The following is a 56,180-nucleotide window of genomic DNA, read 5'->3' as shown; positions in this document are numbered from 1 at the left end:
GGTCGATCACGTGCACGTTGGGGCCGAGGTCGCCGCCGCCGGGGATGTTCGGGTCGGGGGGCCCGGTGGTGGTGCGCACCGCGAACTCCCAGAGGGAGTAGCCGTAGCCGGTGCCGCGGGCGGTGCCGTACACGCGGACGTAGCGGCCGGAGCCGCTGACCGCGTGGGTCTGCACGCCGCCGGTCGCGCCGGTGACGGTCTTCAGCGTGGTCCACGGGCCGTCGGGGCCGCCGGAGACCTGGAGCTGGAAGGCGCTGGCGTAGGCGGCCTCCCACCGCAGGTCGATGGAGCAGACGGTCTGCGTGGAGCCGAGGTCGACCCTGATCCACTGCGGGTCGGCGGCGAGGCTGGACCAGCGGGTGCCGGTGTTGCCGTCCACCGCGGCGGAGGCGGGGAAGCCCGCGCCCTGGAGGGAGGAGGCGGCGGCGGGCTTGTTCAGCGCGGCGTTGGTGGCCGGGCAGGGGTCACCGGGGTTGCCGCCCACCTCGCCGTACACCTGGAACTCGAAGAGGGAGTAGCCCCAGGGGGTGGCGCGGGTGATGCCGAGCATGCGGACGTACCGGGCGCTGCCGGTGAGGGTCACGTTGTCGACCCCGCCGTCGCCGCCGGTGACCGAGGCCAGGTCGGTCCAGGGACCGCCGGGGGCGGCCGCACCCTGGATCTTGTACGCGCTGCCGTACGCGGCCTCCCAGGTGAGCACCGCGCGGGTCAGGGTGACGGTGCTGCCCAGGTCCACCTGGAGCCACTGGTCATTGGTGGCCAGGCTGGACCAGCGGGAGCCCGCGACCCCGTCGACCGCGTTTCCGGCGACGAAGGCGCCTTCCACGGAGGAGGAGGTGGCGGGTTTGCCCTGGGAGATCAGGGTGTCGGCGTAGGCGGCGGTGGGGGTGAGGTTGATGAGCGCCGCCACCACCGCGGACGCGGTGAATAATGCGGCGATTCTTCGGGACAGACCTCTCATGCGTGTCTCCACTGCGGAAGCGGGGGGTGAAGGTCCAACAGACGCAGACTTACGACATGCCGTAAATCAACACCTTATTTCGATCCTTGATTTAACTTAGGCGGCACATGGTCGTCAAGGGGCCGACTCATGGTTACCCTGTGTGGTGTTGACTCCCTGACCGAGAAATGACGCTCTTATGGCCGAAGAATCGAACGGCATCGACACCACCCGCCCCAGCGTGTCCCGTGTGTATGACTTTCTGCTGGGTGGCAAGGACAACTTCGCGATCGATCGCCAGGTCGCGCAGATGGTCCTGAAAATCGCGCCCGACGCGCCCGATGCCGCGTTCGCCAACCGGGGCTTCCTGCGCCGCGTGATCCACCACCTGACGGCGGAGGCGGGGGTGCGCCAGTTCCTGGACATCGGCTCGGGGCTGCCCACCCAGGGCAACGTGCACGAGGTGGCCCAGGCGGTGGACCCGGAGGCCCGGGTGGTCTACGTGGACCACGACCCGATCGTGCTGGCCCACGGCCGCGCGCTGCTGGCCACCAACGACACCACCACGGTGATCGAGGCCGACATCCGGGACCCGCGCTCGATCCTGGACCACCCGGACACCAAGCGCCTGATCGACTTCAGCCGGCCCGTGGGCCTGCTGCTCTTCTCGATCCTGCACCACATCAACGACGACGAGGACCCGGAGGGCCTGGCCGCCCAGTTCCGCGACGTCCTCGCGCCGGGCAGCTTCATGGCCATCTCGCACTTCCAGAACCCCGGCGACGCCCATCCGGAGGCCGCCGCGCACGCCGCCAACGCCGAGATCCTCTTCAACGAGAACCTGGGCACCGGCCGCTGGCGCACCAAGGAGGAGATCCTGGCCTACTTCGGCGACATGGAGGTGCTCGAACCCGGCCTCGTGCCGCTGGCCGAATGGCGGGCGGAGCCGGACGCGTACATCTTCTCCGGGATCACCTACCACACCTACGTCGGCGGGCTGGCCCGCAAGGCATGACCGACCTCCTGCCCGCGCTGATGTCCGCCGCCGAACGTTTCAGCATCGCCGGGCGGGAGCTCTACCTGGACTTCCTGCCGAACCTGCGCGCCTGGCACCCGATCACCGACCTGGTCGGCAAGGTACGGCTCGGCATGTGGTTCACCCTCCCCGACGGGCGGGAGATGGTCTTCGAGGTGATCCTCCGGCCGGACCGCGACGGGACGTGGACGATCGGCGGCGGGATCACCCTGGAGGACGACAGCCTGTTACAGCTCCCGGAGGCCGAGACCGCCGAACCGGCCGGCCTCCTGGAGCGGTACGCGGACGATCTGCTCCAGCCCGCCCGCTGGCACCTGGACCAGGCCGTTCAGAGCGCGTGCAGCCCCTGAATGACCTCGCGCAGGATGCGTTCCTCCGGCATGTGCGCCACCGTGGCGGGCGGTCTGGCCGCGATCAGGCGCTGCTCGCGCAGATCCCCGAGCAGCACCCGTACGACGTTCAGGGACAGGCCCACGTCGGAGGCGATGTCCGCCACCGAGGCCGGCGTCTGGCAGGCCCGCAGGATGCGCAGCTGCTCCGGCGGCAGCCCGGTGACCGGGCCCGAGGGCAGCGCTCTGATGATCGTCACCAGGTCGAAGTCGGGCCCGGCGGGGCGGGCCCGGCCCCGGGTGAGCGTGTAGGGCCGCAGCAGCGGGCGTTCCTCGGTCACGGCTTCTCCCCGCGCAGCTGGGGAGCCAGGCTGGCCTGCCGTACGCGGCGGGGCAGGTTGTCGGTGGGACCGGAGCCGGGCACGGGGGTGAGGGCGGGCTGCTGCGGGATGAGCCGCTCGACCGAGTACGCCTCGGGGGTGTTCTCGACCACGAGCTCCATCGGCAGCAGGGCGATCGCGGTGGTGCCGCCGTACGGGGAGGGGCGGAGCGAGACGCGGATGCCGTGGCGCTGGGCGAGGCGGCCGACCACGAACAGGCCGAGCCGGTCGCTGTCGGCCAGGTCGAACTCGGGCGGGTTGGCCAGCCGTTCGTTGAGGTGGGCCAGCTCCTCGGCGCCGATGCCGAGCCCCCGGTCCTCCACCTCGATCACGAACCCGCGGGCCACGACCTCGCCCCGGACGAAGACCTGGGTGTTGGGCGGGGAGAAGATGGTGGCGTTCTCCACCAGCTCGGCCACCAGGTGGATGACGTCGGTGACGGCGGGGCCGAGCAGCGCGGCCTCCTGCGGCACCGAGACCAGCACCCGCAGGTAGTCCTCGACCTCCTCGACGGCGGCGCGGGCCACGTCGTAGAGGGAGACGGGGTCGCGCCAGCCGCGTCCGGGCACGGCCCCGGACAGGATGATCAGGCCCTCCGCGTGCCGTCGCATGCGGGTGGTGAGGTGGTCGATGCCGAACAGCTGCTCCACCACGGCCGGGTCGCTGACCTGCCGTTCCAGCGTGTCGAGCTGGTCCAGCTGCCGGTGCAGCAGCGACTGGCTGCGGCGGGCCAGGTTGAGGAAGACCATGCCGACGCCCTTGCGCAGCTGGGCCTGGCTGACGGCGGCCTCGACGGCGGTGCGCTGCACGGAGGCGAACGCCTCGGTGACGTCGTCCACCTCGGTGGTGTTGCGCACCACCGCCAGCGGCGGCGTCTCGGCGGCCACGTCGACGTCCTCGCCGTTCCTGAGCCGCCGGACCACGTCGGGCAGCCGCCGGTGGGCCAGGTCGAGCGCGGCGTGCCGCAGCCCGGCCAGTTCGGCGGCCAGCCTGCGGGCGAACCGGAACGAGAAGAACACGGTGACCACGACGGCGACCAGGCCGAGCACGGTCAGCAGCGCGACCCGCCAGAGCACGCCCTCGGCCAGCGGCGCCGCCCGCGCGGTGATCCTTGCGGCGATCTCGCCGCCGAGCCGGTCCAGCGTCACCGAGACGGTCTCCGCCGTGGCCTGCCAGCGGGCGGCCTCGATCGGCAGCACCTTGCCCGGCCGGACCACCTCGGTGACCCCCTTCTCCAGGGCCAGGTAGTCGGCGTAGACCGGCGAGGCGTTCAGCACCACGTACGGCTGGCGCAGTTCGTTGTCGAGCTGGCTGGTGCCCAGCTGGTAGAGGAGCCGCCGCTGGCCCACCATCTCGGCGAAGGAGGCCCGCTCGTTCTCCGACATCTTGCCGGCGCCGATGGTCCCCGCCAGCAGCGCGGACTGCTGACTGACGATCTCGCGCGCCCGCCCGACCAGGATGATCGCCTTGGTCTGCCCGACCAGGTCGAGGTCGGGGGAGATCATCAGCCGGTCGTAGACCTGGAAGCCGACCTCGGCGATGGAGCTGTACTCCTCCAGCGCGTCCAGCCGGGAGATCTCCCGGTTCCGTACCTGCGCCCGGACCGCGTCCAGCCGGCCGAGCTGGCGTAACAGCTCCTGCACGCGCTCCCGCATGGCCGGCGGGGTGTCGTCCTCCGCCATGGCCGCGTGCGCCTCCAGCGCCTCCGCGGCGGTGTCGGTCTGCTCGTGCTGGCTGTCCATGTCGGCGTGGAAGCTGTTGGTGGAGCCCAGGTAGGAGAGCGACCGCAGGCGTTCGTTCTGCAGCTCGGTCAGCACGATCCGGGCGGGGGCCACCACGTGCTCGTAGACCCGGCCGATCTGGACGTACTCCAGCCCGGTCTGCACGCTCAGGGCGGCGGCGAAACCCCAGATGACGGTCAAGGCGCTGACCGGGAGAAGCAGGATGGCGAAGATCTTGACGCGGACGGAACGTTTGCGGCCAGCCATACGAACCTCGTAAGAGGGGTGTCACATTGCGTTAATAGTGACGAAACACTAGCAATGAGTGTGCTGTGCCACTAGGTGGCTTTCTTAACGATACGACTCCTAATCGCAGTAGGAGGTGCATTGATTGTCAGATTGTAAGACAATCAGTTCATGCGTATCGTCGCCGCCGCCGTCCTCTGGGGGACCGCGGGAACCGCCGGAACCTTCGCGGCCGCCGGATCCGTCTCGCTGGCCGCCGCCCGCCTCGTGATCGGCGGGGCCGTCCTCGCCCTGCTCTTCGTGCGTACCCGTGCCCTCAGCCGGGACCTGCTGTTCGGCGCCGCGTGCGTCGCGGCCTACCAGCTCTGCTTCTTCGCGGCCGTGGACCGGACCGGCGTGGCCATCGGCACCGTGGTGGCCATCGGCAGCGGCCCGATCTTCACCGGGCTGCTCTCCTGGACGCTGGACCGGACCGCGCCGTCCGGCCGCTGGCTGGCCGCCACCGTGGCGGCCGTGGCCGGCTGCGCGGTGCTGGTGCTCGGCGGCGGGGACGGGGGCGCCGAGCCCGGCGGCGTCGCGCTGGCCCTGCTCGGCGGCCTGCTCTACGCCACGTACGCGGTGACCGCCGCCCGCGCCATCGACCGCGGCGTCGGCTCCGACACCGTGATGGGCACCATGTTCGGCGGCGCGGCCGTCCTGATGCTCCCCGTACTGCTGCTGTCCGGCGCGGATTTCCTGGCCACGCCGTCCGGCCTGCTCACCGCTCTCTACCTGGGCGCCGCCACCACCGCCCTCGCCTACGTCCTGTACGGCCGGGGCCTGCGCACCACCCCCGTCGCCACCGCCGCCACCCTGGCCCTGGCCGAACCGGCGGTCGCCGCCCTGCTGGGCGTGGCCGTGCTGAGCGAGCGTCTGGCCCCGCTCTCCTGGGCCGGGCTGGCCCTGCTGGCGGCCGGCCTGATCGTGGCGGCGCTCCCGGAACGCCGCGTCCCCCTAGGCTCGGCAGCGTGAAGCTGCGCCCAGTCTCCACCGTCCAGGCTCTCGCCGACGCCCTGCGCACGCGGGTGCTGTCCGGCGACATCCCGCCCGGCACGCCCTTCCCCGAGCAGGAGATCTCGGACACCTACGGGGTGGCCAGGCCCACGGTCCGCGAGGCCCTCGCCGTGCTCGTGCACGAGGGCCTGCTCCGCCGCGAGCGCAACCGCAGCGCGTACGTCCCGGAGATCACCGCCGCGGACCTGGCCGACCTGATGTACGTCCGCGCCCCCCTTGAGGAGCTGATGGCCGAGGCCCTGGCCGGCTACGTCATCCCCGAGGCCGAGGCCGCGCTGGCCCGGCTGGAGGCGCTCCCCGCCGAGGAACCGTGGGCCGGCGTGGTGGCCGAGCACATGGCCTTCCACCTGGCGCTGATCGTCGCGGTCGGCAGCCCCCGCCTGGAGCGCCTCTACGCCACCCTCGCCGCCGAGACCCGCCTCGGCCTGGTACGGCTCCGCGAGTTCTACCACGAACGCGCCGAACTGGTCGCCGAGCACCGTGACCTGCTGGCCGCGATCGAACGCGGACCGGCCGAGGCGGCCCGGCGCGCGGTACGGGAGCACCTGGAATGGCGCAGTTGACCCTATATAGCCCCGTGTTGGGTCCGTCTCTTGCCGGGAACGCCCGGGAGTCGTCAGAATCGCGGCCATGCACGGCAATTCAGTGCCAGAGCCGGGCACGGATTCGCGCGTGCCGGATTCATACGTATATGTCACCGAAGAGGGTGTGACGCGCCATTACTCCGACGGCAGCGTGGAAGCGCTCGCCTGGGAGGACGTGGTGGAGGTCCGGGTCGGCGGAGCCGACGACACGGATGTCCTGATCGTCCTGCTCGATCGGGAGGGCGAGGGCTGCGTCGTGCCCCGGTCGGCGACGGACGCCACCTTCCTGGCGCGGCTGCGCTATCTGCCGGATTTCGATCTCGACCGGCTGAGCTCCGCGGTCGAGACCGCCCACTCCGGATATGTCGTCGTATGGCGGAGCCCGGAGCCGCCGTCGCCGCTGCCGGATCTGGAATACGACTAACCGCCGAATACGACTAACCGCCGTGCCGTCCCGCTCCCGAACGGAACCGCTCGACGCCCTCGAGACCGGCCCGGAGCGAGTCCACGCCGTACGCGAACTCGGCGGCCAGCGACTCGGACTCCAGGGCCGACAGGCGGTCGTTGCGCATGCACACCTGGGGGAGGGCGGCCAGTTCGGCGGCCAGGGCCTCGGCCTGCTCGCGGGCGGTACCGCTGGGCACCACCCGGGAGGCCAGGCCGATGTCCAGGGCCTCCTGGGCCGCGACCGCCCGGCCGGTCAGGATCAGGTCGAGGGCGCGGCCGGTGCCGATCAGGCGCGGCAGCCGTACGGTGCCGCCGTCGATGAGGGGCACGCCCCAGCGGCGGCAGAACACGCCGAACGTGGCGTCCTCGGCGGCCACCCGCAGATCGCACCAGAGCGCGAGTTCCAGGCCGCCGGCCACCGCGTACCCCTCCACGGCGGCGATCACCGGCTTGGACAGGCGCATCCGGGTCGGGCCCATCGGGCCGTCGCCGTCCTCGCTCACGTGGTTGCCGCGCTCGGTGCCCATCGCGTGCAGGTCCGCGCCCGAGCAGAAGGTGCCGCCCGCGCCCCACAGCACCGCGACCGACGCGTCGTCGTCGGTATCGAAAGTCCGAAACGCCTGAGCGAGGGCCGCCGCCGTCGGGCCGTCCACCGCGTTGCGGACCTCGGGGCGGTCGAGAATCACGGTCGTCACGGATCCGCGCCGCTCAGAGCGCACTGTCGTGGTCGTCACGCCTATGAACCTAGTTTGGCCGAAGTTCTCTGTACATCTTTGGATCGTTCCGTCAAGCGAGTACGTGCCCTAGTTTCGGCCGATTGTGGACACGACCTGATCATTGCTTGGGTAAGCTTTTGATCTTTAACATTTAGCTGGGTACCCACCTCTCCTGGTGCAACAGAGATTAAGGTCAACCAACCGGACGGGGTGCGCGTCTTGTTCATTGCGAACAACGAGGCAGCAGGTGGAGTGTCATGAGGGTGGGGCTTCAGACGTCCGCTACGGGCGTTCCTGATCAGAAGATCCGTACGGCTCCCAGTATCTGGACGCGCACCTACGCGCGTGTCCTGGTGGCCGGTGACCTGGCCTGCGCGATGATCGCGTGCGAGACCGTCATCGGTGTGCGGTTGTGGCTCGGCGCGTGGATTCCGAAATTCGAGGCGTTCCTGGGCTTATCCCTGGCCCTGGCGTGGCCGGTCGCCATGGCGATCGCGGGGGCGTACAGAAAACGGGTGCACGGGGAAGGGACCGAGGAATTTCGGTCTGTCTTCACGGGGGGTATGGGACTCACGGCTTCGGTCGCCATCGGCGCCTATGCCACCCAGACCACCATCGCGCGCAGTTTCGTCATGGCGATGTTCCCGCTGGCCCTCTTCCTGACGTTGTATTTCCGGTATCGCATGCGCAAGCATCTGCACCGCCGCCGCGGTGACGGCCATTATGTCCGTAATGTCGTCGCGGTCGGGCACCGCGAGGCCGTACTCGACCTGGTCATGCAGTTCCGGCGGCAGCCGCACCACGGCATGCGCATCGTGGCGGCCTGCCTGCCCGCCGAGAGCACCCTGGACGTGGACGGCGTGCCGGTGCTGGGCGACTTCACCAACGTGGACGAGGTCGTGCTCAAGACCGACGCCGACTCGGTCGCCATCCTGGCCTGCCCGGAGCTGGACGGCTCCGCGCTGCGGCGGATGGCGTGGAGCCTGGAGGCGGCGCGGACCGACCTGTTCGTGGCCCCCGCCCTGATGGACGTGGCCGGACCGCGGATCAGCATCCGCCCGGTGGCCGGCATGCCGCTGCTGCACGTCGAACATCCGGAGTTCGAGGGCACCAAGCACATCATGAAGAACCTGTTCGACAAGGTTCTGGCCTCCGGCGTGCTGCTGGTGCTGGCCATCCCCATGCTGGTCATCGCCGCGCTGATCCGGAGCACCAGCCAGGGCCCCGCGCTGTTCCGCCAGGCGCGGGTCGGGCGCGGCGGCGAGGAGTTCCGGGTGTTCAAGTTCCGCACCATGGTGCAGAACGCCGAACACCTCAAACAGCAGCTCTACGACGACAACGAGTTCGACGGCGTGCTCTTCAAGATGCGGAACGATCCACGTGTGACCAGGGTCGGCGGTGTGCTCCGGCGCTTCTCGCTGGACGAGTTGCCCCAGCTCCTGAACGTGCTGCGCGGCGAGATGTCGCTGGTCGGCCCCCGCCCGCCCCTCCCCGAGGAGGTCGCCCAGTACGGTCAGGACGTGCGCCGCCGGCTGGTCGTCAAGCCCGGCATGACCGGCCTCTGGCAGGTCTCCGGGCGCTCCGACCTGACCTGGGAGGAGTCGGTCCGCCTGGACCTGCGGTACGTGGAGAACTGGTCGCTCATCCTGGACCTGCAGATTCTCTGGAAGACCTGGTCGGTCGTGAAGAACGGAAACGGAGCCTACTAGCGGTGAAAGCGCTCGTGCTCGCCGGAGGATCCGGCACCAGGCTCCGGCCGATCACCCACACCTCCGCCAAACAGCTGGTCCCCGTGGCCAACAAGCCCGTCCTGTTCTACGGGCTCGAGGCCATCGCGGCGGCCGGCGTACGGGAGATCGGCATCGTGGTCGGCGGCACCCACGCCGAGATCGAGGCGGCCGTCGGCGACGGCTCCCGGTTCGGCGTCGAGGTGACCTACCTGCGCCAGGAGGCGCCGCTCGGCCTCGCCCACGCGGTGCTGATCGCCCGCGACTTCCTCGGCGAGGACGACTTCGTCATGTACCTCGGCGACAACTTCATCGTCGGCGGCATCAACGAGATCACCGGGCGGTTCACCCAGGACCGCCCGGCCGCGCAGATCATGCTCACCCAGGTCGCCGACCCGCGCCAGTTCGGCGTGGCCGAGCTGGACGGCGACGGCCGCGTGGTCGGCCTGGAGGAGAAGCCGCGCGAGCCCAAGAGCGACCTCGCCCTGGTCGGCGTCTACCTGTTCACCCCGGCCATCCACCAGGCGGTGGCCGAGCTCAAGCCGTCCTGGCGGGGCGAGCTGGAGATCACCGACGCGATCCAGTGGCTGATCGACGACGGCCGCCGGGTGGAGTCCTCGGTCATCTCCGGGTACTGGAAGGACACCGGGAACGTCGAGGACATGCTGGAGGTCAACCGGCTCGTGCTGGAGTCGGTGGAGCCCCGGGTGGCCGGCTCGGTGGACGACGCCAGCGAGCTGATCGGCCGCGTCGTGGTGGAGGCGGGCGCCGTCGTCGAACGCTCCCGCATCCTCGGCCCGGCTATCATCGGGCCCGGCGCGCGCGTGCTGGACAGCTACGTCGGCCCGTTCACGTCGATCGCGGCCGACTGCGTGGTGGACGGCAGCGAGATCGAGTACTCGATCGTGCTGCCGCGCTCCTCCATCTCCGGCGTGCACCGCATCGAGGCCTCCCTGATCGGCCACGACGTGGAGGTCACGCCCGCGCCCGACAAGCCGAAGGCGCACCGTCTCGTGCTCGGGGATCACAGCAAGGTGCAGATCAGCACCTGATGACAACCGTTGCGCCGGCTGGGGAGTCGATATATCCGTTGGGGAAGTGCACTGACCAAAGGGTGCGGATATCAACGTGAGGCTTCTCATCACCGGCGGTGCCGGGTTCATTGGATCCAACTACGTACGGCAGGTGCTCTCCGGCCGGTATCCGGCTTTCGCCGGGGCCGCCGTGACGGTGCTCGACCGGCTGACGTACGCCGGGAACCTGGCCAACCTCGCCTCCGTCCAGGGGCGGTACGACTTCGTCCACGGTGACGTGTGCGACGCCAAGCTGCTGGCCGAGGTGGTGCCGGGGCACGACGTCGTGGTGCACTTCGCGGCCGAGTCGCACGTGGACCGGTCGATCGACGGCGCGGCGGACTTCGTCCGTACCAACGTGCTGGGGACGCAGACGCTGATGGAGGCGTGCCTGGCGGCCGAGGTCGGGCGCGTGGTGCAGGTCTCCACGGATGAGGTCTACGGCTCGATCGAGAGCGGCTCGTGGGACGAGAGCGCGCCGCTGGCGCCCCGGTCGCCGTACTCGGCGGCGAAGGCGGGCGGTGACATGATCGCCCGGGCGTACGCGGTGACGCACGGGCTGCCGGTGTCGATCACGCGGTGCGGCAACAACTACGGGCCGTACCAGCATCCGGAGAAGGTCATCCCGCTGTTCATCACCAACCTGCTGCGCGGTCTGACCGTGCCGCTGTACGGCGACGGCGGGAACATCCGGGACTGGATCCACGTGGACGACCACTGCGCGGGCATCCAGCTGGTGGCCGAGGTCGGCGAGCCCGGCGAGGTCTACCACATCGCCGGCACGGCGGAGCTGACCAACCTGGAGCTGACCGCCCGGCTGCTGGACATCCTGGGCGCCACCGAGGACATGATCCGCCGGGTGCCCGACCGTAAGGGCCACGACCGGCGTTACTCGCTGGACGACAGCCGGCTGCGCGCCCTCGGGTACGCGCCGGAGGTCTCCTTCGACGCGGGGCTGGCGGCCACGGTCAAGTGGTACGCGGACAACCAGTCCTGGTGGGAGCCGATTCCGTGACCCGCTGGCTGGTCACCGGCGCCGGCGGCATGCTGGGCACCGACCTGGTGGCGCTGCTGCGCGAGCGCGGCGAGGCCGTGACTGGCCTGGCCCGGGGCGACCTCGACCTGTGCGACGAGGCGGCGGTCCGGGCGGCGGTGGGCGAGCTGGGGTCGGGCGTGGTGGTCAACTGCGCGGCCTGGACCGCCGTGGACGCCGCCGAGACCGCCGAGCCCGAGGCCCTGCGCGTCAACGGCCGCGCGGTGGAGATCCTGGCCTCGGCCTGCGCCGCCGCGGGCGTCCGGCTCATCCACGTCTCCACCGACTACGTCTTCGACGGCACGGGCGCCAAGCCCTATCCGGAGGATCATCCGGTCAACCCGGTCAACGCGTACGGCCGGACCAAGCTGGCCGGGGAGCGGGCGGCGCTCGCCCACGGCGGCACGGTCGTGCGCACGGCCTGGCTGTACGGCGCGCACGGCCCCAACTTCGCGCACACCATGATCAGGCTTGCGGCCGGGGGAGGCGAGGTCTCGGTGGTGGACGACCAGCTCGGCCAGCCCACCTGGACCAGCGACCTGGCCGCCAGGCTGACCGCGCTGGCCACCGCGCCCAGCGCGCCCCCCGGGATCTACCACGGCACCAACGCCGGCCAGGTCACCTGGTACGGCTACGCCCGCGAGATCTTCGGCCTGCTGGGCGCGGACCCGGGCCGGGTCAGGCCGGTGACCAGCGCGGAGTATCCCCGTCCCGCGCCGCGTCCCGCGTTCGGCGTTCTCGGCCACGACGGCTGGGTAGCGGCGGGCCTGGAGCCCATGCGCGACTGGCGGGAGGCACTGCACGCGGCTTGGCCGACCCTGACCAAGGCCGTCTCATGAACGATCCACTGAAACTCTCCATGAACCGACATATCGTGCTTCGGGGACTCCGGCATCGCTCGGATGGCATGCTGACGAAACGGAAGGCTGGTGGAGTCCCATGATGCCGTTTGCCGGGCGGATAATGCCCGAGCCGCGACGTTTATATATGCTCGGCACCCCGCTCGACGCGCTGACCATGGAAGAAGTCCTCGAACGCTGCGTCGCCGCCATCGACCAGGAGCAGCCCCTCTCCATCGGCGTCGTGAACGCGGCCAAGATCGTCAATATGCGCACCGACCCGGCGCTGGCCAGCTCGGTGGTCGAATCCGACCTGGTGCTGGCCGACGGCCAGTCGGTCGTCTGGGCCTCCCGGGTGCTCGGCAGCCCCATCCCCGAACGGGTCGCCGGCATCGACCTGTTCGTCCGGCTGATGGCCGAAGGCGAGCGGCGCGGATTCCGGGCCTACTTCCTCGGGGCCAAGCCCGAGGTGCTCCAGGCCATGCTCGCCGAGATCCGGCGGCGTTTCCCCGCCCTGCCCATCGCGGGCGCGCGGGACGGCTACTTCGCCATCGAGGACTCCGGCGAGGTGGCCGCCGAGATCGCCGAATCCGGCGCGGACATGCTCTTCCTCGGCATCACCTCACCCAAGAAAGAGATCTTCATCCGCGAGTTCGGGGCGCGCACCCGGGCGAAGGTCATCCACGGCGTCGGCGGCTCCTTCGACGTGCTGGCCGGCTGGACGCGCCGCGCGCCCGAATCCTGGCAGCGCCTGGGCCTGGAGTGGCTGTACCGCACGCTCCAGGAGCCCACCCGGCTGGCGCCGCGCTACTTCAAGACCAACGGCAGGTTCATCCTCATGGTCGCCGGCGAGCTGCTGCGCCGGAACCGTGCTCCCATCCAGGAACGAACCCCTGTTCTGTTAACGGAGGAATACGACGTGACACCGCATCGCCGCATCGCCCTCATGGGGTCCGGCGCTGACCTCCTGCCGGGCATGGTGAGCCTGGCCATCCGCGGGCTGCCCCCCGGATACGCGGACGGCGAGTTCGTCTTCACCCGGCGCGGAGTGCAGCTCCCCGACGGCCGCTGGAGCGCCGTGCCGGAAGGGCGCAGCGTGCGCTACTCGGCCATCGTCGCCCTCGGCGTGGCCACCCTGCCGGAGGACAAGCAGCGCGAGGCGCTCAACGGCGAGACCGCCCGCGACCTGGCCGGCCACCTCATCGACGGCCTGCCCGAGGTGCGCGGGCTCGGCGACGCCGCCCTCATCTGCTGGGCCGCCGCCGAGACCGGGCACGACCGGCTGGACGTCGCCGTGCAGGCGCTCACCGACCGCGACGCCGAGCACAGCGCCGCGCCGCAGGTCTACACCGTCGAGGCCGCCTGGGCGCTGGCCGGCTACGTCGCCGCCGGCGTACGGGACGAGCGGCTGGCCAGGTCGCGCGAGCGGCTGCTGGCCGGGCTCACCTCCGACCGGCTCTACCGGCACGTGCTCGGCGAGGCGTCCGGCACGCTGGTGCCCTGGTACCGGGCGCACGTCGGCTGCTTCGCCGACCAGGTCTACCCGCTCCAGGCGCTGGCCCGGCTGCACGCCGCCGTCGGCGACCCCGAGGCGCTGGCCGCCGCCGAGCGCGTCGCCGCCGGCATCTGCACGGCCCAGGGCGAGCAGGGGCAGTGGTGGTGGCACTACGACGCCCGTACGGGGTCGGTGGTGGAGGGGTATCCGGTCTACAGCGTGCACCAGCTGGCGATGGCGCCGATGGCGCTGCTGGACCTGGCGGACGCGGGCGGCACGCCGTACGTGGCGGAGATCGCCAAGGGGCTGTCGTGGATGACCGAGCGGCCCGAGTCCGCCGAGTCGCTGATCGACAACGAGCTGGCGCTGACCTGGCGGAAGGCGGCCAGGGCCGACCCGAAGAAGATCGTACGCGGGCTGCGCGCGGTGGCCACCCGGGCCAGTTCGGGGGCGCGGCTCGCCACGCTCGACCGGCTCTACCCGCCGGTGACCATCGATCGGGAGTGCCGGCCGTACGAGCTGGGCTGGCTGCTCTACGCCTGGCTGTTCGAGCCCGGCAGGTCCTGAGCCCGGCTGCTCTCGTCGCGGAGCCAGGTGGTGTAGTCGCCGGATCTGATCGCCCGGTTGGCGCGCCGCCTGGCCAGCACGGTCACCGCCAGGAACACGGCGGCGGCGTCGGCCAGCAGGGGCTCGCGGGCCACGATGGCCAGGATGTCGCGCGGACTGGTCCGTACGGTGACGGTGGAGTTCCGCTCCCACTCGCCGACGCCGGTGGCCGCGCGGACCCGGCGCTTCAGCAGGTCGGCGACCGTGCGCGGCGGCTGGATGCGGGCGAAGGCGTGCCGGACCACGGTGCGCTCCGCCGCGCTGAACGCGTGCGAGGCGGCCAGGTCGTCGGCCATCACCTGGGGGAGCTCCCGCAGCCGCCGGTTGCCCTCCTCGCTGACCGCGATGACCCCGCGCCCGAACAGCCCGTCCCGCACGTGCGGCAGGCGCGACCAGAGCGCGTAGTAGCGGCGCACCACCCACGGGCGGCCGGTCATGGGCAGCTCCCGCTCCGGCGCCGCCGCCAGCGAGCCCGCGTCCAGCGCCGCCGCCAGGGCGCGCACGTCGGCGGCCCCCAGTTCGACGTCGGCGTCCACGTACATGCGGGGGAAGCCCGCGGCGGCCTCGTCGCCGAGGCGCAGCGCCTCCCGCTTGGACGGCACGGGCGTGGACACCACCCGTACGCCGTGGGACTCGGCGACCCGCTCGGTGCCGTCGGTGCAGCCGTTGGCCACCACCACGATGTCGAACTCGCCCGGTTCGGCCTGGAGTCCGGCGAGCAGCCGGCCGAGCACCCGCTCCTCGTTGTGCGCCGGGATCACGATGCTGACGGTCATGCCAGGTTCCCCTTCGTGAACTCCACGCAGGTCGCGTAGTCGGGCAGCAGCCCGGCCTCCAGCGCCTCCTGCAGCGTCGGCGCGTCCCTGTCCTTGTCCGACAGCACGGCTTCGCCGTCCAGCGGCCAGTCGATGCCCAGCGCCGGGTCCAGCGGATGCACCCCGTGCTCCCGCCCCGGCGCGTACGGCGTGGAGCACAGATACGAGACCGCCGCCTGATCGCTCAGCGCGAGGAACCCGTGCCCGAGCCCCTCGGATAAATAGACGCTTCTGCGGCTGACATCGTCCAGCAGGACGGTCTCCCATTTCCCGAACGTGGGCGAGCCCACCCGGATGTCCACCACCACGTCCAGCACGGAACCGGCCACGCAGGTGACGTATTTGGCCTGGCCAGGTGGCACGTCGGAGAAGTGCACCCCGCGCAGGACGCCCTTGCGCGAGACCGAGAAGTTCACCTGCGCGAGGTCCATCGGACGCCCGGTGGCGGACTCCAGCTCACCGGCGCGGTAAGACTCCAGGAAGTCACCCCGGGAATCGCGGTGGACACGGGGGGTGTAGCACCAGGCTCCGTCGATGCTGAGAGGTTCCATGCCGCGCAGCATGCCACAAAAGAGGCGGTAACCGGGCTGACCAGGCTAGATGTAACGAATGTGGGTCCTTGCCCGAATCTTAGGTAGCAGGCTCTGATTCATTGGGGGGAGTCCAGATTGTCTGCCAACCACTCCAATCCCAGCCGCGTCATTGATACGTCCGAAAAACATGCGACGCACCAATCGCGTGATGGTGTGCGGCAAGGAGTGTGGCGATGACAGCCTGTCGACTGTGCGGTTCCGCGAGCCTGGTGAGCGTGGTGGATCTCGGGGCCACGCCGCCGTGCGAGCGGTTCCTCACCGCCGAGCAGCTCGCGGAGCCCGAAGTCACCTACCCGCTGCATCTGCGGGTCTGCACCGACTGCTGGCTGGCCCAGATCCCGGCCCTGATCACTCCGGAAGAGACGTTCACCGAGTACGCCTACTTCTCCTCCTACTCCACCTCCTGGGTCGAGCACGCCCGCTCCTTCGTGGACGCCGCGGTGGACCGCATCGACCCCTCCTTCGTCGTCGAGGTGGCCAGCAACGACGGCTACCTGCTCCAGCACGTGGTCGCCAAGGGCATCCGCTGCCTGGGCGTCGAGCCGTCCGCCAACGTCGGCCAGGCCGCCCGCGACAAGGGCGTGCCCACGGTCACCGAGTTCCTCGGGCCCGAGACCGGGGCGGCCGTGCGGGCCGAGCACGGCCCGGCCGACCTGGTCGTCGCCAACAACGTGTACGCCCACATCCCCGACGTGATCGGCTTCACGAAGGGCCTGCGCGCCCTGGTCGCCGACGACGGCTGGGTCTCCATCGAGGTCCAGCACCTGCTCACCCTGATGGAGCTCAACCAGTACGACACCGTCTACCACGAGCACTTCCAGTACTACACGGTCGCCTCCGCGCAGAACGCGCTGGCCAGCGGCGGCCTGGTGCTGGCGGACGTGGAGCTGGTGCCCACCCACGGCGGTTCGATCCGGCTCTGGGCCCGCCCGTCCGGCCAGCCGGGGCCGCGCGTCCAGGAGATCCTGGCCCGGGAGAAGGCCGCCGGGCTGCACGAGCTCTCCGGCTACGCCGAGTTCGCCGCCCGCGTCGCCCGCGTCCGCCGCGACCTGCTCCGTTTCCTCATCGACGCCGCCGCCGAGGGCAAGACCGTCGTCGGGTACGGCGCGCCCGGCAAGGGCAACACCCTCCTCAACCACTGCGGCGTACGCCCCGACCTGCTCGCCTACACGGTGGACCGCAATCCGTACAAGCACGGCAGGTTCACGCCCGGCACCCGGATCCCCATCCACGCCCCCGAGCAGATCGCCGCCGACCGGCCGGACTACGTGCTGGTGCTGCCGTGGAACCTGCGTACGGAGCTGTCGGAGCAGTTGTCCTACGTCCACGAGTGGGGCGGCCGGCTGGTCTTCCCCATCCCGACCCTGGAGATCGTGTGAAGGTCGTCCTCTTCTGCGGCGGGTACGGCACGCGGATGCGCAGCGGCACCCCCGGAGACGTCCCCAAGCCCATGCAGCTCGTCGGCCCGCGCCCGCTGATCTGGCATGTGATGCGGTACTACGCGCACTTCGGCCACACCGAGTTCGTGCTCTGCCTCGGGTACGGCGCGCAGCACATCAAGGACTTCTTCCTGGACTACCGGGAGACCACGTCCAACGACTTCGTGCTCAGGTCGGGCCGGGTGGAGCTGCTGTCCACCGACATCTCGGACTGGTCCATCACGTTCGTGCAGACCGGCATCGACTCCCCGATCGGGGAGCGGCTGCGCCGGGTGCGCGACTACCTGGACGGCGACGAGATGTTCCTGGCCAACTACGCCGACGTGCTCACCGACGCGCCGCTGCCGGAGATCATCGACCGGTTCGCGGCGAGTGACGCGGGCGCGTCGATGCTGGTGGTCCCGCCGCCGGCGACCTTCCACGCCATCGAGGTGAGCGACAGCGGCGAGGTGGAGGGCATCACGCCCATCTCCGAGATGCCTTTATGGGCAAACGGAGGATATTTCGTACTTCGGCAGGAGGTCTTCGACCACATCCCGGAGAATGGTGACCTCGTCGCGGACGGTTGCGCCGAACTGGCCAAGCGCGGCCGGTTGATGGCCTACCGGCACCGCGGCTACTGGAAGCCCACCGACACGGTCAAGGAGCGGATCGCCCTGGACGAGGCCTACTCACGCGGTGAACGGCCATGGGCCCTGTGGGAGCGCGGCGCATGATCAGGCACAGCGGTCCCCAGCGGATCGCCGCGCTCGCCGCGCACTGCGACGACATCGCCATCGGCGCCGGCGGCACGCTGCTGGCGATCTGCTCCGCGCGCCCCGGCGTACGGGTGGACGCGCTCGTCCTGTCCGGCGGCGGCACGCCCCGGGAGGATGAGGAGCGCGCCGCCTTGGCCGCCTTCTGCCCCGGCGCGGACCTGCGAATCACCGTGCACAAGATGCCCGACGGCCGGCTGCCCGCGCACTGGGACGAGGCCAAGGAGGCGGTCGAGGAGCTGCGCGCCCAGACCGACCCCGACCTGATCTTCGCCCCGCACCCGGGCGACGCCCACCAGGACCACCGCGGCCTGGCCAAGCTCGTCCCGACGGCGTTCCGGGCTCACCACACCTTCGGCTACGAGATCGTCAAGTGGGACGGCGACCTGGGCCGCCCCTCGGTCTACCAGCCGCTCACCCCCGAACTCGCCGAAGCCAAAGTCGACCTGCTGCAACGCCACTACGGCTCGCAGCGGCACCGGCCGTGGTACGACCGGGAGGCCTTCCTCGGCCTGGCCCGGATCCGCGGCATCGAATGCAACGCCCGCTACGCGGAGGCCTTCCACGTGGCCAAACTGACCGTTGATCTCACTGGAGGAAGCTAGGCATGCGCGTGCTGTTGACCGGCCATCAGGGCTACCTGGGCACGGTGATGGCTCCGGTGCTCACCGCGGCCGGATACGACGTCGTGGGCCTGGACTCGGGCCTGTTCGCCGACTGCGTTCTCGGCCCCGCCCCCGCCGACCCGCCGGGCCCGCCCGTGGACCTGCGCGACGTCGGCGCCGACGTGTTCACCGGCGTGGACGCGGTGATCCACCTGGCCGCCCTGTCCAACGACCCGATGGGCTCGCTCGCCCCCGAACTCACCTACGACATCAACCACCACGCCTCCGTACGGCTGGCGCGCCTCGCCAAGGACGCCGGCGTCAAGCGCTTCCTGTACGCCTCCACCTGCTCGGTCTACGGTGCCTCCGGCGGCGACGGCCTGGTCGGCGAGGACGCCCCGCTGCGGCCGGTCACGCCGTACGCGGAGTCGAAGGTGCGGGTGGAGGACGACCTGGTCGCGCTGGCCGACTCCGGCTTCACGCCGGTGTTCCTGCGCAACGCCACCGCGTTCGGCTTCTCGCCCCGGCTGCGCGCCGACATCGTGCTCAACAACCTGGTCGGCCACGCCGTGCTCAGCGGCGAGGTCAGGGTGCTGTCCGACGGCACGCCGTGGCGGCCGCTGGTGCACGCGCAGGACATCGCCGAGGCGTTCGCCGCCGTGCTGGCCGCGCCCATCGAGGCCGTGCACCTGAAGGCGTTCAACGTGGGCACCGAGCAGAACAACCTCACCGTCGCCCAGATCGCCGAGGAGGTCGTGGCGGCCGTGCCCGGCTCCAAGCTGGTGATCACCGGCGAGGCCGGGGCCGACCCGCGCTCCTACCGGGTGGACTTCGCCCGCATCCGCGCGGCGCTGCCGGACTACCAGGCCCGCTGGACCGTCAAGGCGGGGGCGCACGAGCTGGTCGACGCGTACGAGAAGTTCGGGCTCACCGCGCACGACTTCGCCCGGCGCTTCACCCGGCTGGCCCGGCTGGCGGACCGGCAGGGCGCCGGCACCGTCGACGGCACCCTCAGGCCGGTGTCATGAGCGACCTGTTCGCTCTGGTGGAACGGCTCTACCCGATCTGCCGGAGCATCACCGGCGACGGCGTTCGGCGCACGCTGGAGATCGTCGGCGAGTCCATCCCGCTCCAGGTGCACGAGGTGCCGACCGGCACCCAGGTGCTCGACTGGACGATCCCCAAAGAGTGGAACATCCGGGACGCCTATATACAGGACGCGGACGGGAACCGGGTCGTCGACTTCGGCGCCTCCAACCTGCACGTGCTCGGCTACAGCGTGCCCGTGTCGGGGACGATGTCGCTGGCGGAGCTGCGGCCGCGTCTGCACACGCTGCCCGAGCAGCCGTCGCTGGTGCCGTACCGGACCAGCTACTACGGGGAGACCTGGGGCTTCTGCCTGGCCCAGGAGACCCTCGACGGGTTCGGGGAGGGCCCGTACGAGGTGCTGATCGACTCCACGCTCGAGGACGGCCACCTCACCTACGCCGAGCACGTGGTGCCCGGCCGGGTGTCGGACGAAGTGATCATCTCCTGCCACACCTGCCACCCCTCGCTGGCCAACGACAACCTGGCCGGCATCGCGGTGGCGGTCGAGCTGGCCAAACGCCTGGCCGGGACCGAGCCCTGGTACACCTACCGGTTCCTGTTCGCGCCCGGCACCATCGGCGCGATCACCTGGCTGGCCCGCAACCGGGTGGAGCGGGTCAGGCACGGCTTCACGCTCGCCTGCGCCGGGGACCGGGGCCCGCTCACGTACAAGCGCAGCCGCCGGGGCTCGGAGATCGACCAGGTGGCCGCGCACGTGCTGAAGGACCGCGAGCACACCATCCTGGACTTCACCCCGTACGGCTACGACGAGCGCCAGTTCTGCTCGCCGGGCTTCAACCTCGGCGTCGGCTCCCTCACCAGGACCACGTACGCCGGGTACCCGGAGTACCACACCTCCGGCGACAACCTGGACTTCGTCTCCGCCGAGGCGATGGCCGACACCCTGGACACCTGCTGGGACATCGTCCAGGTCCTGGACAACAACCGCCGCTACCTCAACCTCAGCCCGTACGGCGAGCCCCAGCTCGGCAGGCGCGGCCTGTACGCCTCGCTGGGCGGCCGGAGCGACACCAAAGAACTCCAGATGGCCATGCTCTGGGTGCTGAACCTCTCCGACGGAGAGCACACCCTGCTGGACATCGCCGAGCGCGCCGGGCAGCCCTTCGCGGTGCTGTCGGAGGCGGCGCGCGCACTCCACGACGCGGGACTACTGAAGGAGCAAGTGGCATGACGCGGTTAGGGACCGCCGATCCAGCCGAGGTACTCCATCTCAAGGTCGGGGACCTGGTCGAGGTGCGCAGCGAGGCCGAGATCCTGGCGACGCTGGACGAGAAGGGCGAACTGGACAGCCTGCCCTTCATGCCGGAGATGTTGCAGTTCGTCGGGCAGCGGCTGACCGTGCACAAGGTCGCGCACAAGCTGTGCGACACCATCAGCCGGACCGGCCTGCGCAAAATGGAACGTGCCGTTCACCTGACCGGCACCCGCTGCGACGGCAGCGCGCACGGCGGCTGCCAGACCGCGTGCACCCTGTACTGGAAGGAGGCCTGGCTCAAGCGGGTCGAGCCCGGCACTCCGCCCACCACGCCGACCACTCCCACGCCCCGCCCCGACCGCATGCTGCCGCTGCTGGAGGTCAACACCCGCAAGGAGCCGGGACCCGAGGGTGAGGAACGCTTCTCCTGCCAGTCCACCGAACTGCTGCGCGCCGCGCCCACCTGCGTGCCCTTCACCGACATGAAGCAGTACGTGGTGGACGTGCGCAGCGGCAACGCCGGCGTCGTCGCCACCCTGCGCGGCATGCTGGTCGGCGCCTTCAACCGCTACCAGAAGCTGAGCCGGCGCTTCCTGCCGCGCTGGCTGTGGATCAAGGGCGGGCTGCGCTGGGGCTTCGTGCGGGGCTTCGCCGAAGGCGCCACCCCGACCGAGGTGCTGGACCTCCAGCCGGGCGAGCTGGTGCGCATCAAACCGAAGGCCGAGATCCTGCGTACCCTCAACAAAGACCAGCTCAACCGGGGGATGGGATTCGAGGAGGAGATGGCCCGCTTCTGCGGGCAGACCGCGCGGGTGGTCGCGCGGGTGGACCAGTGCATCGACGAGCCCACGGGCCGAATGCTGCAAATGAAGAATCCCTGCATCGTCCTGGACGGGATCGTGTGTAGTGGTGTCTACAACCTCAACTGCCCCCGCGAGTTCGTGCCGTTCTGGCGTGAGATCTGGCTGGAGCGCGTTGAGGATCTCCCCGTGAGTTAGGCGAGCGTCATGGACAGAAACCAGGACACAGAGCTGGTGGAGGAGGGCGAGGCGGCCGAGCATGTGGGGGTAATCGGTCGCAAGGCCAGCCGGGGGCTGCGCTGGAGCCTGCTCGGCAACATGGTGTTACGCGGCGGGTCCTTCGTGATGGGACTCATCCTGGTCCGCCTCATCGATCCCGACGACTTCGGCATCTACGCCGTCGCGCTGGCGGCCACCCAGTTCGTGATGACCATCAAGGACATCGGGATCATCGCCGCGACCGTGCAGTGGCGCGGCAAGCTGGAGGACATGGCGCCGACGGCCACCGTGCTGTCGTTCTTCTCGGCGGTGTTGCTCTACGGGCTGTTCTACGTGGGCGCGCCGATGTTCTCGGAACTGGCCGGCAGTTCGCACGCGACCCCGGTGGTGCGCATCCTCACCGCGGTCATCCTGGTCGAGGCCGTCACCGCCGTACGGGCCGCCGCGCTGTTGCGCCGGTTCGAGCAGGACAAGCTGACCAAGGCCATCCTGTCCGGGTTCGTGGTCAACGCGGCGGTGGCGATCACGCTGGCCGTCAACGGCGCGGGCGCCTACAGCTTCGCCTGGGGCCAGCTGTCGGCCGCCGTGGTGACCGGCGTCATCATCTTCGTCTCCGCCAACGTGCCGCTGAAGCTCGGCTACGACCGGGCGATCGGGGCCCAGCTGCTCCGGTTCGGCCTGCCGTCCGCGGCCGGGACCGGCCTGGAGGCGCTGCTGCTCAACGTCGGCTTCGTCATCGTGGGCGCCGTCCACGGGGAGGAGGCCAACGGGTACTACCTGCTCGCGTTCAACGTGTCCAGCTGGGTGCCGGGCCTGATCGGGACCGCCATCCGGTACGTCTCGATTCCCAGTTTCTCCCGGCTGGCGGAGAACGACGCCGACTCGCTCTCCCTCGGGGTGCAGCGCTCGGTGCCGCTGCTGGTCTCCGCGATCCTGCCGATCTCGGTGGTGATGGCCGCGCTGGCGCACCCGCTGATCGCGTTCCTCTACGAGCCGCGCTGGGACCAGGCCGCGGGCGTGCTGCGCTTCCTGGGCGTGCTGATGATCGTCCGCATGGTCACCATGTTCGCGTTCGACATCCTCACCGGGCAGGGCGCGGCCAAGGCCACCATGTGGATGAACCTGGGCACCGGTATCGCGCTGGTGCCCGCCGTCTACGCCGGCACCCAGCTGGACGGCATCCGCGGCGCGGCCATCGGGCACCTGACGGCGGCCACGCTGGTCGGCCTGCCGCTCGCCGCCCTGGCGCTGCGCCGCGCCGGCGTCCGGCTCGGTCCGATCTTCCCCGCGCTGGTACGGCCGCTGGTGGGCGGCGTCGTCTCCTGCGCGGTGACCGTGCTCGTGTCGTACCTGGTGGACCATGGGCCGCTGGTCGAGTTGATCGTGGCGGGCGGAGCCGGAATCCTGATTTATGTGCTGATCGTGGTTCCCGGGGCCGTCCTGAAGGATCTGGGCGGCAAAGTGGGCGACCTCATCCCCGGCAGATCCCGCTAAGCAACGAAATATCCGGAAAAGGAGTGACATGTCTCTCGTCTCCATCGGGCTTCCGGTGCGGAACGCCGAGGACCGGCTGGCAGACGTCGTGCGGTCGGTCCTCGCCCAGGACCACCAGGAGCTCCAGCTGGTGATCTCCGACAACGCCTCCACGGACGGCACCGAGGAGGTCGCCCGGGAACTGGCCCGCGCCGACAGCCGGATCGACTACCACCGGCAGCCGGAGAACATCGGCCTGCTCAACAACTTCATCCACGTCATCGAGCACGCCCAGGGCACGTTCTTCCGCTGGATCGGCGACGACGACCGGCTGGAGCCCCACTTCGTGTCCCGCACGCTCCAGGAGTTCGCCGCCGACGAGCGGCTCATCCTGGTGACCACACAACTGTCGTACGAGGTGGCGGACGGCAGCACCCAGGTCGGCGAGTACCGGGGCACCGGACTGAGATCCGACGACCCGGTCGAGCGCTTCGCCGAGATGCTGCGCCTGCTCAACGAGAGCTACCTCCAGATCGACCCCCTGTACGCGATGATGCGCCGCGCGCCGGTGGCCGCCATCCCGCGCCGCAACATGCTCCGCGAGGACGAGGTGTTCGCCACCAAGCTCGCCCTGGCCGGTCCCTGGGGACACGTGCCCGAGGTCCTCGCCCACCGGCACTGGCGGGCCGAGCCGATGACCGACATCGCCCGCCGCCTGGACGTCGCGCCGTGGCGGGCCCGCTTCGCGACCGCCCTGCAGTGCCGGGAGACGTTGCAGTGGGCCACCGAGCACGCCGGGCTCACGCCCGAGCAGCAGCGCCGGGCCCGCGCCGCCGTCTACCGCATGTACCTGCGCCGCCAGCGACGCGTGGCCGCGCGGCGGGGCCGCCGCCTGGTCCGGATGGCGGTCGGCAGATGATCCGTTACGGCTTTGGCGCACCAACGGGACTAGTGTCCGACAGAATGCCCCACGTACCATCCGAAAGAGGGTGGGTTCTGTAATGACATGTCTGTTAGGTGCGATTGGTATCGACACGATTCCGGGGTTGACAAACCCCGGTTCTGCATAGAGGGCGGGGAACATGGATTTCTGGAGGACGCTTCTTCGGCTCGTTCGAAGAAAGTCCATCGGGCCGCCGCTCATCGTGCTGGCCGTGGCCGCCGCGGTCACGGCGTGGTTCCTGGTTCCCGCACGTTACATGTCGACGGCGTCCATGGTCCTCGCCACGCCTGCGGCCGGTGGAACGCTCCCATCGGACCCCTCCAAGCCGCAGGGCCTGACCAACCCGCTGCTCCAGTTCAACGACGGCCTGCGCACCACGGCCGGCATCCTGATCCTGGCCATGAACGGCCTGGACGTGCGGACCCAGGTCGGCGTGGTCAAGGGCGGCCCGACCGAGATGATCGTGGACGACGGCCGGTCCAACCCCGACCTGATGGGCATCAGCACCAGCGGTCCCTTCATCTACCTGGAGGTCGAGAGCGACACTCCGGCGCGGGTGCTGGACACCACCAAGCGGGCCCAGCAGTACATCCGCGACGAGCTGACCAAGCGGCAGCAGGCGCTGCGGGCACCCAAGTCCACCTATATCTGGATCGTGGATGTGGTGCCGGCCTCCACCCCCGAGATCCTGCTGACCTCCAAGATCATGGCGGTCGGCGGCGCGCTGGGCGGCACGCTCGTGCTGGGCTTCGGCCTGGTCTACGTGGTGACGCAGCTGCGGGCCACCCGGCGCAGGTACCCTGAGCCGATCAAGCCCGCGTACCGTCCCGCGTTCCGGCCGGCCATCGCGCCCGCCACGCCGATCAAGCCGGTCAACGGCAGCGACAGCAAGTGGCGGACCAAAGCCGGTGACTCTCTGGACAACGACGACCTTGTCGTGGTCGTCTACAGCAACGCGGACGACTCGGACGGCGCGCCCGCCGAGGACACCCAGACTTTCAAGGTCGTCTCGGTCGAGGACGAGCCGGCCCTGCGAGTCAACGGCGGACTCTCCGACCGCGCCGCCAACTGATCCGCAACAGAACAGCGGGATCATTTCGTGGGGGTCTGATCCCCGTATGCCCACTCATCGTCCGGAAGGAAGCGCATGGACTTCTGGGGGACAGTCCTCACGGTGTTCCGGCGCTGGTATGTCGTGTTACCCGTCTTCGGGGCCACCATCGCCGCCGCGTTCGGCGTCTACTCCACGGTGCCGACGTACTACGTCTCCAGCGCGGTGCTCGCGCTCACCCTGCCGCCCTCGGGCGGCAGCCTTCCGACCCACGCGGACTCGCCGAACCCGCTCACCAACCCGCTGCTCAACTTCGACCACGGGCTGAGCGTGTCGGCCTCCATCATCATCGCCGCGTTGAACAGCTCCGACACCGCCAGGGAACTCGGCGTGCTGGAGGGGTCGGACACCGACTACGAGGTCAGCAACGGCGAGAACAACCTGGAGTCGCTGGCCACCGGGCCGCTGGTGTTCATCGCCGGCGAGAGCCTGACGCCGGAGGGCGCCAAGGACATCGTGCGCCGGCTCATCGACAAGGCCAACGCCGAGCTGATCGAGCGGCAGCAGGGCCTGCGGGCCCCCAAGGCCACCTACATCACCACGTACGAGGCCGTGCCGCCGACCATGCCCGAGGCACAGCGGGGACGCAAGCTCCGGGCCGTCCTGGTCGCGGTCGCGGTCGGCTCCATCGCCAGCCTGTGCGCCGCGTTCGCCGTGGACAGCATGGCCGCCGCGCTGCGCCGCCGCCGGGCCAGCCGGCAGGCCGCCGCCGCCGAACCCGTGCTCGGCGTGCCCACACCCCCGCGGCGAGCCGACGAACCGGCGATGAGGCGATGAGGCGCTGACACCCCCATGACCGTTACCGATCTCCCCGACGCTCTCCCCGGCTCCGGACCGCGGCAGCGGGCCGACGGCGCGACCCTCACCGCGTTCTTCGTCATCGCCCTCACGATCATCCCGGCCCGGCTGGTGCTCAAGGGCCTGCCGCTCTCGCTCACCCCGGCCAACCTCATCGCGCTCACGCTCGGCCTGATCTGGCTGCTGGCGCATCTGAGCGTCGGCCTGGGCATGGCCAAGGGCCGCGCCCCCGTGCGCACCGCGCTGTTCGTCTACCTGACCGCGATGCTCTGCACGTACGGCTACTCGACCTGGGGCTACCTGCCCGCCGACGAGCTCAACCTGACCGACCACGCGCTGGTGCTGATCCTGGCCAACGTCGGGCTCGCGCTGTTCGTCAACGACGGCGTACGCGGGGTGGACCGGCTCAACCTGCTGCTCAAGACGCTGGTGGTGGCGGGGGCCGCGCTCTCGGTCATCGGCGCCTTCCAGTTCCTCCTGGCCTGGGACCCGACCCGGCTGCTCGAACTGCCGATCCTGCGGTACACCTCCGAGGACTCCTTCGTGCTCGAACGGGCGGAGTTCCGGCGGGTGGCGGCCACCACCGGGCATCCCATCGAGTTCGGCGTGGTCTGCGCCATGCTGCTGCCGCTGGCGGCGCACTACGGCTTCCGGGCCCGCATGCTCGGCGAGGCGCAGTGGCGCTGGTGGACGTGCGCGGCCCTGATCGGCGCCGGGCTGATGTTCTCGGTCTCCCGGTCGGCCATGCTGGGCATCATCGGCGTGGGCGTGATCCTGTTCTTCGGCTGGCCGGCCCAGCGCCGCAAGATGGTGATCCTGGTCAGCCTCGGCTTCCTGGTCCTGATGCGGCTGCTCGTGCCCGGTCTGGTCAGCGCCATCTGGGGGCTGTTCGCCAACTTCGGCAGCGACGACAGCATCCGCTACCGGCTGCACGACTACGTCATCGCCGGGCACGAGATCTCCAAGCACTTCTGGCTCGGCCGCGGCGTCTCCACCTGGTACGCGCCGAAGCATCAGGTCTTCGACAACCAGTACATCCTGTCCACGCTGGAGGCCGGCGTGATCGGGGTGACCACGATCGTGGTCATGTTCCTGGTCGCCATGTACTCCGGGCTGCGGGCCCGCTTCCTCAGCACGGACCCGGCCACCCGTGACCTCGGCCTCACCCTGACAGCCTGCCTGGTGGTGCCGCTGATCGGCGCGGCCACCTTCGACCTGCTGTCCTTCGCCACCATCACCGGGCTCTCGTTCCTGGTGATCGGGGCGACCGGGTCGCTGCTGCGGAGCGTCAGAGCTGGCAGTCCAGCGGACCCACCGTACGTGTGACCTTGTAGTTCTCGTCGATGGTGACGAGGCTGTTGTTCTGCCAGTCGATGAGCGAGCAGTCGGCCTCGACCGGGCCGTACACCCAGGACCTGTCCACCAGCTTGTTGTTGCGGACGATCAGGGCGCCCTTGGCGTTCTTGACCTGGATGCTGAACGTGCCGCCCATGATCAGGTTGTTGGTCAGGGTGATGTCGACCTGGCGGGGATCGGTCAGGAAGATGGGCGCGGTGATGTGGCGGGCGTCGCGCTGGTCGACCGTGTTGTGGTCGAAGACCAGGCCCTTGCCCGTCACGTACGACTGGATGCCGTCGGAGTGGTCGCCGGGGCTGGAGCACAGCTTGACGTACGAGTCCTTGATGACGATCTTGTCGCCGGAGGCGCGGAAGCCGTCGCTGTGGCCGCGCACGTGCACCCGGGTGGCCGTGTACGTGGCGTCGCCGATGCCGGGGTCGGTGATGCAGCCGCTGGCCGGGCCGACCGTGGAGTCGGTGATGGTGAAGGAGTAGAACTTGTTGTCCTGCTCGCCGACCACGCCGCCGTCGATCTGGCTGTTCTTGATGGTGACGTTGTTGGCGGTGATCAGCAGGTCACCCTGGATGTGCACGCCGTCCAGGACCGTGCCCGCCGTCTTCACCTGGTAGAAGCCGTTGCCGAGCTTGGTCAGCTTGGTACCGGCGGGCACGCCGGTGCAGGCCGGGGTGGGGTGGTCGGCGCAGGTGCCCGGCTGCGGGTTCGGCTGCTCGGGCGCGAGCGTCAGCGACGGCTTGGGGCTGGGCGTCGGCGTCGGCGTGGGTGAGGGCTTGGGAGTCGCCGTCACCGTGGCCGTCACGGTCGGCGTCGGCGTGGCCGTCACCGTGGGCGTGACGGTCGGCGTCGGGGTCTGCGTGCCGACGTCCGGGATCACCACCGGGTCGGACTCGACCACGCTGGGGCTGGGGCTCGGGACCGCCGGCGGCTCGGTGGAGGGCACCGGCGCGGGCGGGTTGCCGCTCTCCGTGACCGGGGGGACCGGCGCGGGCGTCTTCCAGCTGAACTCCTTCCAGCGGAAGACCACGTCCACCCAGTAGTTGAAGTTCTTGGGGTTGGCCTGGTTCGGGAACGCGCTGCGGCCGTACTTGTAGACGCCGGCGCGCTTGGCCGGGGTGGACAGCGGGCCGGAGGTGATCGAGGGGGCGCCCGCGTTGCCCACGTACGTGCCGTTGTCGGAGTGGTAGGAGACCGTGTACGTCTCACCCGCCCGCACCCGTACGGGCGCGGCGAACTCGGCCTCCTGCCAGCCGGACCGGGTCTCGTCGGTGAACGTCACCTGGGCCAGCCGCTCGCCGCGCGAGCTCCACAGGCTGCCGGTGTGCTTGCCGCGCTCTCCCCGCGCCTTGTAGAAGCGCATGCCGCTGACGAGGCCGTTCTGCGCGGCCGTGAAGCGGGTGCCGAGTTCGACCTTGGCGTCGTCCTTGCGGACGGGGGCGCTGACCTCGGTGTCCACCGACCAGAGGCTGATCTCCTTGGCCTCGGTGACCAGCACGGGCTTGCTGGCGGCCACGTTCACCGCCGAATTGCCGGCCGGCGGCGTCTCGCCGCGGCTGGCCAGCATGGTGACGGGGATGCCGACCACGAGCAGGGTCCCGGCCAGGGCCGATACCAGCGTCCAGGGCGCGCGTCCCCGGTCCGGCGTGGGCCTCGGCTTTCTCCGTCTGCCGTGACGTGGCGCGTGCATACCTGCCATGTCTGCGGACCTCCACACTGCTCGGCGCCGTGCCCTCTGCCCCGATGTGATCGACTTACCGGGGCAATTCTGGTGGCTTCGGTAACGACCGCGCATCGTTTTCGCAGAAAATCATCTGGAATATCACGAAGTCGCATCTATCCGGCGAGGCACAAAATGCCCTCTGGTACCGCCGAATATCAGTCGTAACATGCGTCACCCCACGCACTCCAGCGGACCCACCGTGCCGGTGATCGTGTAGTCCTCGTCGATGGTGACCAGAGTGTTGTCCTGCCAGTCGATGCGCGGGCACTCGGAGTCGACCGGGCCGTACACCCAGGACTTGTCCACCAGCCGGTTGCCCGTGACGACCATCTTCCCGCCGGCCTCGCGCACCTGGATGCTGAACGTGCCGCCCATGATCAGGTTGTTGGTGAGCGTGATGTCCCGCTGGCGGCCGTCGGTGAGGAAGATCGGGGCGGTGATGTCCTTGGCGAACCGCTGGTCCACCGTGTTGTGGTCGAAGATCAGGCCCTTGCCGCTGTCGTACGCCTGCACGCCGTCGGAGTGGTCGTCCGGGTTGGAGCAGAGGTAGATGTAGGAGTCCCTGATCTCGATGTCGTCGCCGGAGGCCCGGAAGCCGTCGGAGTTGCCGCGCACGTGCAGGCGGAGCGCCGTGTAGCGCTCGTAGCCGACCGCGGGCATCGTGATGCAGCCCTTGGCCGGGCCGACGGTGGAGTCGCTGATGCTGAACCTGAAGGACTTCTCGCCGTCCAGGTTGGAGACGTACCCGTCGATCCGGCTGTTGCGCACCACCACGTCCTCGGCGTGGATCAGCAGCACGCCGGGGATGTGCACGCCGTCGAGCACGGTTCCGCGCTTGCGCACCCGGTACGCCTCGCCGTCCTCGTTCAGCTTGAGCTTGCGGAGTTTGGTGCCGGGCGGGACTCCCGTACAGGCCGGGGTGGGGTGGTTCGGGCACGGCGGGGTCACGGTCGGCGACGGCTCGGCCGTCGGTGTGCTCGGTCCTGGCGTGTCCGTGGGCGAGGCCACCGGCGGCGCGGGGGTGCACGCCGCGAGCAGCACGAAGACGAAGGCGAGGAGGGGGATTCGTCGCATTCAGCCTCTTCTAGTTGACTTCTAGCCGGTCAGGCGAGCCCGCAACTCGGCCCACGAACCCGCGGTCCGGTCGCGTTCGCTGATCATGGCAGCGGGGAGCGGCCATGGGATACCCAGCTCCGGATCGTCGAAACGGACCGCCAGGTCCTCGCTCGGGTCGTGCTCCCTGTCGATGCGGTAGCAGACGTCGGTCACCTCGGTCAGCGCCTGGAACCCGTGCAGCAGGCCGGGCGGCACGTAGAGGGTGACGAACGACTCGTCGTCCAGCCGGACCGAGGTCTGCCGCCCGAACGTGGGCGAGTCGGGCCGGGCGTCCACCAGCACGTCGAACACGGCGCCGCGGGCGCAGCGCACCAGCTTGGCCTCGCCCCGGCCGGACCGGCCGTGCATGCCGCGCACCACGCCCTGCCGCGAGCGGGACTGGCTGTCCTGGATGAACGCGGCGGGATCCAGCCCGGCCTTCTGCGCGATCATCGCGTCGAAGGTCCGGGTGAAAAGCCCGCGTTCATCCCGGTACGGCTCCGGCACGAACAGCAGCACCCCATCGAGCGTGGTGCGTTCCACCTTCACGTGTCGGCTTTCCTTTCCTCAGGCCAGCAGCAGGAGCACGGCCTCGTACGCGGACAGCAGCGCCGCCTTCGAGCGCTCCCAGGACAGCGGGCCGCTGACCCGCTCCCGGCCGATCTCGCCCATCCGGAGCCGCTCCTCGGGGTCGTCGAGCAGGCGGGCGACGAGCTTGGCGAACTCGGCCTCGTCGTTGGCGGGGGCGTACACGGCGGCGTCCCCGGCGGAGACCTTGGCCTCCTGGAGGTCGAAGGAGACCACCGGCCGGCCCATCGCCATGTACTCCATGATCTTGTTCATGGTGGACACGTCGTTGAGCGGGTTGAGCGGATCCGGCGCCAGGCAGACGTCGGCGGTGGACAGGTAGCGCATCAGGTCCTCGTCGGGGATGCGCCCGGTGAACTCCACCCGGTCGGCGAGCCCCAGCTCGCGGGAGAGCGCCACCATGGCCTCGAAGGTGTCCCCGGCCCCGCAGAACACGGCGTGCCAGTCGTCCCTGCCCAGGTCGTCGCGGAGGCTGGCCAGCGCCCGCAGCGCGTAGTCCACCCCGTCCTGCGGGCCCATGACCCCCAGGTAGCACAGCAGGTACGGCTTGCCCCGCTTGATCGACTCGTCCGGCTCCACCTGGTAGAACCGGTCCACCGAGGGCGCGCTGCGCACCACGAAGACCTCGTCCGGCTGCTTGCCCCCCCGGCTCAGCGCGACGTCGCGGTAGCTGCCGTTGGTGGAGATGACCACGTCGGCCGAGCGGTAGGTGCGCCGCTCCAGCCACCGTACGGCCCGGTACAGGAAGTCCTGGCCCCGGCCGAACCGGGACAGGTAGAGCTCGGGCACCAGGTCGTGCTGGTCGTACACGAACCGGGCGCCCCGCCGCTTGAGCCGGCCGGCCACCAGGAACAGCAGGTCGGGCGGGTTGCAGGCGTGCACCACGTCGACCGGGCCGAGCTTGCGGGCCAGCCGGTAGGTGTGCAGCAGCGCTGAGCTGTACTCCCGCAGGTAGCCGAGGGGCCCGCCGGTCGCGGCCTTGAGCGGGTATCGATGGATGTGCACGCCGTCGATGACCACCTCCGACTCGGTGTCGATCGTGGCGCCCTTCGGGCAGATGACGTGCACCTCCCAGCCGGCGTCGCGGAGGGTGCAACTCTCCTGCCAGACCCGGCGGTCGAACGGCACGGAGAGGTTTTCGACGAGGATGAGCGCTTTACCAGCCAAGGCCCACATATCCAGGGAGATTCCGGCGCTCGGCGGCGTCGGGGAGACGGACGAGATCGATGATGGTGCGGTCGCCCGCGGCTTCGAGCGCCGACAGCACGGTGGGGGTGGTGCAGCCCACCACGCAGACTTCGGCGTGCGCGAGCACGTCGTCGGCGGAGGTGGTGAGCAGGTCTCCCAGATGCGGCAGCCGGCTCTCGATGTACTCACGGTTCGCGCCCATCAGGTGCGACAGCGTAACGGTTTCGTCGTAGATGCGAAGGTCATATCCCTTGCCGAGGAGAAGTTCGGCTAGTTCGACAAGAGGGCTTTCGCGGAGATCGTCCGTACCCGGTTTGAACGACAGCCCGAACAGGCCGACGCGCTTGCTGCCGGTGGCGGCCACCAGCTCGAACGCGCGGCGCAGATGGTCCTCGTTGGACGGCAGCAGGTGCGACAGGAGCGGGACCGACACGTCCGCGCGGCGGGCCGCGTAGACCAGGCCGCGCAGGTCCTTGGGCAGGCAGGACCCGCCGAAGGCGAAGCCCGGCCGCAGGTACGCGGGGCTGATGTTGAGCTTGCGGTCGGCCACCAGCATGTCCATGACCGGGTAGGAGTCCAGCCCCATGGCCCGGCAGACCGCGCCGATCTCGTTGGCGAAGGCGATCTTCAGCGCGTGGAAGGAGTTCTCCGCGTACTTCGACATCTCGGCGGCCGTGATGGGCACCCGGAAGACGTCGCCGGGCAGCCCCTCGTAGAGGGAGGCGACCAGGTCGCCGCTGGCCGGGTCGTACTCGCCGATGACGGTCTTGGGCGGGTCGAAGAAGTCCTTGACGCTGGTGCCCTCGCGCAGGAACTCCGGGTTCACCGCGACCCCGAAGCCGGCGCCCGCGGTCCGGCCAGAGGCACGTTCCAGAATCGGAATGAGCAGGTCGGTGCAGGTGCGCGGGAGCATCGTGCTGCGGAAGACGACCGTGTGCCTGCGCTCCTGGCCGGCCAGGGCGGCGCCGATCTCCTCGGCCACCCGCTCCAGGTACGTCGTGGAGAGGCTGCCGTTGGGCGCGGACGGCGTGCCCACGCAGACCAGCGAGATCTCGCTCGCCGCGACGGCCTCGGCGACGTCGGTGGTGGCGCGGAGCGCGCCGCTGGCGACCATCTCGGCGGTCAGGTCGCCGATGCGCTCCTCGACGATGGACGCCTGGCCGCGGTTGATGAGATCCACTTTGATGGGGTTCACATCGACGCCGATGACCTGGTGTCCCCGGGCGGCCAGGCAGGCCGCGGTCACGCAGCCGACGTAGCCGAGCCCGAAAACGCTGATTCTCATGGATACGGCCTCTCGTCGATCAATAAATCAACTGTGTCCGCCACGGAGTCTCCTCACGATCTTTCTTAGCCCCGGCCCGAGAGCCGATGACTTGGCCGCCGTGATCACGGAGTTCCTGGCCCGCCGGACGGCCAGCCGGGCCGAACTCCTGGTCACGAGTCCTTGGCAGACCTCGCTTTCGCCGGTCTTGGCGCGGCGTTTGTACTCGTCGTCGCCCCGGCCGAGGTCGATCCTGGTGATGCCGAGCGCCGGGGTGGCCGCCACCAGCTCGCGCAGCAGCATCCAGCCGGGGGCCAGCTGCGAGAACGCGGGGTCGTAGACGGGGAACCACCAGTGCAGGACGTTCCCCGACCTGATCCCGAAGTGCGCCGCGACCAGGTGCGGTCCCGCGTGCAGGGTGGACAGCACGCCGCCGAACTCGGGGTCGCGGGTGTGCAGCAGCCGGGTCATCAGCTCCCGGCGGCTCGGGTCGGCGAAGTAGTCGGCGACGCCGGTCGCCGCGTACTGCCCGCGCTTGAGCTCGATCACCCGGGACAGGGACTCGGCGTCCACCGTGTCGGCGGCGAACCGCACGCTCCCGTGGGTGCGCTCGGTCTTGGCCAGCCGCCGCCTGGCCTGCCCCATGTTGTCCTTGCCGCTCTTGGACGCCCGGCCCAGGTAGCCGTCCAGCCCTCCGGTGGTGTCCAGGTACGGCGAGACCCGGCGCGACTCCACCCACGGCCCGAAGTCCGGGCAGCTCTCCACCAGATGGTCGAACTCGAGCCCGCGCACGCCCGCGCTGAGCAGCTGGAGCGGCTGGATCGTCGATCCGGCCGCGAGGATCGGTCCCTGGAAGTCGGCTCCCGGCCACCCCGCCGGCCGGGCCAGCGCGCGGTCCCTGGCGTCCCGGTGGAACGGCAGCAGCGCGGAGACCCGCCCGCTCTCGTCCCGGCCCACGGCGACCTCGACCGGGGCGCCCTGGTGGACGGCGGCCGAGAAGCCGGGGTGGAAGTAGGGGCTGTCCAGGAGCGGGTTGGCGGCCCTGAGCGTGTGCCAGGCGTCGATCTCCTCAGCGGAGAGTGCGTCGAAACCGGCTACCCGTACGTTCGCCGTACGGACGGCGGCGGGGGTTTCGCCGACGGACCAGCTCATGGTGGGCCTCCCAGATGACCGCATCGCGCCGCGGAATGAAGTGCGATTTGTCGTGCCAATGGTGATCGGTCATCGATCCGAAGAGTGTACCGATACGCCGAAAGTCTCTTCGCAGCAGAAAGCCCCGGGGAAATGCCCGCCCCCCGACGGACATTAGGCATCTGAGCGGAGATTGGACCGTTCCGAAACCACGGCTGAACAAAAGGGCGCGAGTTCGGATGACGTCCGCGCGGCCGGGGAGGAACGGCGGGCGGCCCGGCGGCACAGGGTGGTCACGCAGCGCGACCGCGGTATACCGGCGGGGGACAGACATCACAACGAGGTCATCGTGTGTGGCGGTACAGCCGTTACCTTCAAATTTAAGGTTTACGCAGAGTTCATCCGCAGAGGATCGGCTCTGGGCGCGGCAATTTCTGGAGACGTAGCCAGCGTTGTCGAGAAATGTCGTATTTGCTCCCAGTGCAGGGGTGAACGCCGTTGGTGCACGTTTCATCGGCTCGTACGCGCAGGAGAACCGCGCGCCCGAGCCGACGAGTCACGTGCGGATGGTCAGGCCTTGCCCTCGTACGCCAGCGCCACGTCCTCCGGCATCCGCTCCAGATCGGACACCCGCAGGAAGTCGCGGAGCGTGGTGCCGGTGCAGGCGCAGTCCACGTTCGGCGCCTCCCGCCGCTTGATCACGTCCTCGATGTTGACCGTGCGGAAGTCGATGCTGAACCGGGTGCGCCCCGAGGTGTTCGGCACCGAGGAGTGCAGCTGGTTGCCCGAGAAGATCATGACGCCGCCGGGCTCGGGCACGAGGGTGACCCTCGGCTCCAGCTCGATGGGCTCCTCCGGTTTGGGCTGCTCGCGGGTGTCGACCCCGATGTGCTGGGCCGCGTTGAACCGGCTGGTCCGGTTCCACTCGTAGTAGTCGTACTTCGCCGAGCCGTTCTTGACGGCGTTGTTCCAGTACCGGGGGTGGAACGTCATGACGTTCTCGGGGACCACCTCGAAGATGGGGATCCACCAGTTCACCTGGGAGAGCGGCGCGGAGTACCACGTGTCCCTGTGCGGGTGGAAGGCGTACGCGATACCGGTCGTCAGGTAGTCGTTGGACGTGGACGAGCGCATGCGCGGCACGTCGAAGTAGGTCGTCTCGGGGTCGCAGCCGAAGGCGACGAGCATCGCCTGGAGCAGTTCCTTCGACCGGGGGTGATGGATGAACGCGGGCTTCAGGTCGGACAGGATGCCGGCGAACTCCTCCACCGGCAGGTCGTGCTGGGCGAGCTCGGGGTCCCGCTCGCCGAAAGCCTCTGTGATCATCCCCTGGGCGAACTCGATCAGTGCCGTCGATTCCGTACGGGCCGGGTAGAGGAGCACCTGCCCGTCAAAAAGCCGGGAGCGCCGCTCGTCATCGTCGAAGCGAGGGTTCGAGTAGGTAACTGTCACGGGAGATTATCGGCATTTAGGAACGTTCCGTTACCAGACCTAAGTTGTTCCGCATACCAGTCAAAAGTCCGCCGCAACCCCTCCTCCAGACCCACCTGCGGACGCCATCCCAGCAGGTCAGCGCCGCTGAGATCGGCGATCTGGGGCAGGTCAAGCGGCCGGTCGGGAATGGTGCCGAACCTCGGCTCCCGCGTGCTCCCGGCGACCTTGAAGAGCAGCTCCACGGTCTCCCGCACCGACCTGGCCGTGCCCGTCCCGACGTCGAACTCCATGCCCTCCGGCCGCTCCCGGCAGGCCGCCACGAACGCCTCCACCACGTCGTCCACGTACACCCAGTCGACCAGCTTGGCCCCGCTCGTCAGCCGCGGCTCCTCCCCCCGCAGCAGCGCCAGCGTCAGGTACGGCACCAGCTTCCCGGTGTCCCACTGCCCGGGCCCGTAGACCATGGTGGGCCGCAGGATCGTGACCGGCAGCCCCCACAGCCGGTGGAACTGCAGCGCGTACCCGGCCGCCGCCGCCTTGGCCATCGCGTACGGCGAGGGCGGCGGCGCGAAGTCGTTCCCCCGCCGGGGTTCCTCGCTCGACCCGCACATGATCACCCGGGTGCCCTCGCGGGCGGCGAGGAGCACGTTGACCGCGGTCACCAGGTTGCACTCCAGGGTGCTCAGCACCACCCCCGGGTCCCGTGCGCCGTTGACGTCGCTGGCCAGGTGCACGACCACCTCGGGCCGGCTGCCGGCGAACAGCCGGCCCACGGCGTCGGCGTCCCGCAGGTCGCAGACGTGCCAGACCTCGCCGTGCGCGGAGGTCCGGGGGGCCCGCGCGACCGCGTGCACCTCGGTTCCGAGCGAACGCAGCCGCCTGGTCAGATGGGCGCCGATGAATCCGGCCGCTCCCGTGACCAGGACTCTCGCGGGTGCCATCAGGCTCCTTCTGGGCAAGCCCGGCTATCCGGGCAGCGTCTTCCAGCGCCGGGACGGCCGCAGCAGCCACGTCACCGAGGTCTTGGAGATCTCGCGGCCGGCCAGTGCCCGTACCGACTCGCCGAGCAGGACGACCAGGTAGTAGGCGGACCCGGCCAGCCACCCGCGGCGGCGGCGGAACAGCGTCACCTTGTTGACCAGCAGCAGCGCGGCCAGGGACGGGTTGACCCCGGAGTCGCCGCCGATGTGCTCGATCAGGGCCTCCGGCTCGTACCAGTGCGTCCAGCCCAGGTCGGCGGCCCGCAGCGCGAACTCCGTCTCCTCGCTGTACAGCAGGAACGACTCGTCCCACGGCCCGACGGCGCGGATGGCCGGCACCGAGATCAGCATCGCCGCCCCGGTCGCCCAGACCACCGGTCCCGCGTTCTCGTACTCGCGCGGATCGGTGATCAGCTCGCCCAGCCTGCCGATCCGGCCGGCCCGGCTGCCGCCGATGACCGCCTCGACCACGGCCCGGCCGAGGCTCGGCATGCGGCGCAGCGACGGCTGCAACGAACCGTCGGGATTGACCATCTTCGGCACGGTCACGCCCACACCCGGCCGCTCCAGCGCCCGGACCAGCGGCGTGATCGACTTGGGCGGCAGGCGGCAGTCCGGGTTGAGCACGTACACCGCGTCCAGCTCGTCCAGGTCGAGCGCGGCGATGCCCGCGTTGATCGCGGCCGCGTACCCGGCGTTCCGGCCGAGTTGCACGACCTTCACCGGCACCTCGGCCGCCGCGGCGATGGCCACGCAGTCGTCCCTGGAGGCGTTGTCGGCCACCACGACCTCGGCCAGCTCGACGCCCCTGGCGCCCTCCGGCAGCGAGGCGAGGCAGCCGGCCAGCACGTCCCCGCTGTTGTAGGTGACGATCACGACGGCGATTCTGGGGTTCTCGCGCATGTCAGCCGCGCACCCGCTTCACCACACGCCCGGCCAGCTTCCTGGCCCGGAACACCGGCGACGGCGAGGCGTCCAGCACCCGGCGGGTCCAGTCCGCGTCCAGGTCGCGGACCAGGCTGGTGCGCGCCTGTAACCACGTGCCCGGCGTCGCCTGCCCCCCGTCGCTGGTGTACGCCCTGGTCACGCCGGCCTGACGAAGCTTCCGCAGCACATGCCGGTCGTACGAGCCGAACGGGATGGCCACCCGGGACACCGGCCGGCCGGTCAGCTCACTGAGCGCCCGATGCGACTCGGTCAGCTCCTGCTCGGCCTGCCGGTCGTCGATGCGCCGCCAGTCCCGGTGCGCCCAGCCGTGCGACCCGACCCGCATGCCCGCCTTGACCAGGCCGCGCACGTCGTCCTCGGTCAACCGGCCCGGCTGCCCGAGCAGCCCCGCCAGCACGAAGAACTCGGCGGTCAGCCCGCGGTCGAGCAGCCGGGGCAGGGCGATCGCCACGTCCGAGCTGTTGCCGTCGTCGAAGGTGATGCGCACGTCGTCACGGCCGACCACGGCGTCCAGCACCCGCTCGAACTGCCCGATGTCCACCCAGGTGCCGTCCTCGCCCGGATCGAGCTCCCGCTCGGTCGGCCCGATTCCGTGCACCGTCAGGTTGATGACCCTCCCCACGCGTGCCATGCCTCTCTATCCGGATGCGTATTCGTGTCGTTACGGGGTGACGGCGTAGATACGCGTGGTGCCGAAGACGTCGGACTCCTTGGCCCTGCCGCGGGTGACCGTACGGAGGTGCTGGAAACGGCCGGTGCTGAGCAGGAAGGGCTCTTCCGTCGGGTTGAAGTAGATGACCTTGACCGGGCGCGGGTTGCGGTCCACGGAGGCCAGCAGGTTCAGCATCGCGGCCGCGAAGATCTCGCCCCGGAACGGGTTGTTCAGGAAGACCACGCTGACGTCGTCAGGGATCTTGTAGTCGAGCACGTCGGACTGGACCAGGTCGACCTGGCCGGAGCGGACGCGCAGCCGGGTGGAGCGCACGTTGGCGCGGGCCACCTCGGTCAGCTCGGCCGACAGCTCGACGCCGATCACCCGGCGGAACGGGAAACGCGCGGCGGCCTCCAGCACCATCCTGGCCTTGCCGGAACCGAGGTCGATGAAGACGTCGTCGGCGCAGACCTCGGCGGCCGGGAGGGTGCGGCGCAGGGTGCCCCAGTTGGCGGGGGAGTAGTAGACACGTTCGTGGTGCGCCAGCCCGAACTGGTCGAGCATGGCGAACTCCGCGGTCTCGACACCGTAGCGGCGATCGAAGAGCAGGCGGCTGACCCGCTGCCGGAACCGGCGGACATTACCGGCCAGCAGACCGCTGAATGCTCCGCCGACTTCCTCGGCGGCGATTTCCAGAAAAGGGACAGTCTCCAGCAGAACGGTCACTACGCCTCCATGGATCGGCTGGAACGGTGCAACGAACCTACCGCCGTCACACGCTCTGTGACAGCGGTAGATCCGTATATATCCCGATCTACAAGTTAATCCGGAACCGCACCGTAAATCAGCCCTAATCCATTTGTCAGCTGATCCGCCAGGTGTCTCCTCCGTGCAGCAGGTCGGACAGGCTGCCCTGACCCTTCTTCGCGGTCGCCGCCTCCAGCTGCTCGCTCATCAGCTGGTCGTACGACGGCCGGTCCACCGAGCGGAAGACGCCGATCGGCACGTGCGTGAAGGCGGGCTCGTCCAGCCGGCTGAGCGCGAAGGCCAGCGACGGGTCCGGGTTGTGCGCGTCGTGCACCAGGATCTCCTCCTCGCGCACCGACTCCCGGGGCACCACCTCGACGCCGCCGGTGCGGGCGAGCCGGACCGCCTGGTCGGCGAAGACGATGGGCTGGCCGTGCTCCAGCCGTACCGTGATCGCGTCCCGGGTGGCCGGGTCCTTCATGCGCTCGAAGGCGCCGTCGTTGAAGATGTTGCAGTTCTGGTAGATCTCCACCAGCGAGGTGCCCCGGTGCGCGGCGGCCTCGCGCAGCACCGAATGCAGGTGCTTGCGGTCACTGTCCAGGGTGCGCGCCACGAACCCGGCCTCGGCCCCGATGGCCAGCGAGATCGGGTTGAACGGCCGGTCCAGCGAGCCCATCGGCGTCGACTTGGTGATCTTGCCGACCTCGGAGGTGGGCGAGTACTGGCCCTTGGTCAGCCCGTAGATCCGGTTGTTGAACAGCAGGATGTTCAGGTTGACGTTGCGGCGCAGCGCGTGGATCAGGTGGTTGCCGCCGATGGAGAGCGCGTCGCCGTCCCCGGTGATCACCCACACCGACAGGTCGGGCCGCGAGGCGGCCAGGCCGGTCGCGATCGCCGGCGCCCGCCCGTGGATCGAGTGGAAGCCGTAGGTGTTCATGTAGTACGGGAACCGCGACGAGCACCCGATGCCGGACACGAACACCGTGTTCTCGCGCTTGATCCCGAGCTCCGGCATGAAGGACTGCACGGCCGCGAGGATCGCGTAGTCCCCGCAGCCCGGGCACCAGCGGACCTCCTGGTCGGACTTGAAGTCCTTGAGCGTCTGCTTGCCCTCGGCCCGGGGGATGAGGGCCAGGCCCTTGCCGTTCAACGATTCACTCACTGTCGATCACGTCCTGGATCACGCCTGCCAGCTCCTCGGCCTTGAACGGGAGCCCGCGCACCCGGTTGTAGCTGATGATGTCGACCAGGAATCTGGCCCGCAGCAGCAGGGCGAGCTGGCCGAGGTTGATCTCCGGCAGCAGCACCTTGTCGTACGACTTGAGCACCTCGCCGATGTTCTTGGGGAACGGGTTGAGATGCCGCAGATGCGCCTGGGCGACCTCGCTGCCCGACCGGCGCACCCGGCGGATGGCCGCCGCGATCGGGCCGTACGTGGAGCCCCACCCGAGCACGAGCACCCGGGCGGAGCCGGACGGGTCGTCCACCTCCAGGTCGGGCACGTCGATACCGTCGATCTTGGCCTGGCGGAGCCGGACCATGAGGTCGTGGTTGTTCGGGTCGTAGGAGATGTTGCCGGTTCCGTCGGCCTTCTCGATGCCGCCGATCCGGTGCTCCAGGCCCGGCGTGCCGGGAACCGCCCAGGGGCGGGCGAGGGTCTCGGTGTCCCGCTTGAACGGCAGGTACGTGCCGTCCTCACCGTTGGGCTCGGTGGTGAACTCCACGGAGATGTCCGGCAGGTCCTCGATCTCCGGCAGCTTCCAGGGCTCGGAGCCGTTGGCGAGATACCCGTCCGACAGCAGCATGACCGGGGTGCGGTACTTCAGGGCGATGCGCGCCGCCTCGACGGCGATGTCGAAACAGTCCGACGGGGTCGAGGGGGCCACGACCGGGACGGGGGACTCGCCGTTGCGGCCGTACAGGGCCATGAGGAGGTCGGTCTGCTCGGTCTTGGTGGGCATGCCGGTGGAGGGACCGGCCCGCTGCACGTCCACGACGATGAGCGGCAGCTCGGTCGTCACGGCCAGGCCCACGGTCTCGGCCTTCAGCGCCACGCCGGGCCCCGAGGTCGTGGTCACCCCGAGCGCGCCGCCGAACGCCGCGCCCAGCGCCGCGCCGACGCCCGCGATCTCGTCCTCGGCCTGGAAGGTCCGGATGCCGAACCGCTTGTGCTTGGACAGCTCGTGCAGGATGTCGGAGGCCGGCGTGATCGGGTACGACCCCAGGAACAGCGGCAGCCCCGACTGCACGGACGCGGCGATCAACCCGTACGCCAGGGCCTGGTTGCCGGAGATGTTGCGGTACACCCCGGGGGCCAGCTTGGCCGGCTTGATCTCGTACGAGACGGAGAAGGCCTCGGTGGTCTCCCCGTAGTTCCAGCCCGCGTTGAACGCCGCCACGTTCGACTTGGCGATGTCCGGCTTCTTGGCGAACTTGGACTCGATGAACTTGATGGTCGCCTCGACCGGGCGGTGGTAGAGCCAGGACAGCAGCCCCAGCGCGAACATGTTCTTCGCGCGCTCCGCGTCCTTCTTCGAGATCTCGAACTCTTCCAGCGCCTTGACGGTCAGCGAGGTCAGCGGCACCGAGTGCACGCGCCACTCGCTCAGCGACTCGTCCTCCAGGGGGCTCTCCGCGTAGCCGACCTTGGCCAGGTTGCGCTTGGTGAACTCGTCGGAGTTCGCGATGATGTCGGCCCCGCGCGGGAGGTCGGACAGGTTCGCCTTGAGCGCGGCCGGGTTCATCGCGACCAGGACGTTGGGCGCGTCCCCGGGGGTCAGGATGTCGTGGTCGGCGAAGTGGAGCTGGAAGCTCGACACGCCCGGCAGGGTGCCCGCGGGGGCGCGGATCTCGGCCGGGAAGTTGGGGAGAGTGGAGAGGTCGTTGCCGAACTCGGCGGTTTCCGCGGTGAAGCGGTCTCCGGTCAGCTGCATGCCGTCGCCGGAGTCACCCGCGAACCGGATGATCACGCGGTCGAGTTGCTGAACCTGTTTGGTCACAGCTGCTCAATCCTCCTTGACGCGTCCGAGCACACGAGCTCGTCGCGTTCTTGTTTCCATGCTAGATCCCTGGAGCCACGATGATTTGTCGTGGTTTGCTCTTCGCCGAAGGGTGTGACTTACGCGGGGCGGTCGGACAGTGATCCTGCGGGGCCATCAGGGGGGAACGTCACTGTTGTCAGGTCGCCCGGCGACACAGCCCCGACGCGAGCCGGCACAGGTCTACGTGTCGGCGCGTGAAGAGGATGTTTCGGGTCACGCTGTCTAACTATATGTCCCCGCCGCTGTCACGGCAGCGGTTGCCCACGACGCGAGACGGAGGCCCGCCCACCTGCATCGTAGGTGTGGCCGGGGGTCATGCTCGCCGAGCCGTACAACTCGGGCACGGTGACGAGTGTGAACCCGCGCGCGGCGAGGCCGTCCACGATCTCCGGGATCGCGTCGGCGGTGGCGGGATTGGTGTCGTGCAGGAGGACGATCGAGTTGCGCCGGGCCTCGGCCAGGGTGCGCGAGGCGATCGCGCCGGCGTTCTCGTCCCGCCAGTCCTTCGGGTCCACGTTCCACTGCACCAGGCTCAGGCCGAGCTCCCTGGCGACCTCGCTCACCTTCGGGTCGATCGCCCCGTACGGCGCCCGCACCAGCGCCGGCGCCTCCCCGGTGGCCCCCTCGATCAGACTCTGGGTACGGCTGAGCTGCTCGTACACCCGGTTCTCCGGCATCGTGGTGAGATCCCGGTGCGACCACGTGTGGTTGGCCACCAGGTGCCCGCGCTCCCGGATCCTGGCCAGCTCCCGCGGCTCGACCGCGGCGTTGACGCCGACGGCGAAGAAGGTGGCCCGCTCGTCGCCGAGCGCGTTCAGCACCTTCTCGGTGTTGGGCCCGGGACCGTCGTCGAAGGTGAGGGCGACACATTTGAGCACCGCGCAGTCCGCCCGGTGCTCGGGCTCGCTGGGCACGCCGCGCGGCCGGGGGACGATGTTCGGCACCGAATGGCCGCCGCCGCCCCTCATCGTGACGATCTCCGGCAGCGAGGCCGGCTTCGCCTGCTCCACCGCGATCCTGGCGCGGCGGCCGAACGGGGTGAGCAGCGCGTCGGCGTCCTTGCGGGGGATGGCGACCGCGATCCGCCCCACCGAGCCGGGGGCCACCTGGTAGTCGTCGAACTCCGCCACCAGGTCGCCGCGCGAGTTGAAGTCCAGCGAGTCGAACAGCCGGGGGTCGGGGCGCACCACGTCGGAGTCCACCGCGGGGTCGCGGTCCAGGTGCTGCTTGACCAGGGCGGACAGCAGATCCAGGTTGTTCACCAGATCGGCGGAGCCGAGCACGTGGTCGGCCGGACGGTCGTACCAGAGGGTTCTGGTGGAGTTGGCCCAGCGCACGCCGCCGAACTCGCCGGTGCGCAGCCGTACGCCGACCACGTCGGGGGAGGCGGCGGTGAGCTGCCAGTCCACGTTGTATTCGGGGGCGGGGAACCGGTCGGCCGTCTTGGTGCGGATGGTGTAGGACTGCACGGCCTTGCCCAGGTCGTTCGTGAGACGCCGGTTGAGGGCGGGGGTGTCCTCCAGGGTGGGGAAGCTGACGTGCAGGTGGGGTTCGCGGGTCTCGCCGGAGATGCTCTGCGGGATCAGTCCCTCGACCGAGGCCGGATCGACGTAGGTCAGCATCGTGGGCTCTGATGCTATGGGGGCGTCGTCGTCCGTGCTGCCGTCACCGTGGTGGGAGGCCATCGCGCAACCCGCGCTGAGCGTGACGCAGAGCGCGATTCCTCCAGCCAGTCGAAGTGAGGGCATAAGTGCAACGTTATGGGGATTTAGACATCAACCGCCCGGCTTTGTCATGGTTTGAGGCTTTCATGGATATGCCGGGGGTTAACCGGTCCAGAGCACCCTCAAGGGATCTTCGGGGCCTCGGGGACGGGACGATCACCCGGTCGGCAGGTACGCTCAAGTCCAGACGCGAGGAGAGCTGATGACCGGATATTTCGGGTCATACGTGGTTGTGGCCGTGCTGCTCGGGATCGGAGTGGCGATCTTCGCCGGCGGGCTGCTGATCAACCGGCTGCTCCGGCCCGACCGCCCCACCGCCGAGAAGCTCACCACCTACGAGTGCGGCGTCGACCCGGTCGGCGACGGCTGGGCCCAGTCGCAGATCCGGTACTACGTCTTCACCTACCTCTACGTCGTCTTCGCCGTGGACGCCGTCTTCCTCTTCCCCTGGGCGACCGTCTTCGCCGCCCCCGGCTTCGGCCTCACCACACTCGTCGAGATGTTCGTCTTCCTGGCCTTCATCGCCCTCGGCATCCTGTACGCCTGGCGGAAACGCGTGCTCGCCTGGACCTGACAACGCACCTGGACCTGAGATCTCGCCTGGACCTGAGAGGAGGAGGACAATGCCACGCATGGCCGATCTTCCGATGCCGACCGTGGGCCCGGTCTCGCGGCTCGCCCCCAAACCGATGAAGTTCGTCCTCAACTGGGGCCGCAAGTACTCCCTCTGGGTGTTCAACTTCGGCCTGGCCTGCTGCGCCATCGAGTTCATCGCCACCTCGATGAGCCGCCACGACTTCATCAGGTTCGGCGTCATCCCCTTCGCCAACGGCCCCCGCCAGGCCGACCTGATGATCGTCTCCGGCACGGTGACCGACAAGATGGCCCCCGCCGTGAAACGCCTCTACGAGCAGATGCCCGACCCCAAGTACGTGATCTCGTTCGGGGCCTGCTCCAACTCCGGCGGGCCGTACTGGGACTCCTACTGCGTGACCAAGGGCGTCGACCAGATCATCCCCGTGGACGTGTACGTGCCCGGCTGCCCGCCGCGGCCCGAGGCCCTGCTCCACGGCATCGTGAAGCTCCAGGAGATGATCGCCACGGAGAACCTCAGCGACCGCTACGTCTGGGCCAAGGACCAGCCCGGCAACCCGGTGATCACATGATCGGCATTCCTGGCGGCACGGTCTCCGAGACCTTCGGCGAGACCACGGTGGACGTCGATCCGGCCGGCTGGGCCGACGCCCTGCGCCACGCCCGCGACCAGGGCTACCACTTCTTCGACTGGCTGACCGGCGTGGACGAGCCCCCGGACTCCTTCGGCGTGGTGGCCCACGTGTTCGACCCGGAGTCCTTCGCCCACCTGCTGATCAGGACCCGGGTGCCGCGCGCCGACCCCCGGCTCCCCTCCGCGGTGGAGGTCTACCGGGGGGCCAACTGGCACGAGCGCGAGACGTACGAGATGTTCGGGGTGATCTTCGAGGGCCATCCGGACCTGCGCCCGCTGCTGCTGCCGGACGGGTTCGAGGGCCACCCGCTGCGCAAGGATTTCGTGCTCGCCGCCCGCGTGGCGAAGGTCTGGCCGGGAGCCAAGGAACCGGGCGAATCCGGCCATGGCGCGCCAAGCCGTCGCAAGATGGCTCCGCCGGGGGTCCCGGCTGATTGGGGCAAGGATGCCTGAGGTGCTTGACGTCGCCATCCGGCTCGTCGTGATCATCGGCGCCTTCCTGCTGCTGCCGCTCATCGTCGGGCAGCTGGAGCACAAGGCGATGGCGCACATGCAGTCCCGCCTCGGCCCCATGTACGCCGGGGGGTTCCACGGCTGGGCCCAGCTGATCGCGGACGGGGTGAAGTTCGTCCAGAAGGAGGACGTCATCCCGGCCGCCGCCGACCGGACCGTCTTCCGCATCGCGCCGGCCGTGGGGCTGGTGCCGTACCTGGTCGTGATGATCGTCATTCCCGTGGCACCCGGCTGGTACGGCGTGGACCTGGACGCCGGGCTGTTCTTCGTGCTGGCCGTCATGGGCATCGGGGTGCTCGGGTCGATCATGGCCGGGTGGTCGTCGGCCAACAAGTACTCGGTGCTCGGCGGGATGCGGTCGGCCGCGCAGCTGATGTCGTACGAGCTGCCGCTGGTGCTGGCCGCCTCCAGCGTGGCGATGGCCGCGGGCACGCTCTCGCTGAGCGGCATCGTGGAGGCGTGGCAGTGGTGGTGGCTGCCCTGGCAGGGCATCGGCGCGGTCGTGTTCTTCGTGGCCGGCCTGGCCGAACTGCGCCGCCCGCCCTTCGACATGCCGATCGCCGAGTCCGAGATCATCATGGGCCCGATGACCGAGTACACGGGCATCCGCTTCGCCCTCTTCATGCTCGCCGAGTACGCCGGCATCGTGGTGCTCTCCGCGCTGACCACCGTGCTCTTCCTGGGCGGCTGGCAGGGCCCCTGGCTCCCCGGCGCGGTCTGGACCCTCATCAAGATCTTCGCCCTGGCCTTCGTGGTCATCTGGGTGCGCGTCAGCTACCCCCGGATGCGGGAGGACCAGCTCCAGAAGCTCGCCTGGGTGGGCCTGGTCCCCCTCGCCCTGGTCCAGCTGGCCCTGACCGGCGTCGTGAAGGTGCTCTAACCCGTTACTGCACGATCCTCAGCATCACGTCGGAGGCGGTCGGGCGGTTCTCCGGGCGTTTGTCCAGGCAGGAGCGGGCGAGACCGCGGAGCGAGGCCGGCAGCGCGCTCAGGTCCGGCTGATGGTTGATCACCCGGTTCAGGATGGCCGGGATGGTGTCGTCCCCGAACGCGGTCCTGCCGGTGGCCGCGAAGATCATCGTGGCGGCCCAGCTGAACACGTCCGTCTTCGGCCCGACCACCTCCCCGGCGAGCTGCTCGGGCGACATGTACGCCGGCGTCCCCATGATCTGGCTGGCCGTCGCGGTCACCTGGTCGAGCGCCTTGGCGATGCCGAAGTCGATCACACGCGGGCCGTCCGCGCCGATCAGGACGTTGCTCGGCTTGAAGTCGCGGTGCACGATGCCCGCCTTGTGGATGGCGGCCAGCGCCCCGGACGTGGCCAGCGCCAGCCGGATCAGGCCGTCCTCCGGCCGGGGGCCCTTGTCCCTGACCAGCTGGTCCAGGGACTGGCCGTCCACGAACTCGCTCACCACGTACGCCAGCTCGGCGGTGACGCTCACGTCCAGCACCCGCGCGGTCGAGAACGGCGCCACCCGGCGGGCCGCCTCCACCTCGCGCAGGAACCTGGCCTGGGCGGCCTCGTCGCCCGCGATGTGCGCGTGCAGCACCTTGATGGCGACCTTGCGGCCCTGCGGGTCCACGCCGAGGTAGACCGAGCCCTGCCCGCCCTTCCCCAGGTTGCCGATCACCCGGTAGTGCCCGAGCTGCTCCGGCCGGTTCGACGGATCGGCGGGCCCGGAGGAGCCCGGCCGGGTGGGCGCGTTCCGCCACGGCGACCGGGGACCGGTCGAATGCGGCATCGGGTTCGGCATGGGATTCGGCATGGGATTCGGCATGGGGTTCGGCGGCGGCATCGGCGGCCCCGGACGCGGGGCCATCGGCGGACGCGGCCCGGTGACGTGCCCGACCGGCCGGGGCGGCGGCGGGGGGAACACCGGCCCCTGCGGCATCGGCGGACGCACCGGCATCGGCGGCGGGTACGGCTGGTTCATCTGCTGCGCCTGCCCGTGCTGGACGTGCTGTGGCTGCCCGTAGAACACCTTGGTACGGATGATCAGCGCCTGCGTCAGCCCGCCGAGCCAGTTCACGAACAGCCCGACGGTCATCGTCACGTCGAGCCAGGTGGGCAGCAGGTCCAGATCGTCGTAGGAGAAGACCCCGATGAGGAAGATGACGACACTCAGGACGTATCCGCCGGTTGAGACGACCAGCCACGGGCTGCGCCGCCGATAGGCCGCGTACCCAATGATGAAGGGCGTACCAAACCCACAGGTAAACAGCGGGACCAGAGCCCACAATACGGTTAAGCCCTCGGATGGCCTGGGCTGTTGCTGCTGCCAGTAGGGGTGCACAGCGCGAGAATACGGACTTCTCAGCTATTAGGGGAGGTAGATAGTGTATTCCGCCAGTTCATCATTGAGGTCCACCGGCAGATCGAGCAGGACCGAGAGTTCGTTCGCCGAGGTGAACAGCCCTGTGGCGGCCCGCGCGGCGACGATACGGTCGGCCAGATCCGGCGTGAAACCCGGAATCCCGCCGATCGCCCGCGCCGAGGCGTGATTGATGTCGACCAGGCCGCCGTCGTCGTAGTCCCGGGAGACGTCCGGGCGGCCGATCCCCAGCTCCCGGGCCAGCGCCGGGTCACGCTGGGCCAGCTCGCGGGACTCCTGGCGGAGTTTGCCAGGCAGCCGCCGTACCGCACCAAAATTATCCGGATATTTCGGTATTTGGTTATGGCAGGTAGACGCTGTATTCGCCTAGTTCGTCATTGAGGTCCACCGGCAGGTCGAGTGTTATCGACAGTTCCTCGGCCGAGGCGAACAGGCCTGTTTCGCGCCGCGCGTGCAGCACGCGGTCCACGAGGTCGGGGGTCATGCCGGGAACGGTCCCGATCACGCGCGCCGGGGCGTGGTTGAAGTCGATCAGGCCGCCGTCGTCGTACTGGCGGGGCAGATCGGGGCGTCCGACGCGGAGTTCCTTCGCCAGGGCGGGATCACGTCTGACCAGCTCACGCGCCTCCTTCCGGAGCTGTCGGCGGTACCGTGCCTGCTCAAGCGCTTGCTCGTTCGGAGTGAGCCGTACGGGCCGGGTCTCGAAGACCGACGCGCGGATCAGCAGGCTGTGGATCGTTCCCCCCATCCAGCTGCCGAACAGCCCGACCACCATGATCACGGCAGGGATTCCGGGCACCTGGCCCTCGTAGGAGTTCGCGATGCCCAGCCAGGCCACCATGCCCGCCGCGTAGCCCGCCGCCGCCACCCCGAGCGGCCAGCTCCGCTTTTTCGCGGCCGCGAAGCCCATGGTGAAGGGAGTGGCGAACCCGACCGTGACCAAGGGCGCGAACGCCCACAGGAAGCTGCCGGCGGCTGAGCGCGGCGGGTGGTTCATATGCGAACAATACGCGGGAAACTCTCCAGAACCCCTCGGCTCGGTCAAGCCTGTCCCCCCTAACTTCCCGGCGTGGCGATCGTGCGTCATGATGTTGAATCGTGGCGCGAATACCAGGGAGCGGGCTGGCCAAAGGGCTGGCCGTCACCTTGCGGCACATGCTGCGCAGATCCGTGACGCAGCAGTATCCGCAGGTGCAGCCCGTGCTGCCCCCGCGCAGTCGCGGCGTCATCGCGCTGGTCGAGGAGAACTGCACCTCGTGCATGCTCTGCGCGCGGGAATGCCCCGACTGGTGCATCTACATCGACTCCCACAAGGAGACGATCCCGGCCCCCGAAGGCGGCCGCCCTCGGCAGCGCAACGTGCTCGACCGCTTCGCGATCGACTTCTCGCTCTGCATGTACTGCGGCATCTGCATCGAGGCCTGCCCCTTCGACGCCCTCTTCTGGGCCCCCGACTTCGAGTACGCCGAACACGACATCCGGGACCTGCTTCACGAGAAGGACAAGCTGGCCACCTGGGCCGCCAAGGTCCCGCCCCCGCCCGCCCACGAACCCAACGCCGACCCGCCCAAGGAACTCGCCGCGGAGTCCGCTCCCCGCCCGTCCGCGAGATCCATCCGCCCGCCCGGCGCGCTCCCGAAACGCCCCGGAACCGAGGGGGATGCGTGACGCCCGCCCTCTGGCCACCGACGGCGCAGGAGATCGTGTTCCTGCTGCTCGGCGTGGTCGCGGTCGGCTCCGCGCTGCTGGTCGTCACCACCCGCCAGCTCGTGCACGCCGCCCTCTGGCTGGTCGCCTGCTTCGGCGCGCTGGCCGGCTGCTACCTGGTGCTGACCGCCGAGTTCGTGGCCTGGGTCCAGGTGCTCATCTACGTCGGCGCGGTGGTCGTCCTGATGCTGTTCGGGATCATGCTCACCCGGGCTCCCATCGGCCGTACCGCCGACCTGGACTCCGGTAACCGCGTCCTCGCCGCGATCGTCGCCCTCGCCACCGCCGCCGTCCTGGTGACGGTGGTCGTGGACGGTTTCCGCACGGCGTACGCGCCGCTGGAGCCGGGAACGGGCTCGGCCAAAACGCTCGGCGGCAGCATCTTCCGGACCTGGGTGCTCCCGTTCGAAGCCCTGTCCGTGCTCCTGCTGGCCGCGCTGATCGGGGCCATCGTGATCTCCCGCACCGACATCAAGGGCCGCGAATGACGCCGGCCCCCGAGCCCGAGGCGGTGGGCTGACCATGCACGTCGTCTATCCGGCCGTCGTGTCCTGCCTCCTGTTCTCCACCGGCGTGTACGGCGTGCTCGCCCGCCGCAACACCATCCTCGTGCTGATGTCGGTCGAGCTGATGCTGAACGCGGTCAACCTCAACCTGGTCGCCTTCGACGTCTGGCTGCGCGACCAGCTCAACGGCGGCCAGGTGCTGACCCTGTTCGTGATCGTCATCGCCGCCGCCGAGGTGGGCATCGGGCTGGCCATCGTCCTGGCCGTCTTCAGGAACCGCCAGAGCATCGACCTGGACCGGCTGCGTGAGCTGTCCGAACCGTCTGGAGACGCTCCTGCCGTTGAGAAGGTCACGGCCGGGGGTGGCGAAGGGTGATCGCCGTCGCCGCGCTCATCGTGCTGCTGCCCTTCGCGGGGGCGGTGGCGGGGCTGCTGGGATCGCGGTGGCCGCGGGGCGGGAGCCGTACCGAGGAGAATGATCTCCGGGCCAATCGGCGGGCGGCCTGGATCGCGGTGTCGTCCGCGGCGGGCGCGCTGGCCGCGACGGTCTGGCTGGCCGTGCAGGCGGCGGGATCGGATGGTTCGGGAGAGTTCTTCTGGGGGGAACTGCTGCCCGGTTCGGCTGAGGGCACGCTGACCGTGATCGAGACGGGCGGGCTGCCGATCTCGGTGGGGCTCCAGGTCGACGGACTGTCGGTGCTCACTGCCATCCTCGTCACCGTGGTCGCGCTGGCGGTGCAGGTCTACTCGGTGGGATACCTCCGGGGGGATTCGCGGTTCCCTTCGTACAGTGCGTTCATCAGCCTGTTCACCAGCGCGATGCTGCTCGTGGTGTTCGCCGCCGACCTCCTGGTGCTCTACGTCGGCTGGGAGATCATGGGCCTGTGCTCGTACCTGCTGATCGGGCACTGGTGGGAGGACCGGGCGAACTCGCGGGCCGCGGTCAAGGCGTTCCTGGTCACCCGGCTGGGCGACGTGGCCTTCCTGTTCGGGATCTTCACGCTCGGCTTCGCCGCCGGGAGCTTCCGGATCGACGACGTGATCGCCGCCGACCTCCCGGCGGGAACGCTGGTCCTGGCGACGATGCTGCTGCTCGGCGGTGTCGCCGGGAAGAGCGCCCAGGTGCCGCTGCAGACCTGGCTGCCCGACGCGATGGCGGGCCCGACCCCGATCAGCGCCCTCATCCACGCCGCCACCATGGTCGCCGCCGGCATCTTCATCGTGGCCCGGCTCTTCCCCGTCTTCCCGCAGCCCACCCTCGACGTGCTCGGCGTGCTGGCCGCCATCGGCATGCTCGGCGCCGCCCTCGCCGCGTTCGCGCAGGACGATCTCAAACGAATCCTGGCGTACTCCACCATCAGCCAGCTGGCCTACATGGCGGCCGCGCTGGCCGCGGGCTCGCCCGACGCGGCCATCTTCCACCTGGTCAGCCACGGCGCGTTCAAGGCGCTGCTGTTCCTGTGCGCCGGCGCCGTCATCCACCACGTCGGCTCCAACCTGCTGAGCCACATGGGCGGCCTGCGCCGGGCCATGCCGATCACCTTCTGGACCATGACCGTCGGCTTCGCCGCCCTCATGGGCCTGCCCCCCACCAGCGGCTTCTTCAGCAAGGACGCCGTCATCCTGGCCCTCGAACACTCCACCAGCCCGATCCGCCTCCTCCTGTACGGCTCCGCCCTGATCACCGTCGGCGTCACGGGGGCGTACGCGGTGCGCGCCTGGCTGCGCACGTTCTTCGGCGAGCCGCACGTGCAGGCGCTCCCCGAACCCGAGCCCGGCACCGCGCACGTCTTCGACGGCAGGGAGGCGCCCCGCACGATGGTGTGGCCGATCGGCCTGCTCGCGGTCCCCGCCCTGCTGCTCGGGTTCCTCGGCCTCGCCGACATGGACTGGCTGTCGGCCGCGACCAGCCTGGCCGTCGTCCTGCTCGGCGCCGCGATCGTCTACGCGAGCTGGCGCGGCGCCCCGCAGAGCGACCCCGCCCGCCTCCTCGGGCCCTTCCGGGCGCCCTGCGAGCAGGCGTTCTACGTGGACCGGGCGTACGCTGCACTGGTCGCCCGCCCGATCCTGGCCCTCGCCCGCGGCGTCGTCAGGACCGACACCCACGTCGTGGACGGCGCGGTGCGCGGCTCCGGCCGCATGACCATGCGCCTGTCCGCCTTCGCCAGACTCGCCCAGAACGGCAACGCCCAGCTGTACGTGACCGGGCTGCTGGCCGGAATCCTGCTGATCGCGGTCGGGGCGGTGGTGTGGGGATGACCGGGTCCGGGTGGCTGCTGATCCTGCTGGCCGCGTTGCCGCTGGCCGGGGCCGCCGGACTGCTCGCGCCCGCCTTCGCCGGACGCGTGCCCCGCGGTTACGGCCTGGCCGTCTCCGGGGTGACGCTGGCCGCGGCGGTCGCGGTGCTGGCGGCGTTCGACTACGCCGCGCCGGAGCGCATGCAGTTCGAGACCGACCTGCCCTGGATCCCGGGCCTGGACCTCCGCTTCCACCTGGGCGTCGACGGCGTCTCGCTGCCCCTGGTGGTGCTGACGGCCCTGCTCACCTTCCTCTGTTTCGGGTATCTCGCGGGCCGGCCCTCCGGTCCCGGGCAGGACGCGTCCCGGCTGGGTGAGCTGCGCCCGAGGGCGCTGGTCTTCACCCTGCTGGTCCTCGAATTCGGGATGATCGGCACGTTCATCGCGCTCGACCTGCTGCTGTTCTTCGTGTTCTTCGAGGTCGTGCTGATCCCGATGTACTTCGTGATCGCCATCTGGGGCGGCGCCCGGCGGCGCGCGGCGGCGATCAAGTTCATCCTCTACACGCTGCTCGGCTCGGCCGTGCTGCTGCTGGGCCTGCTGGTCATCTGGACCCAGACCGGCACCCTCGACATGGTCGTGCTCGCGCAGTCCCACCCGATGGCGCGCTCGACGCAGATCATCGCGTTCGTCGCCATCGGCATCGGCCTCGCCGTCAAGACCCCGATGTGGCCGCTGCACACCTGGCTCCCCGACGCCCACACCGAGGCCCCCACGGTGGGTTCGGTCCTCCTGGCCGGCGTCCTCCTCAAAATGGGCACGTACGGCTTCGCCCGGATCGCCATCCCGATCCTCCCGGAGGGAGCCGAGGCCGTCGCGCCCTGGCTGGGCGCCTTCGCGGTCGTCGGCATCGTGTACGGCGCGCTCGCCTGCCTGGCGCAGCAGGACCTCAAACGGATGATCGCGTACTCGTCGGTCGGGCACATGGGCTTCGTCCTGCTCGGGTTCGCCACCCTCACCCCCGTCGGCATCAACGCCGCCCTTTTCGGAAATGTCGCCCACGGTCTGATCACCGGCCTGCTGTTCTTCATCGCCGGCGCGATCAAGGAACGCTACGGCACCGCCGACATGACCCGCCTGGGCGGCGGCATGCTCGGCCGCTTCCCGTACGTGGGGTCGCTGCTCACCTTCGCCTGCGTCGCCTCCCTCGGGCTGCCCGGACTGGCCGGATTCTGGGGGGAGATGCTCGCCCTCCAGGGCGCCTTCGACCCCGCGGAGGCCCTGTCCCGGCCGCTCTTTCTGGTCTTCATGACCATCGGCGGCCTCGGCGCGGTCCTCACCGCGGCCTACTTCCTGCTCATGCTCTCCCGCGTCACCCACGGCCTCCCCGGCGAGCCCGTCACCACCCCGCCCGGCCCTCCGGCCGAGACCGCGGAGGAGGTCCCCGACCTGATCGAACCCGTGGCCGCCGAGACGGAGATCGCCCACGAGTCCCCCGTGCTCACGCGCGCGGGCACGGCCTCCCAGGACGTCAGACCCGCCGAACTGGCGGCGTGGACTCCGCTGGTCGCGCTGACCGTGCTCTTCGGCCTCTGGCCGTCAGGGCTGCTCGGGCTCACCGACCCCGTCGTCAGAACCCTCCTGGGGGCGCCATGATCGCGGACCGCCGATGATCCAGTCCATCGACTACTGGGCGATCGCCGCGCCGCTGATCCTCGCGCTCACCGCCGGTCTGGTGCTCGTGCTGGACGCCTTCCTGCCCGCGCGGGTGGCCGCAGCGCGTACCGCCCTCGGGGTCATCACGCTGGCGGGAGTGCTGGCGGCGCTCGGCGTGGTGGTGGCGCAAGCCGTACGCGGGGAGGAACTGCGCACGTTCTGCGTGCCCGGGGATGCTTCGTCGTGTTCGTTCGTGTTCGACTGGTTCACCGGGATCTTCGCCGGGCTCACCCTGGCGGCGGGAGTCATCGTCGTCCTGCTGTCCCTGGCGGAACTCGCGGGCGGGCGCATCCCGGTGGGGGAGTGGTACTTCCTGCTGCTGGCGACCCTGACCGGCGCCGTCCTGCTCCCCGCCGCCCGTGACCTGGTCATGCTCGTCGTCGCCCTCGAACTGGTGTCCCTCCCGGTCTTCGCGCTGACCGCCCTGCGCCGCTACGACGGCCGCGCCTCCGAAGCCTCCCTCAAACTCTTCGTCGTCTCCGTCGTCTCCACCGCCGTCATGCTCTTCGGCGTCTCCCTCCTGTACGGCGCGACCGGCTCCATGCACCTCAACCGCGTGGCGGCGGCCCTGCAACCCACGCTCGCCGCCAGTTCCACCGCCTCTGGCTCGGCTCTGAGCGGGGCCCACCAGGAACTCACCGGAGCCGTCTTCCACAACGGCGCCGCCGTGGTGACCGTGGCCGTCGTACTGGTCGTCGCTGGCTTCGCCTTCAAGGTCGCCGCCGTGCCGTTCCACTTCTGGGCGGGCGACGTCTACGAGGGCGCGCCGGTGCCCGTCGCCGCGCTCCTGTCCGTGATCTCGAAAGCGGCCGGTTTCGCCGGGCTGCTCCTCGTGCTCACCCAGGCCCTGTTCAGCGAGGCGGCCACCTGGACACCCCTTGTCGCGATCATCGCCGCGCTCACGATGACGGTGGGCAACGTGCTCGCCCTGCGGCAACGGCATGCCGTACGGATGCTTGCCTGGTCGTCGGTGGCGCAGTCCGGCTACATCCTGGCGCCGCTGGCGGTGCACATGGACATCGTGGCCTTCCTCAACGCGATGCACACGCAGGACGCCACCGGCCTCAACCAGTCGGGGAACACCTTCGCGAGCGACTCAGGCGCGTTCGTCGTCTCCAAATCGCAGGACATCGAACTGCCGGCGACTGTGGGCATGCCCGGCGCGGTGAACGCCTCCATCGCCTACCTGGTCCTCTACGCGGCCATGAACCTCCTGGCCTTCGCCGTCGTCATGCTGATCGCCCGCCGCCACAAATCCAACCAACTCGACGACTACCGCGGCCTCGCCTTCCGAAGCCCCGGAGCCGCGCTTTCGCTGGCGTTCGCCCTCATCTGCCTGGCCGGTCTGCCGCCGGGCCTCGCGGGTCTGTTCGCGAAGGTCGTGGTGTTCCGGGAGATCGTTTCGGGTGGGCTGGGGTGGCTGGCGGTCGTGATGGCGATCAATACGGTGATCGGGCTTTACTACTACCTGGCGTGGACGGCTCGGCTGTTCGTACCGGCTCCGGCGGGCTCGGCTTCGGCAGGCGAGAGCCGTACCGGGGGAGAGGACCGGGGCCGCACTCCCGTCATCCTCGCCATCGGCGCAGCCCTACTGATCACAGTCGCCTTCTCAGTGGCGCCCCAACTCGTCCTCACCGCCATCGGCTGAGAGCTGGTTGCTCACCCGCCATGGACTGAAAGGTCGGTTCTCGCCGCCGCTGGGATTATGAACGGGTTTTCGCCGCCATCGGCTGAGCTCTTCCCTGGCGTCGGACGTGGCACGCGAGCCGGAGCGGTGCGTGTCCTTCGAGGGCGCACGTGTCTGGACGGTCAAGCAGGGCGTGCAGGACGTCGAGTTGTGCTGAGCGCTCTGAGCTGTGGGTGATCGGCCGGAAGCCTGCCGCCCGCGGACCCGCCGCCCGGCCAGGTGACCGTGACGGGGTTGTAGCGCAGCCACGGGGCGTCGATACCGGCCACGCTTCCTCCAACGCCGCCGAGTCGGCGGGATTCTCGTC

General features: G+C 69.8%; 55 protein-coding genes (1 of these 55 running past the window's edge). 31 read left to right on the top strand and 24 right to left on the bottom strand.

Annotation, left to right across the window (positions count from 1 at the left end):
• Positions 1-961, bottom strand: partial view of a discoidin domain-containing protein gene (locus Aph01nite_RS03420; protein ID WP_204039236.1) — the start only. The gene continues 1,607 nt to the left of window position 1, outside the view; 961 of the gene's 2,568 nt are visible here — the first part of the coding sequence; the start codon lies at positions 959-961; its stop codon lies beyond the left edge, outside the window.
• A 178-nt stretch (positions 962-1,139) separates the two neighbouring features.
• Between Aph01nite_RS03420 and Aph01nite_RS03415 the strand changes: the two genes are divergently transcribed.
• Positions 1,140-1,955 (top strand): SAM-dependent methyltransferase, encoded by an 816-nt coding sequence (locus Aph01nite_RS03415; RefSeq protein ID WP_204039235.1) that lies wholly within the window; start codon positions 1,140-1,142, stop codon positions 1,953-1,955.
• Positions 1,952-2,326 (top strand): hypothetical protein, encoded by a 375-nt coding sequence (locus Aph01nite_RS03410; RefSeq protein WP_204039234.1) that lies wholly within the window; start codon positions 1,952-1,954, stop codon positions 2,324-2,326. Before Aph01nite_RS03415 ends, Aph01nite_RS03410 begins: the two co-directional genes overlap by 4 nt.
• Here the strand turns inward: Aph01nite_RS03410 and Aph01nite_RS03405 are convergent.
• Both Aph01nite_RS03405 and Aph01nite_RS03400 read right to left on the bottom strand, forming a co-directional pair.
• Entirely contained in the window at positions 2,305-2,646 is a 342-nt protein-coding gene (locus Aph01nite_RS03405; RefSeq protein WP_204039233.1) for a DUF742 domain-containing protein, read from the bottom strand. The genes Aph01nite_RS03410 and Aph01nite_RS03405 overlap by 22 nt on opposite strands.
• Positions 2,643-4,673 carry a sensor histidine kinase gene (locus Aph01nite_RS03400; protein ID WP_204039232.1) on the bottom strand — a complete coding sequence of 677 codons (2,031 nt, stop codon included), beginning with the start codon at positions 4,671-4,673 and terminating at the stop codon, positions 2,643-2,645. Before Aph01nite_RS03400 ends, Aph01nite_RS03405 begins: the two co-directional genes overlap by 4 nt.
• A 150-nt stretch (positions 4,674-4,823) precedes the next feature.
• Here Aph01nite_RS03400 and Aph01nite_RS03395 point away from each other — a divergent pair, with 150 nt between their 5' ends.
• The 3 genes from Aph01nite_RS03395 to Aph01nite_RS03385 all read left to right on the top strand — a co-directional run bounded on the left by Aph01nite_RS03395 (position 4,824) and on the right by Aph01nite_RS03385 (position 6,713).
• A complete protein-coding gene (locus Aph01nite_RS03395) occupies positions 4,824-5,663 on the top strand; it encodes an EamA family transporter (protein ID WP_204039231.1) in 840 nt (279 codons plus the stop codon).
• Complete coding sequence (locus tag Aph01nite_RS03390) at positions 5,660-6,268, top strand: GntR family transcriptional regulator (RefSeq protein ID WP_239161370.1); 609 nt, start codon at positions 5,660-5,662, stop codon at positions 6,266-6,268. Before Aph01nite_RS03395 ends, Aph01nite_RS03390 begins: the two co-directional genes overlap by 4 nt.
• Before the next feature lie 145 nt (positions 6,269-6,413).
• On the top strand, positions 6,414-6,713 hold the full coding sequence (locus Aph01nite_RS03385) for a hypothetical protein (RefSeq protein ID WP_239161369.1): 300 nt from the start codon (positions 6,414-6,416) through the stop codon (positions 6,711-6,713).
• A 13-nt stretch (positions 6,714-6,726) separates the two neighbouring features.
• On the opposite strand, the gene Aph01nite_RS03380 is transcribed toward Aph01nite_RS03385, so the two are convergent.
• The gene (locus Aph01nite_RS03380) at positions 6,727-7,470 is read right to left on the bottom strand and encodes a crotonase/enoyl-CoA hydratase family protein (RefSeq protein ID WP_204039229.1); all 744 of its coding nucleotides are present in this window, start codon (positions 7,468-7,470) and stop codon (positions 6,727-6,729) included.
• Between the two features lie 239 nt (positions 7,471-7,709).
• Here Aph01nite_RS03380 and Aph01nite_RS03375 point away from each other — a divergent pair, with 239 nt between their 5' ends.
• From Aph01nite_RS03375 to Aph01nite_RS03355, 5 genes are all read left to right on the top strand, one after another.
• A complete protein-coding gene (locus Aph01nite_RS03375) occupies positions 7,710-9,161 on the top strand; it encodes a sugar transferase (protein ID WP_204039228.1) in 1,452 nt (483 codons plus the stop codon).
• Positions 9,162-9,163: 2 nt separating this feature from the next.
• Positions 9,164-10,231 (top strand): glucose-1-phosphate thymidylyltransferase, encoded by a 1,068-nt coding sequence (locus tag Aph01nite_RS03370; RefSeq protein WP_204039227.1) that lies wholly within the window; start codon positions 9,164-9,166, stop codon positions 10,229-10,231.
• 76 nt (positions 10,232-10,307) lie between these two features.
• Positions 10,308-11,267 (top strand): dTDP-glucose 4,6-dehydratase, encoded by a 960-nt coding sequence (rfbB, locus tag Aph01nite_RS03365; RefSeq protein WP_204039226.1) that lies wholly within the window; start codon positions 10,308-10,310, stop codon positions 11,265-11,267.
• Positions 11,264-12,124 (top strand): dTDP-4-dehydrorhamnose reductase, encoded by an 861-nt coding sequence (gene rfbD / locus Aph01nite_RS03360; RefSeq protein WP_204039225.1) that lies wholly within the window; start codon positions 11,264-11,266, stop codon positions 12,122-12,124. Before rfbB ends, rfbD begins: the two co-directional genes overlap by 4 nt.
• A 148-nt stretch (positions 12,125-12,272) precedes the next feature.
• Entirely contained in the window at positions 12,273-14,186 is a 1,914-nt protein-coding gene (locus Aph01nite_RS03355; RefSeq protein WP_204039224.1) for a WecB/TagA/CpsF family glycosyltransferase, read from the top strand.
• Here the strand turns inward: Aph01nite_RS03355 and Aph01nite_RS03350 are convergent.
• Positions 14,153-15,001 carry a glycosyltransferase family 2 protein gene (locus tag Aph01nite_RS03350; RefSeq protein ID WP_204039223.1) on the bottom strand — a complete coding sequence of 283 codons (849 nt, stop codon included), beginning with the start codon at positions 14,999-15,001 and terminating at the stop codon, positions 14,153-14,155. The two genes, Aph01nite_RS03355 and Aph01nite_RS03350, sit on opposite strands and share 34 nt — an antisense overlap.
• A complete protein-coding gene (gene rfbC / locus Aph01nite_RS03345) occupies positions 14,998-15,591 on the bottom strand; it encodes a dTDP-4-dehydrorhamnose 3,5-epimerase (RefSeq protein ID WP_204039222.1) in 594 nt (197 codons plus the stop codon). Before rfbC (Aph01nite_RS03345) ends, Aph01nite_RS03350 begins: the two co-directional genes overlap by 4 nt.
• Before the next feature lie 215 nt (positions 15,592-15,806).
• Between rfbC (Aph01nite_RS03345) and Aph01nite_RS03340 the strand changes: the two genes are divergently transcribed.
• The 11 genes from Aph01nite_RS03340 to Aph01nite_RS03290 all read left to right on the top strand — a co-directional run bounded on the left by Aph01nite_RS03340 (position 15,807) and on the right by Aph01nite_RS03290 (position 27,407).
• Positions 15,807-17,012 (top strand): class I SAM-dependent methyltransferase, encoded by a 1,206-nt coding sequence (locus Aph01nite_RS03340; RefSeq protein ID WP_204039221.1) that lies wholly within the window; start codon positions 15,807-15,809, stop codon positions 17,010-17,012.
• Positions 17,009-17,788, top strand: coding sequence for a sugar phosphate nucleotidyltransferase (locus tag Aph01nite_RS03335; RefSeq protein ID WP_204039220.1), 780 nt, complete (start codon positions 17,009-17,011; stop codon positions 17,786-17,788). Before Aph01nite_RS03340 ends, Aph01nite_RS03335 begins: the two co-directional genes overlap by 4 nt.
• A complete protein-coding gene (locus Aph01nite_RS03330; protein ID WP_239161368.1) occupies positions 17,785-18,432 on the top strand; it encodes a PIG-L deacetylase family protein in 648 nt (215 codons plus the stop codon). Before Aph01nite_RS03335 ends, Aph01nite_RS03330 begins: the two co-directional genes overlap by 4 nt.
• 2 nt (positions 18,433-18,434) lie before the next feature.
• Positions 18,435-19,460 (top strand): NAD-dependent epimerase/dehydratase family protein, encoded by a 1,026-nt coding sequence (locus Aph01nite_RS03325; protein ID WP_204039218.1) that lies wholly within the window; start codon positions 18,435-18,437, stop codon positions 19,458-19,460.
• Positions 19,457-20,713, top strand: coding sequence for a DUF4910 domain-containing protein (locus tag Aph01nite_RS03320; protein WP_204039217.1), 1,257 nt, complete (start codon positions 19,457-19,459; stop codon positions 20,711-20,713). The genes Aph01nite_RS03325 and Aph01nite_RS03320 overlap by 4 nt, the downstream gene beginning before the upstream one ends.
• Positions 20,710-21,735, top strand: a complete 1,026-nt coding sequence (locus Aph01nite_RS03315; protein WP_204039216.1) for a hypothetical protein — start codon at positions 20,710-20,712, stop codon at positions 21,733-21,735. The genes Aph01nite_RS03320 and Aph01nite_RS03315 overlap by 4 nt, the downstream gene beginning before the upstream one ends.
• 9 nt (positions 21,736-21,744) lie before the next feature.
• Positions 21,745-23,250 carry an oligosaccharide flippase family protein gene (locus Aph01nite_RS03310; RefSeq protein WP_204039215.1) on the top strand — a complete coding sequence of 502 codons (1,506 nt, stop codon included), beginning with the start codon at positions 21,745-21,747 and terminating at the stop codon, positions 23,248-23,250.
• A gap of 28 nt (positions 23,251-23,278) precedes the next feature.
• Positions 23,279-24,148, top strand: a complete 870-nt coding sequence (locus Aph01nite_RS03305) for a glycosyltransferase family 2 protein (RefSeq protein ID WP_204039214.1) — start codon at positions 23,279-23,281, stop codon at positions 24,146-24,148.
• 163 nt (positions 24,149-24,311) lie between these two features.
• Positions 24,312-25,244, top strand: coding sequence for a hypothetical protein (locus tag Aph01nite_RS03300; RefSeq protein WP_204039213.1), 933 nt, complete (start codon positions 24,312-24,314; stop codon positions 25,242-25,244).
• A gap of 75 nt (positions 25,245-25,319) precedes the next feature.
• Positions 25,320-26,060, top strand: a complete 741-nt coding sequence (locus tag Aph01nite_RS03295) for a GumC domain-containing protein (RefSeq protein ID WP_204039212.1) — start codon at positions 25,320-25,322, stop codon at positions 26,058-26,060.
• A 15-nt stretch (positions 26,061-26,075) separates the two neighbouring features.
• Entirely contained in the window at positions 26,076-27,407 is a 1,332-nt protein-coding gene (locus tag Aph01nite_RS03290) for an O-antigen ligase family protein (RefSeq protein ID WP_204039211.1), read from the top strand.
• Here Aph01nite_RS03290 and Aph01nite_RS42010 read toward each other — a convergent pair.
• From Aph01nite_RS42010 to Aph01nite_RS03220, 15 genes are all read right to left on the bottom strand, one after another.
• Positions 27,370-29,121, bottom strand: a complete 1,752-nt coding sequence (locus Aph01nite_RS42010; RefSeq protein ID WP_204039210.1) for a DUF4082 domain-containing protein — start codon at positions 29,119-29,121, stop codon at positions 27,370-27,372. The two genes, Aph01nite_RS03290 and Aph01nite_RS42010, sit on opposite strands and share 38 nt — an antisense overlap.
• A gap of 204 nt (positions 29,122-29,325) precedes the next feature.
• Entirely contained in the window at positions 29,326-30,228 is a 903-nt protein-coding gene (locus Aph01nite_RS03280; RefSeq protein ID WP_204039209.1) for a right-handed parallel beta-helix repeat-containing protein, read from the bottom strand.
• 21 nt (positions 30,229-30,249) lie between these two features.
• A complete protein-coding gene (gene rfbC / locus Aph01nite_RS03275) occupies positions 30,250-30,798 on the bottom strand; it encodes a dTDP-4-dehydrorhamnose 3,5-epimerase (RefSeq protein WP_204039208.1) in 549 nt (182 codons plus the stop codon).
• 18 nt (positions 30,799-30,816) lie between these two features.
• Entirely contained in the window at positions 30,817-32,004 is a 1,188-nt protein-coding gene (locus Aph01nite_RS03270) for a glycosyltransferase family 4 protein (RefSeq protein WP_204039207.1), read from the bottom strand.
• On the bottom strand, positions 31,994-33,310 hold the full coding sequence (locus Aph01nite_RS03265; RefSeq protein WP_204039206.1) for a nucleotide sugar dehydrogenase: 1,317 nt from the start codon (positions 33,308-33,310) through the stop codon (positions 31,994-31,996). Before Aph01nite_RS03265 ends, Aph01nite_RS03270 begins: the two co-directional genes overlap by 11 nt.
• A gap of 27 nt (positions 33,311-33,337) precedes the next feature.
• A complete protein-coding gene (locus Aph01nite_RS03260) occupies positions 33,338-34,441 on the bottom strand; it encodes a GNAT family N-acetyltransferase (protein ID WP_204039205.1) in 1,104 nt (367 codons plus the stop codon).
• Between the two features lie 549 nt (positions 34,442-34,990).
• The gene (locus Aph01nite_RS03255) at positions 34,991-35,872 is read right to left on the bottom strand and encodes a phytanoyl-CoA dioxygenase family protein (RefSeq protein WP_204039204.1); all 882 of its coding nucleotides are present in this window, start codon (positions 35,870-35,872) and stop codon (positions 34,991-34,993) included.
• On the bottom strand, positions 35,869-36,795 hold the full coding sequence (locus Aph01nite_RS03250; protein WP_204039203.1) for an NAD-dependent epimerase/dehydratase family protein: 927 nt from the start codon (positions 36,793-36,795) through the stop codon (positions 35,869-35,871). The genes Aph01nite_RS03255 and Aph01nite_RS03250 overlap by 4 nt, the downstream gene beginning before the upstream one ends.
• 24 nt (positions 36,796-36,819) lie before the next feature.
• Positions 36,820-37,737: a glycosyltransferase family 2 protein gene (locus Aph01nite_RS03245; RefSeq protein WP_204039202.1), complete on the bottom strand. Its 918-nt coding sequence runs from the start codon at positions 37,735-37,737 to the stop codon at positions 36,820-36,822.
• 1 nt (position 37,738) lies between these two features.
• A complete protein-coding gene (locus Aph01nite_RS03240) occupies positions 37,739-38,413 on the bottom strand; it encodes a polysaccharide deacetylase family protein (protein WP_239161367.1) in 675 nt (224 codons plus the stop codon).
• A 30-nt stretch (positions 38,414-38,443) separates the two neighbouring features.
• Positions 38,444-39,160, bottom strand: a complete 717-nt coding sequence (locus Aph01nite_RS03235) for a class I SAM-dependent methyltransferase (RefSeq protein WP_204039201.1) — start codon at positions 39,158-39,160, stop codon at positions 38,444-38,446.
• A gap of 136 nt (positions 39,161-39,296) precedes the next feature.
• A complete protein-coding gene (locus Aph01nite_RS03230; protein WP_204039200.1) occupies positions 39,297-40,343 on the bottom strand; it encodes a 2-oxoacid:ferredoxin oxidoreductase subunit beta in 1,047 nt (348 codons plus the stop codon).
• Positions 40,336-42,180, bottom strand: a complete 1,845-nt coding sequence (locus Aph01nite_RS03225; protein ID WP_204039199.1) for a 2-oxoacid:acceptor oxidoreductase subunit alpha — start codon at positions 42,178-42,180, stop codon at positions 40,336-40,338. Before Aph01nite_RS03225 ends, Aph01nite_RS03230 begins: the two co-directional genes overlap by 8 nt.
• Positions 42,181-42,358: 178 nt before the next feature.
• Entirely contained in the window at positions 42,359-42,439 is an 81-nt protein-coding gene (locus Aph01nite_RS42545; protein ID WP_373869706.1) for a putative leader peptide, read from the bottom strand.
• A 28-nt stretch (positions 42,440-42,467) separates the two neighbouring features.
• Positions 42,468-43,970, bottom strand: a complete 1,503-nt coding sequence (locus Aph01nite_RS03220; RefSeq protein ID WP_204039198.1) for a polysaccharide deacetylase family protein — start codon at positions 43,968-43,970, stop codon at positions 42,468-42,470.
• Positions 43,971-44,148: 178 nt separating this feature from the next.
• Here Aph01nite_RS03220 and Aph01nite_RS03215 point away from each other — a divergent pair, with 178 nt between their 5' ends.
• The 4 genes from Aph01nite_RS03215 to nuoH are packed head-to-tail and all read left to right on the top strand — an operon-like array spanning position 44,149 to position 46,567.
• Complete coding sequence (locus tag Aph01nite_RS03215; protein WP_204039197.1) at positions 44,149-44,520, top strand: NADH-quinone oxidoreductase subunit A; 372 nt, start codon at positions 44,149-44,151, stop codon at positions 44,518-44,520.
• A 58-nt stretch (positions 44,521-44,578) separates the two neighbouring features.
• Positions 44,579-45,112: an NADH-quinone oxidoreductase subunit B gene (locus tag Aph01nite_RS03210; RefSeq protein WP_155341561.1), complete on the top strand. Its 534-nt coding sequence runs from the start codon at positions 44,579-44,581 to the stop codon at positions 45,110-45,112.
• Positions 45,109-45,627 (top strand): NADH-quinone oxidoreductase subunit C, encoded by a 519-nt coding sequence (locus Aph01nite_RS03205; RefSeq protein WP_204039196.1) that lies wholly within the window; start codon positions 45,109-45,111, stop codon positions 45,625-45,627. Before Aph01nite_RS03210 ends, Aph01nite_RS03205 begins: the two co-directional genes overlap by 4 nt.
• Positions 45,620-46,567: an NADH-quinone oxidoreductase subunit NuoH gene (nuoH, locus tag Aph01nite_RS03200; RefSeq protein ID WP_204039195.1), complete on the top strand. Its 948-nt coding sequence runs from the start codon at positions 45,620-45,622 to the stop codon at positions 46,565-46,567. Before Aph01nite_RS03205 ends, nuoH begins: the two co-directional genes overlap by 8 nt.
• Before the next feature lie 4 nt (positions 46,568-46,571).
• Here the strand turns inward: nuoH and Aph01nite_RS03195 are convergent, their stop codons facing one another.
• The 3 genes from Aph01nite_RS03195 to Aph01nite_RS03185 form a co-directional block, all read right to left on the bottom strand.
• Complete coding sequence (locus Aph01nite_RS03195; protein WP_204039194.1) at positions 46,572-47,927, bottom strand: serine/threonine-protein kinase; 1,356 nt, start codon at positions 47,925-47,927, stop codon at positions 46,572-46,574.
• Positions 47,928-48,008: 81 nt separating this feature from the next.
• Positions 48,009-48,194, bottom strand: coding sequence for a helix-hairpin-helix domain-containing protein (locus Aph01nite_RS42540; RefSeq protein WP_373872258.1), 186 nt, complete (start codon positions 48,192-48,194; stop codon positions 48,009-48,011).
• Between the two features lie 166 nt (positions 48,195-48,360).
• Entirely contained in the window at positions 48,361-49,017 is a 657-nt protein-coding gene (locus Aph01nite_RS03185; protein ID WP_204039193.1) for a ComEA family DNA-binding protein, read from the bottom strand.
• A gap of 101 nt (positions 49,018-49,118) precedes the next feature.
• Between Aph01nite_RS03185 and Aph01nite_RS03180 the strand changes: the two genes are divergently transcribed.
• From Aph01nite_RS03180 to Aph01nite_RS41085, 6 genes are read left to right on the top strand one after another with little or no spacing between them, the layout of a single operon-like run.
• Positions 49,119-49,688 carry a NuoI/complex I 23 kDa subunit family protein gene (locus Aph01nite_RS03180; protein ID WP_239161366.1) on the top strand — a complete coding sequence of 190 codons (570 nt, stop codon included), beginning with the start codon at positions 49,119-49,121 and terminating at the stop codon, positions 49,686-49,688.
• Positions 49,685-50,215: an NADH-quinone oxidoreductase subunit J family protein gene (locus tag Aph01nite_RS03175; protein ID WP_204039192.1), complete on the top strand. Its 531-nt coding sequence runs from the start codon at positions 49,685-49,687 to the stop codon at positions 50,213-50,215. The genes Aph01nite_RS03180 and Aph01nite_RS03175 overlap by 4 nt, the downstream gene beginning before the upstream one ends.
• A 34-nt stretch (positions 50,216-50,249) precedes the next feature.
• Positions 50,250-50,609: an NADH-quinone oxidoreductase subunit NuoK gene (nuoK, locus tag Aph01nite_RS03170; protein ID WP_204039191.1), complete on the top strand. Its 360-nt coding sequence runs from the start codon at positions 50,250-50,252 to the stop codon at positions 50,607-50,609.
• The gene (locus Aph01nite_RS03165) at positions 50,606-52,492 is read left to right on the top strand and encodes an NADH-quinone oxidoreductase subunit 5 family protein (RefSeq protein ID WP_204039190.1); all 1,887 of its coding nucleotides are present in this window, start codon (positions 50,606-50,608) and stop codon (positions 52,490-52,492) included. Before nuoK ends, Aph01nite_RS03165 begins: the two co-directional genes overlap by 4 nt.
• Entirely contained in the window at positions 52,489-54,126 is a 1,638-nt protein-coding gene (locus Aph01nite_RS03160) for a complex I subunit 4 family protein (protein WP_204039189.1), read from the top strand. The genes Aph01nite_RS03165 and Aph01nite_RS03160 overlap by 4 nt, the downstream gene beginning before the upstream one ends.
• Before the next feature lie 13 nt (positions 54,127-54,139).
• The gene (locus Aph01nite_RS41085; RefSeq protein ID WP_239161365.1) at positions 54,140-55,834 is read left to right on the top strand and encodes an NADH-quinone oxidoreductase subunit N; all 1,695 of its coding nucleotides are present in this window, start codon (positions 54,140-54,142) and stop codon (positions 55,832-55,834) included.
• Positions 55,835-56,180 lie beyond the last annotated feature (346 nt).

It is taken from the genome of Acrocarpospora phusangensis (assembly GCF_016862995.1).
Taxonomy (GTDB): domain Bacteria; phylum Actinomycetota; class Actinomycetes; order Streptosporangiales; family Streptosporangiaceae; genus Acrocarpospora; species Acrocarpospora phusangensis.
The sequence above is the reverse complement of the archived record's forward strand: the minus strand, read 5'-3'. Positions and strand labels throughout refer to the sequence as shown.

Excerpts from the sequence above, each read along its gene's own strand:
- Aph01nite_RS03350 (WP_204039223.1), bottom strand. The coding sequence starts at position 15,001 with ATGACCGTCAGCATCGTGATCCCGGCGCACAACGAGGAGCGGGTGCTC.
- Aph01nite_RS03300 (WP_204039213.1), top strand. The coding sequence starts at position 24,312 with ATGGATTTCTGGAGGACGCTTCTTCGGCTCGTTCGAAGAAAGTCCATC.
- Aph01nite_RS03185 (WP_204039193.1), bottom strand. The coding sequence starts at position 49,017 with ATGAACCACCCGCCGCGCTCAGCCGCCGGCAGCTTCCTGTGGGCGTTC.
- Aph01nite_RS03280 (WP_204039209.1), bottom strand. The coding sequence starts at position 30,228 with ATGCGACGAATCCCCCTCCTCGCCTTCGTCTTCGTGCTGCTCGCGGCG.
- Aph01nite_RS03400 (WP_204039232.1), bottom strand. The coding sequence starts at position 4,673 with ATGGCTGGCCGCAAACGTTCCGTCCGCGTCAAGATCTTCGCCATCCTG.
- Aph01nite_RS03355 (WP_204039224.1), top strand. The coding sequence starts at position 12,273 with ATGCTCGGCACCCCGCTCGACGCGCTGACCATGGAAGAAGTCCTCGAA.
- Aph01nite_RS03375 (WP_204039228.1), top strand. The coding sequence starts at position 7,710 with ATGAGGGTGGGGCTTCAGACGTCCGCTACGGGCGTTCCTGATCAGAAG.
- Aph01nite_RS03295 (WP_204039212.1), top strand. The coding sequence starts at position 25,320 with ATGGACTTCTGGGGGACAGTCCTCACGGTGTTCCGGCGCTGGTATGTC.
- Aph01nite_RS03325 (WP_204039218.1), top strand. The coding sequence starts at position 18,435 with ATGCGCGTGCTGTTGACCGGCCATCAGGGCTACCTGGGCACGGTGATG.
- Aph01nite_RS03315 (WP_204039216.1), top strand. The coding sequence starts at position 20,710 with ATGACGCGGTTAGGGACCGCCGATCCAGCCGAGGTACTCCATCTCAAG.
- Aph01nite_RS03290 (WP_204039211.1), top strand. The coding sequence starts at position 26,076 with ATGACCGTTACCGATCTCCCCGACGCTCTCCCCGGCTCCGGACCGCGG.
- nuoH (WP_204039195.1), top strand. The coding sequence starts at position 45,620 with ATGCCTGAGGTGCTTGACGTCGCCATCCGGCTCGTCGTGATCATCGGC.
- Aph01nite_RS03250 (WP_204039203.1), bottom strand. The coding sequence starts at position 36,795 with ATGGCACCCGCGAGAGTCCTGGTCACGGGAGCGGCCGGATTCATCGGC.
- Aph01nite_RS03160 (WP_204039189.1), top strand. The coding sequence starts at position 52,489 with ATGACCGGGTCCGGGTGGCTGCTGATCCTGCTGGCCGCGTTGCCGCTG.
- Aph01nite_RS03220 (WP_204039198.1), bottom strand. The coding sequence starts at position 43,970 with ATGCCCTCACTTCGACTGGCTGGAGGAATCGCGCTCTGCGTCACGCTC.
- Aph01nite_RS42010 (WP_204039210.1), bottom strand. The coding sequence starts at position 29,121 with ATGCACGCGCCACGTCACGGCAGACGGAGAAAGCCGAGGCCCACGCCG.
- Aph01nite_RS03215 (WP_204039197.1), top strand. The coding sequence starts at position 44,149 with ATGACCGGATATTTCGGGTCATACGTGGTTGTGGCCGTGCTGCTCGGG.
- Aph01nite_RS03210 (WP_155341561.1), top strand. The coding sequence starts at position 44,579 with ATGGCCGATCTTCCGATGCCGACCGTGGGCCCGGTCTCGCGGCTCGCC.
- Aph01nite_RS03395 (WP_204039231.1), top strand. The coding sequence starts at position 4,824 with ATGCGTATCGTCGCCGCCGCCGTCCTCTGGGGGACCGCGGGAACCGCC.
- Aph01nite_RS03415 (WP_204039235.1), top strand. The coding sequence starts at position 1,140 with ATGGCCGAAGAATCGAACGGCATCGACACCACCCGCCCCAGCGTGTCC.
- Aph01nite_RS03320 (WP_204039217.1), top strand. The coding sequence starts at position 19,457 with ATGAGCGACCTGTTCGCTCTGGTGGAACGGCTCTACCCGATCTGCCGG.
- rfbC (WP_204039222.1), bottom strand. The coding sequence starts at position 15,591 with ATGGAACCTCTCAGCATCGACGGAGCCTGGTGCTACACCCCCCGTGTC.
- Aph01nite_RS03410 (WP_204039234.1), top strand. The coding sequence starts at position 1,952 with ATGACCGACCTCCTGCCCGCGCTGATGTCCGCCGCCGAACGTTTCAGC.
- Aph01nite_RS03245 (WP_204039202.1), bottom strand. The coding sequence starts at position 37,737 with ATGCGCGAGAACCCCAGAATCGCCGTCGTGATCGTCACCTACAACAGC.
- Aph01nite_RS03205 (WP_204039196.1), top strand. The coding sequence starts at position 45,109 with ATGATCGGCATTCCTGGCGGCACGGTCTCCGAGACCTTCGGCGAGACC.
- nuoK (WP_204039191.1), top strand. The coding sequence starts at position 50,250 with ATGCACGTCGTCTATCCGGCCGTCGTGTCCTGCCTCCTGTTCTCCACC.
- Aph01nite_RS03240 (WP_239161367.1), bottom strand. The coding sequence starts at position 38,413 with ATGGCACGCGTGGGGAGGGTCATCAACCTGACGGTGCACGGAATCGGG.
- Aph01nite_RS03265 (WP_204039206.1), bottom strand. The coding sequence starts at position 33,310 with ATGAGAATCAGCGTTTTCGGGCTCGGCTACGTCGGCTGCGTGACCGCG.
- Aph01nite_RS03260 (WP_204039205.1), bottom strand. The coding sequence starts at position 34,441 with ATGAGCTGGTCCGTCGGCGAAACCCCCGCCGCCGTCCGTACGGCGAAC.
- Aph01nite_RS03305 (WP_204039214.1), top strand. The coding sequence starts at position 23,279 with ATGTCTCTCGTCTCCATCGGGCTTCCGGTGCGGAACGCCGAGGACCGG.
- Aph01nite_RS03310 (WP_204039215.1), top strand. The coding sequence starts at position 21,745 with ATGGACAGAAACCAGGACACAGAGCTGGTGGAGGAGGGCGAGGCGGCC.
- Aph01nite_RS03330 (WP_239161368.1), top strand. The coding sequence starts at position 17,785 with ATGATCAGGCACAGCGGTCCCCAGCGGATCGCCGCGCTCGCCGCGCAC.
- Aph01nite_RS03340 (WP_204039221.1), top strand. The coding sequence starts at position 15,807 with ATGACAGCCTGTCGACTGTGCGGTTCCGCGAGCCTGGTGAGCGTGGTG.
- Aph01nite_RS41085 (WP_239161365.1), top strand. The coding sequence starts at position 54,140 with ATGATCCAGTCCATCGACTACTGGGCGATCGCCGCGCCGCTGATCCTC.